Source organism: Aromatoleum tolulyticum (genome assembly GCF_900156155.1).
In the GTDB taxonomy this organism is placed as follows: domain Bacteria; phylum Pseudomonadota; class Gammaproteobacteria; order Burkholderiales; family Rhodocyclaceae; genus Aromatoleum; species Aromatoleum tolulyticum.
Genome location: NZ_FTMD01000005.1, coordinates 167,897 through 224,473 on the forward strand (window position 1 = coordinate 167,897; position 56,577 = coordinate 224,473).

Below are 56,577 nucleotides of genomic sequence, written 5' to 3' on the forward strand. Positions count from 1 at the left end.
CGCGAGTTCGTGCCGGTGCTGGCGCGCGCGGCGGTGGCCGTGGGGGTGGCGGGATTGTTCATGGAAACCCACCCCGATCCGGCGAAGGCCCTGTCGGACGGCCCGAATGCGTGGCCGCTGCCGAAGATGAAGGCGCTGCTGGCGACGCTGAAGGACATCGACAGCCTGGTGAAGCGCCACGGCTTCATGGAGCTGGCCGGCTGAAGCGGCAGCCCGCGTTTCGATCAAACCTATTTTTGACCCCTGGAAGGACAGGAATACCCATGAGTGCAATCGTTGATGTCATTGCCCGCGAAATTCTGGATTCGCGCGGCAACCCGACCGTCGAGGCGGACGTTCTGCTCGAATCCGGTGTGATGGGCCGTGCGGCTGTGCCGTCGGGTGCCTCGACCGGTTCGCGCGAAGCCATCGAACTGCGTGACGGCGATGCCGCGCGCTACCTGGGCAAGGGCGTCCTGCGCGCGGTCGAGAATGTCAACACCGAGATCTCGGAATCGATCATCGGCCTCGACGCCGAGGAACAGTCCTTCATCGACCGTACCCTGATCGAGCTCGACGGCACCGAAAACAAGTCGCGCCTCGGCGCCAACGCGATGCTGGCCGTGTCGATGGCCGTCGCGAAGGCCGCCGCCGAAGAGGCCGGCCTGCCGCTCTACCGCTACTTCGGCGGTTCGGGCCCGATGGCGATGCCGGTGCCGATGATGAACGTCATCAACGGCGGCGCGCATGCGAATAACAGCCTGGATATCCAGGAATGCATGATCATGCCCGTCGGCGCGACCAGCTTCCGCGAGGCGCTGCGTTGCGGCGCCGAGATCTTCCATCACCTGAAGAAGCTCACCGACAAGAAGGGCTACCCGACGACCGTCGGCGACGAGGGCGGTTTCGCGCCGAACGTCGGCAGTACCGAGGAAGCCCTCAACATGATCCAGGACGCGATCTCGGCCGCAGGCTACGAGCCGGGCCGCGAAGTGGTGCTGGCGCTCGACTGCGCCGCGTCGGAGTTCTACAAGGACGGCAAGTACGTCCTCGCCGGCGAAGGCCTGACCCTGAGTTCGGAAGGCTTTGCCGACTACCTCGCGACGCTGGCCGACCGCTTCCCGATCGTGTCGATCGAGGACGGCATGGCGGAGAACGACTGGGCCGGCTGGAAGACGCTGACCGACAAGCTCGGCCGCAAGATCCAGCTCGTCGGCGACGACCTGTTCGTGACCAACACGAAGATCCTCGAGCAGGGCATCGACCAGGGCATCGCCAACTCGATCCTCATCAAGATCAACCAGATCGGCACGCTGTCGGAAACCTTCGCCGCGGTCGAGATGGCCAAGCGCGCGGGTTACACGTCCGTGATCTCGCACCGTTCGGGCGAGACCGAGGACTCGACGATCGCCGACATCGCGGTCGGCCTCAACGCGATGCAGATCAAGACCGGTTCGCTGTCGCGTTCGGACCGCATCTCGAAGTACAACCAGCTGCTGCGCATCGAGGAAGATCTCGGCGATACCGTCAGCTACCCGGGCCGTCGCGCCTTCTACAACCTGCGCGTGCGCTAAGCGTTTCGCGTTCGGCGGCGGCCCGCGAGGGCCGTTCGCAATGACTCAATGCACAAGGCCGGCGATGAATTCGCCGGCCTTCTTTTGGTTACGGGCAGATCTTCATCCCTATGCGCTGGCCTCTGGTCATCCTCATCCTGCTGGTGGCAGTCCTGCAGTATCCGCTCTGGCTGGGCAAGGGCGGCTGGCTGCGGGTGTGGGACGTGGACCGGCAGCTGCACGAACAGCGCGAGAAGAACCGCGAACTGGAACAGCGCAATGCGGGCCTGGAGGCCGAAGTGCGCGATCTCAAGTCCGGCAACGAGGCGATCGAGGAACGCGCACGCTTCGAGCTGGGACTGACCAAGTCCGGCGAAGTGTTCGTTCATACGCCCCGGCAGAAGCCCTGACGGCCGCCGCCGGGGAGTGGCGCCCGCTCAGAGCACTTCGGCGATCGCTTCCCGCTGCAGCAGCTCGCCCTCGAATTCGACGAGCTCGGGTCCGAGCGCATCACGCGCCGACACCATTCCGACGGGTTGGCCGTTCGCCACGATGGGTACGTGCCGGAATCCGCCTTCGAACATCAGGTGCAATGCGTGGCCGAGCGGCATCTCGGGCGTTGCGGTCATCACGCGCGCGGTCATCACGCGGGCGATCGGCGTCGCCTGAGGATCCAGACCTGCGGCCAGCACCCGGACCAGGGCGTCGCGTTCGGTAAAGATGCCGATGAGATTGCCGCCTTCGGTGACCATGATCGATCCGACCCTGGTTTCGGCCATGAGGCGTGCTGCGTCGCTGACGGTGAGGTGGGCAGGGCCCGTGAGGATGGGGCGGCCGGCGATGACCTCGCTGATCTTCCGTGTATGCATGATTCTCCTCCTGCTGAAGGTTAGGTGAGATGCTTCCTGTCAGCGTCGGCGGGTGCAGCGCCGCCCCGGGTTGTGCGCGCCCGGGCCGCTTTGTTCAACTGTCTGCCAGGAGCGTCCTGGCGCCGTCGAATCTGGATCTGAAATAGGGGCTGTCGAGCCGTTCGACGCGCACGCGCCCGCGGCTCGATGGCGCATGCACGAACTTGCCTTCTCCCATGTAGATGCCCATGTGGGAGTAGGGGCGGTTCATGGTGTTGAAGAACACGAGGTCGCCCGGCTGGAGCACCGCGAGGCTGACCGGCCGCGTCCGGTCGGCGATCTGCGCGGCATTGTGCGGCAGGCGGCGGCCCGAGACCTGCTCGACGACGTAGGAAACCATGCCGCTGCAGTCGAGGCCGGCGTCGGGATTGCGGCCGCCGAAGCGGTAGCCGGTGTCGATCAGGCCCAGCGCGAAGATGACCATCTCGCGCGAATGCTCGGGGTCATCGAGGACGAAATAGTCGGCGCTTGCGCGTCCGGAAGGGACGGTCGGTGCGGATGACACGTCGGGCCGCGGGGCCGGGACGCTGCCGCAGGCTGCGACCAGGGCTGCGATCGCGGATGCGGTCAAGGCACGAAGCAGCTTGCGGACGGCCATGGAGCTCCCCTGCACACTATCCGCAAACGATAGGGAAATAGTCGTCGGGTGTCCAGTGGGGCCGAACGCGCGGACGTTCCCGGCCGGGCGTCAGAGCGAGGCCTTGCGGATGGCGCTGCAGGCCGGACTTTCGGGCAGGCCCGGTCGTTCGAGCATGGCCTGGTCTCCGCTGGCCGAGAGTACCGTATAGCCGTCGGAGTACTTTGCCCCGCTGGCCGTCTTCTCGCCCGTGAGGGCGAAGATGCCGGCGCCGGTGCGCAGGCGCACGTGGCCTTCCAGGTATTCGACGGTGAATTGCTCCCCGCCGGGGCAGGAGTAACTGACGACCCGCGAACCGTCGCGGGTCCAGGCGGTGCCGGCGAGGGAACCCGCGCCGATGAGAAGTGCGGAAAGGGCTGCCAGTTGGCGATCGAGGCGCATGGAGTGTCTTTCAGAAGCGTGCGGCGGGTGCGTGCCGCGTTAGTCCGTCAGTTCGATGGTGCCGCTGACGGTGACGATGATTTCGGTCTCGCCGGCTTCGACGGGCATTGGCGAGGCCTCGGCAGCGAATGCCGCCGCGCGCGCCGCGGGGAAAGGGGGGCGGGGGCTGCCGCCGTGGGCGACGGAGAGGTGGCGAATCCGCCACGGCTTGTTCAGCGTGGCGGCGATGGCTCCGGCGCGCTCCTGGAAGGCGCGGATCGCGTCGGTGGCGGCGAGGTCGGCCGTGCTCTTGCGGGTTTCGGGCGAGGGCTGCAGGATCAGGCCGGAAAGTGCGAGCGTTCCCTGGAGCTTGCCGACGAGTTCGGTGAGGGCGGGGAGGTCCCGGCTTTCGAGCTGGATGTCGGTGCGCATGCGCCAGCCTTCGATGCGCCGGCCTTCCTTGCCATACACCGGAAAGGTGGCGGTGCCGGCTGACTTCGCCTTCACCGTGGCATAGCCGCGCGCCTGTTCCAGCGCCGCCGCGATGGCGGTGTTGACCTGGCGCGCGAGCGCGCCGGGATTGCGGTCGTCCGCCTGGAAATAAAGGGTTGCGATGGCGAGGTCGTTGGCTGCCGCACGGCGGGCGTCGGCCGACAGCTCGACTGTGGTTGCCCCGCTGTCGGCTTTCTGTTCCGCTGCGTGGCTCCACGTGGAGGCCAGCAGGGGAAGCATCAGGATCAGCAGGGAGCGTCGCAGGGCCGTATGTCTGTGCATATTCCGTTCGGAAGACATCAAGGCGCGCAGTGTAGCGCGACGGCGTCGGGCGGCAAGCATTCCATGCAAACGTGTTGTAATCGTGTGTAAGGCGATGACGGTGGAACCGCCGCGCAATGGGCGATTCCTGCGGTTCGGCCTAGAGCACGATGTCGCTGTGGGAGAGTGCTATCTGTCCGACGTTGATCGCGAATTCGGGCTTTGCGTCGGCGTCAACGTTGCCGTACAGGATGCCGCCGGCGAACTGGAGCTGACCTGGCGCATAGAAGGCGGTTCCGGCAGCGAGGAAGGTGGCGTCGAAGGCGTCGTTCTCAGCAGTGAGGAGGTTCGCGTCGATGAGGGACAGGTCGAGGAGATCTTCGCCGATCGCGAAATCCGTGATCAGGTCTGCCGTACGGGCATTCGTGCCGGTATCGGAAACGGTGTCGAAGCGGAAGACGTCCTGGCCGCCGCCGCCGGTGAGGAGGTCGCGCCCCCCCGCGCCGATCAGGGTGTCTTCGCCGCCGCGGCCGTCGAGGGTATTGCGGCCGGCGTTGCCGGCGATGACGTTGTCGCCGTCGTTGCCGGTGCCGTCCGCGCGTGCGCGGCCGGTGAGGGTGAGGTGTTCGAGGTCGGCGCCGAGGGCGAAGGAGACGGTGCTGCGCACGGTGTCGATGCCGCCGAGCAGGCCGTTCGACTCGGTCACGATGTCATTGCGGTTGTCGACAACATAGGTGTCGTCGCCGTTGCCGCCGGAGAGGCGGTCCGCACCACGGCCGCCGTCGAGCAGGTCGTGTCCGAAGCCGCCGTCGAGCGAATCGGCGCCGCCGAGGCCGAACAGTTGGTCGTCGGCGTCGGTGCCGGTGAGGATGTTGGCGCGGCCGGTGCCCGAGACCGTGATCCCGGCAACGGGCGCCGCGCGCTGCCCGCCGGCGAGTTCGCCGGCGCTGCGGGTGACGTCGTTGGCGAAGCGGAAGTACTCGGTGCCGGTGACGGTGTCGATCCCGGTCGACTGGCTCTGGAACGTGAAGATTCCGGTGGTGGCGTCGTAGATGATCGCGTAGCTGCCGAGGTCCGCGCCCAGGGTGGCCCAGTCGATACCCGTGCCGCCGTCGAGATAGTCGTTGCCGCCACCGCCGAGGAGCTCGTCGTCGCCGCCGAGGCCGTAGATGGTGTCGTTGCCGCCGCCGCCGTCGAGACGGTTCGCGAGGGTGTTGCCGCGGATCGAATCGGAGCCCTCGCCGCAGACGACGTTTTCGATGTCCGTCGAGTATGCGATGGCGATGTTGTTGGTCATGTCGTTGCAGGAGCTGTAGGCTCCCGGCGCGATATCGACCGTGCTGCCCGACGACCAGCCGCTGAGATTGAGGGTGTCGTTTCCGCCTGCGTCGTAGATGGTGAGGACGGGATGGGCGTTGCGCGTGAAATCGAGGATCTCCGCCATCGCACCGGTGACGTTCGAGCCGAAGCCGTAGGTGGTGTCGCCGGTGCGCGTCGTGCGGTCGGCGCCGTACATGCTCTGGATCGCCAGGACGTCGTCGAGCATGGGGGTCTGGGGCTGGTAGAGCCTGCCGTCCGAGCCGACCCAGTCGGCCCATGCGATCTGGCCGGTTCCGGCCGACCATGCGCCGTAGGATGGACCGAAATAGGACATGACGGACAGGACCGTGCTGTCCTGGTAGCTCGTCGGCTCGGCCGCGTAGCCGTTGTAGTCGCCCATGTGGTCCAGGCCCAAGGCGTGGCCGACCTCATGGACATAGGTCATGTAGCCGTAGCCGCCGACCTCGGGGTCGGCCAGGGAGGCATCGCCGGATCTGAACCAGACGCTTCCGTGCGATGGGAAGTAGGCGTGGGCGTAGTCGGCGTTGAGGGTGAGTCCGAATTCGACATCGGACGCGGATCCCGATATTTCCGCGAAGGACGGGGCGATCAGTTCGTCCCACGAGGTGAGCGCCACTTCGGCGTACGCCTGCCCGGTTGCGCCCAGCGGCTGGAAGGAGCCGCCTTCGTCGGTCCAGAACAGGCTGGCGGCGGTGACCGGGAAGGCGTAGGTGATGGTGCTGCCGACCCAGTGATAGCCGGAATCGAGCTGGTCGATGATCTGCTGCGTCGAGAGTGATGCCAGCGCCATGCGCGCCTCCGTGTCCGTACAGGATGGTTTGCCGGACAGGCGAATCGATCATGGCGTCGCCGGGGCGACGCGCAGCGCTCCGGCAGCCTTCCGTCGGAGGGGAATTTTACAGGCAATCCGTGCGGGAATCCTCTCCGTAGTTTCCGTTTGCGCCCGGTTGCCGCGGACGTCAGTTGTCGAGCGCGGAGTGGAGTTCCGCGGTCGCAGTCTTCATGTCGTCGATGAGGGACAGATAGGGTTCGCCGAGCTCGGTGCGGGCCTGCCCGGCGGCGTCGAAATCCTTCTTCATCCACTCGAAATGTCCGCCGGCCATGACATTGCCGATGTAGACGATGTCGGTGAGGTTGCGTGGATATTCTGGCACGGGGCGGGGGTGGTCGTGGTCGCGCGTGGCGATGGCGATTTCCTCGGGGATGCCGAGGGCGAAGAGCAGGGACTCGCCGATGCTCTCGTGCCACTGGTAGACGAGGTGCTTGACGGTATCCGGTCGTTGACGCAATTCGTCGTACTGCGAGGCGCGATAGAGCATGTAGCTGGCGCCCAGGTCATGCACCAGGCCGGCGAACAGTGCCTGCTCGGCGGTGACACGACCGAACTTGCGCGCGAGAACGGAACAGGCGGCAGCGGTGGTCACGGAATGCGTCCACAGCCGTCTGGAGATGCCGTCGAAGTCGGTGAGGTCCTTCGCCAGCAGGAGTTGCTTCATCGCGACGCCGAGCGCGAGGGAACGTACCGCCTTCATGCCGATGCGCATGATTGCGGACTGCAGATCCTTGCACGGCGGGCCATCGCGGCGGTTGAGCACGGAATTGGCTACGCTCAGCAGGCGGCTGCTGATCATCGGGTCGAGGCTTACGGCAGCACTGATCCGTTCGACGGGGGCGTCGGGGTCGTCGAGCAGTTCGCGCAGGCGGATGGTGACGTCGAAACAGGTTGGGACGACCAGTTTGCTCGACATTTCGCTGGCGATGTCTTCCAGCATCTGGAAACGCTGGGCCTTCAGTGCATCGCCGGTCTTGTCTTCTTCGCGGGTAGGGGACATTGCGGGTAGTGCGAGGTCGGGGTGGGTTGTCGGGCGTTCGCTGAGCGGCGGCCGTCTTCGGGCGGAAGCGGCGCACGGTGCGCGATCATGAACTTCGTATCAGGCGCAGGTCCGTGATGAATTCCTGTGCTTCGCCGATGGAGATTCTGGCAAAGGAGGGGTGCAAGGGGTTGAGCAGGTAGTTCGTTTCCGACGGGATCACCGCGCTGGGAACGGCGAGGACGGCGGCCGAATTGCCCTTCGCCCAGTCGCTGCCGAGATCCTGCAGGTGTTCGCGCGCCGCGGGGCTGCGCCAGTCGCCGGGCAACTCGTCCACGGCGATACGGTCGATGCGCAGGCCGCTCGGGATTCTTGCCGGAATGACCACGTAACGGGCGCGCAAGGGTTCGTCCTGCACGAGCATTTCGAGCATGGCGAGGGATTGTGTCGCAGCGGTATATACCATCGGGACGCCCTTGCGATTCCAGCGCCCGCCGTACAGGCGCGCGCCCTCGCCCGAGAATGCCGAATCCGCGAAACGCGCCGTCACCAGACGCCACCCCGTGAGCATCAGGCGAATACGCCGTGCTCGATGCGGCCCAGGGTGTCCAGCACGCTCTCGGCTCCGATGTCCGTGTCCATCAGCGACAACGGCACGGCAGCGCCGAGGGCCGTGTTGGGCGACTTCAGCCAGTGCATGGCAACGTCCGGGTCCTCGAAGACCTCCTGGGCGCGTTCCGCGACCCGTGCGAGACGTACGAGCTTGGCGGATTCCTCGCTGTTGAGGGTGCCTTCCTTCTTGCGCCGCGCCAGCGTCCGTTCCGGTATGCCCAGGGCCCCGGCAAGTTCGGCCTGGGTGACATGCAGCGTTTTCGTGGCCGAATCGACGGCCGCCGAGGAAATGCCGCGGCGGATGACGGAGACCCAGTCGAGCGCCGTCCGCGGCTTTGCATGCAGCACGCCCTGGCCGCCGAGCACGGATTCGATCGAAAGCGAGACGGTGGGCGGAAGAACTGCAGCAGGGGTACTCATGGTGAACTCCATTGACGCCATCTGGCTTTAATTATAGGCAAATTTGGCGTTTCTGGGGGTTCAGCATGCCCGGTCGGGCACTGCCGCGAGCACCTGCTCGAGGAAATCGCGCGAGGGCATGCGAAAGCCGGCGGCGTTGGGGTGGCCGCCGCCGCCGTAGTGTTCGGCGATGCGCGCGACGTTCACGACGTTGCAGCCGCGTAGCGATGCCTTCACGAAGCCGTCGCCGGCAAGCTGCCAGACGAGGCCGAAGGTGCGTGAGCGTTCGGCGAGCCGTCCGCCGAGTTCGGACGCGAATGCGGCGCTGGCGTTGATTGCCAGGCCGCTGACCCGCTCGTCGGACGGGGAGGCCGTGGCGCCCGGCGCGACGGTGGACTGCAAGCCCACGGGCATCACCAGCGCACTTGCCGCGAGCCGGTCGACCTCGATGGCGAGGAAGCGGTCGACGGCTTCGCCTTCGTCGAGCAGGGCCCGATGGGCGGGGGACGTCGCATCCTCGCTTGCGCGCACGATGGGATCCCAGCTCGGGAAGGCGAAGTCGCGCATGCGCAGTGCGCGGCAGAACGGGCGCGTGCCGGGAAGCCGGAAGCGCCACATGTCCTGGTCTTCGATGTGTGCGAGCGCTGCCGGGACGGCCGTATCGGGGTGGAAATGTTCCCATGCGAGCCGGGCGCCGGATCGTTCGAGATCGAAGATCACCGTCAGATTGCGGGCGGGATCGTGATGGCGTGCGCCGCTGTTCCCTTCGTCCGTGTGCAGCAGCTCGGCCCACGCCGCGCGGGCGCTGGCGTGGTGATCGATCAGGCAGACGGAGCAGGCCCGCGCGGACATGCGCTCGAGTTCGGCGCGGGGAAAGGAGAAGTCGAGGATGAAGACGTCGCGTCCGGCGACGTCTTCGACCTGCCAGGCGCTGCCGTAGTGCACCGGCAGGTAGCGTGCCGCATTGCCGAGGCGGCGCCAGGCGGCGTAGGCCGCGCCGAAGCCGTCGAGGCAGTCGGCGTGGTAGTAGATGGTGGTTGGTGTGCTCATGGTCCGTCCCATCATGCCACAGGGCGGGTGGGACGGACCGCCGGCGGCCGGGGGGCCGGAGAGGGCACGACCGGAATCAGGACGCGCTTCGCACCAACGCCGCCAGGCGCTCCAGGCCGACGTCGGCCTGCTCCGCGGTCGCATGACTGAAATTGAGCCGCAGCTGGCCGCAGGCCTCGACCTCGTAAGGCAGGAAGGGCTCGCCCGGCATGAAGGCGACGTTCGCTGCGATGGCCTTCGGCAGGAGCGCGCGGGTGTCGATCCGCTCCTTAAGCGTCAACCAGAAGAAGAGGCCGCCGGGGGGCGTGCGCCACGTGGCGATGTCGCCGAAATGTCGGCGGAGGGCCTGTTCGAACGCGTCGCGGCGCGCGCGATAGCTCGCGACGAGGGTGTCGATGCGCGCATGGCGCGCCGGATCGTTGAGCTGCTGCAGCACCACCCACTGGCTGACGCGGTTGCTGTGCAGGTCGGCAGCCTGCTTGAGGCGCGTCAGGAAGGGGAGCAGTTCGGGCGAGGCGACGAGGTAGCCCAGACGCAGTCCGGGAGCGAGGCTCTTCGAAAAGGAGCCCTGGTAGATCCACGGCGTGCGCCGCAGCCGCGCGCACAGCGGCGTGCGTTCGCAGGGATCGTAGGCGAGGTCGCGGTAGGGGTCGTCCTCGAACACGGGGATCCGCGCTTCGTCGAGGCTGGCGGCCAGGGCGGCGCGTTGCGCGGCGTCGAGGCAGCGTCCGCTCGGATTCTGGAAGGTGGGGATGACGTAGGCGAACGCGGGTTTCTCGCGCACGAACGATGCCGTATCGGGTGCCTCGGCATCGTAGGCGAGCAGACGTGCGCCGAAGAAGCGGAACACCTGCAGGGCCGCGAGGTAGGTCGGGGACTCCACGGCAACCGGGGTCTGCGGATCGATGAACAGTTTGGCGACGAGGTCGATGCCCTGCTGCGACCCGGAGACGATCAGCACCTGGTCGGCCGTGCAATCCAGGCCCCGCGTGCGCAGGTCCGCGGCGATCCATTCGCGCAGCGGGCGTTCCCCCTCGCTGGGACCGTACTGCAGCGCATTCTGCGGCATGGTGTCGAGGGACAGGCGCGGAAAACTGTCGCCGGAGGGCAGTCCGCCGGCGAACGAGATCATGCCCGGGCGATCGACGACGGCGAGGATTTCGCGGATCGGCGACGCGTGCAGGTCGCGGGTGCGGGTGGAAAATGCGGGGAGGGCGGAAGGCTGGGCGGTCATCGTGGCGTCCGGTGAAATGTCAATAATCTTGACCTATGGACAAGGTAATGGTTCGCCTTCTAGCATGTCAATATGGTTGACCAAAAATTCTCCTGCGCCCACTCCGCGTCCGCTGCCGATGAGGCACGGCTGCGCAAGGCGATCGAGCTGCTGTACTTCGGCTATCGCGCCTTCACCGCGCCGCCGGACCGCATCCTCGAAGAGCGCGGCCTCGGACGGGTGCATCACCGCATCCTGTATTTCGTCGGCCGCAATCCGCACGTTTCGGTGAATGCCTTGCTCGGCGTGCTGGGCGTGAGCAAACAGGCCTTGAATGCACCATTGCGGCAACTGGTCGAGATGGGGCTGGTCGCGACGGAAACCGCCGCGCACGACCGGCGCGTCCGTCAGTTGCGGCTCACGCCTGCGGGCGAGGCACTGGAAGCACGTCTCACCGGTGCACAGATGGTCCAGCTGGAGGCCGCGTTTGCGCAGGCGGGCGCCGGGGCCGAGGCGGGGTGGCACGCGGTCATGGAATGCCTCGTCGGCGGGGGAAGATAGCCGGCTTCCCGCGGCGGATGCGGCGGACACGTGCGCGGGTGATAATTGTCCGCAATGCGACGCAGACCGGGGGTGGCGTCGTCAAGCAAACCGTGCCGCAGGCGTACGGACAATCGAGGGGCAAAGGATTTGCACAGGCTGCGGAGCCGGATTTTCCCGGCGCTGGCCGCTCACGGCGGCGGCGACTGGTTGCTGACGCTGACTGCGGCCGGCTTGCGCGCGGACCTGCTCGCCGGGCTGCTCGGTGCGCTGCTGGTTCTGCCGCAAGGGGTGGCCTTCGCACGCCTGGCGGGCCTGCCGCCCGAGTACGGAATCTACACGGCGATCGTTCCGTGCATCGTCGCGGCGCTGTTCGGTTCGAGCCGTCACGTGATGTCCGGCCCCACGAACGCCAACTCGCTCGCGCTCTTCGCGATGCTGTCGCCGCTGGCGATGCCGGGTTCGCCGGACTATCTGCGGCTCGTGCTCACGGCCACCTTCATGGTCGGCGTGATGCAGTTCCTGATCGCCCGTTTTCGCCTCGGTTCGCTCGCCAACTTCATTTCGCCGTCGGTGCTGCTCGGCTTCATGTCGGGCGCGGCCTGCCTGATCGGCTACCGCGCGGCGCTGGAGCTGTGGGAGCTGGCGCGATCGGGCGGCGTGCTTGCAGCGGGCGAACCGCTCGTCGCGCTCGTGACCGTCGCCACGACGCTGGTCGTCGTCCGCTACCGTCGGCGCTGGCCGGCGATGTTGCTGGGCCTGGCGGCCGGCTATGCGCTCGCCGAGGGCTGGCAGATGCAGACCGGTGAGCGCATCGAGCGGCTCGGAGCGCTGACGTCGGCGGTTCCTCCCCTGAGCATGCCGGACCTTTCGCCGGCAACGCTCGCGCAGCTGTCGGGCATCGCGCTGTCGCTGACGATCGTTGCGCTGGGTCAGTCGATCTCGATTGCGAAGGCGCTCGCGGAACGCTCGGGACAGCATATCGACGTCAATCGCGAATTCTTCGGGCAGGGGCTGTCGAACATCGCCGGCAGCTTCTTCTCCTCCTACCTATCCTGCGGCTCGCTGAACCGCTCGCTGCCGAATCTCGAGGTCGGTGCGCGGACGCCTCTCGCGGCGGTGTTTTCGAGCCTGCTCCTGCTGCTTCTGGTCCTCGCCGGGGCGGATCTGCTCGCCGGTATCCCGATGTCGGCGATTGCGGCACTGCTCCTGTATGTAGCGTGGTCGTTGATCAACGTGCCGAAGATTGTCGAGATTGCGCGTTTCAGCCGGCAGGAGGCGGTCTGCCTCGGTGCGACGTGGGGCGCGATGTTGCTCATCCCGATCGAGTTCGCGATCCTCATCGGAGTGGGGCTGTCGCTGATCTTCTACCTTCATCACACGTCCCGGCCGGTGATGCGGGTATTGGTGCCGCATGGTCCGGAGCGGCGCTTCACGCCCGTCGAGGACATCCCGGGCGAGGCGGCGGAGTGCCCGCAACTGAAGCTGGTGCGCATGGAGGGTGACGTGTACTTCGGGGCGGCGCAGTACGTAGGGGATGTGCTGAAGGCGTTCCGCGAGCGCCATCCGGGGCAGAAGCACCTGCTCGTGATGGCCAAGAGCATGAATTTCGTGGATCTCGCCGGCGAACAGCTGTGGGCGCGCGAATTCCGCACGCGGGCGGAGGTGGGCGGCGGACTGTATTTCCACCGGCCGCGACCGCGGGTGCTCGACGCGTGGCGACGCAGCGGGCTGCACGACAGCCTGCGCGGCGGGGGGCACATCTTCGCGAGCAAGGCCGAAGCCCTGGCGCGCATCGTCCCCGCGCTCGACCCGCAGGTATGCGCGCATTGCAGGGTGCGGATCTTCCGCGAGTGCCGGGCAATGCCCGGGCCGTCGGGGGAGGAAGGGAACCGGGGCGGATGAGCGCCCCGCCGTGACGGTCTTCCGACCGGAGCGCGGATCAGGCCGTCTGGGCCTTCGGCAACCCCCGGACTTCGGGCCAGGTGCCGCCGAGCAGTTGCGTGAGTTCGGCAGCGAACTTGTGCAGCGTGGGCACCATGGCTTCGAGCGTCTTTTCGTCGAGCCGGTACTTGGGGCCGGAGACCGACAGTGCGCCGACTAGGCGTTGCTGGACGGCGAAGACGGGGCAGGCCACCGCCGCGGTTTCGGGGTCGCGCTCGCCCAGGGACATCGCATAGCAGCGGTCGCGGATCTGGTCGTACCTGGCACCCGACAGACCGCTGAAGGCGAGCAGGACGTGGCCGGACGCGCCGTTGTTGAGCGGGAAGGCGTCGCCTTCATGGATCGCGTCGCGAATCGCGCGCGGGGAGTCGACGCGGTGCAGGCACACGCGGCGGTCGTCGTCGCGCACGAAGAAGGAGATGCCTTCGCGGATTTCCTCGGACATGCGGCGCATGATCTGCGGCACGAAGTCCGAGGTGCTGAAGTGCTTCTGGTACAGGGAGCCGAGGTACAGCGGCTTGGGGCCCAGGCGGTAGGCGCCGTCGTCGAGGCGGCGCAGGTAGCCGAACTTTTCCAGCGACTCCGCCAGCCGCAGCGTGGTGCTCTTGTAGAAGCCTGCACGCTTGGAGATCTCGGTCAGGGTCAGGCTCTTGTCCCGGTCGGTGAAGACATCGAGGATGGTCAGGGCGCGTTCTACGGATGCGACGCCTTCGCTGCTCATGGGAATGCTCCAGTAAAATGAAACCAGGTTCTCATTATTGGAACATGATAACCGGGTTTACGGTCAATCTCGCCCGGGTGCGCGCGGCGCCGCAGGCAGCGGGGGCCAGCACGGAATCGTGGCGGCGAGGCGGCACGACTGCCGGGGTCGATCTACGATACCATTAAATAATGGAACATCGTTCTATCCGTTGCAATGGTGTTTGCAGGCGACGACCGGCCCCGTGCGGCGAGGCGGCAACACCGGCAGGAAGGCCGCGCGCGGCGGCGCAGAAAGCCGTTGGGTTCATGCGGGGCGTATGATATTAAAGCGGTCATCGACGACTTCCGTTCGCGCTGAGCCTTTCGACTTCGCTCAGGCCCGGCTTGTCGAAGCGCAGTGGCGGGGCTTCGACGGGTTCAGCCCGAACGTCAGTTCGTTGCCGGGACAACAATAATCGTGCCGAGGTCAGGCGCGGTCCCGGCCGGATACTTTACGACCCGCTCGCAAGTGGCAACCAGGAGTCAAAGGATGCAAGACCCGTTTTTTCCGACCTCTGACGCTTCAGGCAACGTCCTGGGGATGGACGGTCTCGAATTCGTCGAATTCGCTTCGCCCGACCCGGATGCGCTCGGCGCCCATTTCGAACGCATGGGTTTTTCCGCCGTGGCGAAGCACAGGTCGAAGAACGTGGTCCTGTACCGCCAGGGCGACATCAATTTCCTCATCAACTCCGACGAGGAGAGCTTTGCGCAGACGTTCAACCGGACCTACGGGCCGGGGATCTGCGCGATCGCGCTGCGCGTGAAGAATGTGGCGTCCGCCTACAAGCGTGCGCAGGCGACCGGTGCGTGGGACGTGCCGCCGCATGCGGGCGCGATGGAACTGAACATCCCCGCGATCATCGGTATTGGCGGAACGCACGTTTACTTCATCGACCGCTACGGCGATCACACGATCTACGATGTCGACTTCATTCCGATGCCGCAGACGAAGCCCCCCGCGACGCCGATGGGGCTGACGAGCGTGGAGCACGTGGCGCTCACCGTGTGTGCGGGTCGTGAGCAGGAGTGGATCGAGTTTCACGAGCAGGTGTTCGGATTCCGCGTGCTGCAAACGAGCGCGAGCGGGTCCATCTGGATGGAAAGCCCCTGCGGCAAGTTGCGCATCGTCCTGCGTCCGGCGTCCGACCAGGTACGCGAGGGGGAGCCGGCAGCCGACCCGCTGAATGTCGAGGGGATCGCCTGTATCGGCATAGAGACCCATTCGCTTGCCGAGGTGGCGGCAGGATTCGGCGAGACGGGGGTTCCGGTCGCCCGCGGGCCGGAGAGCGATCCGGAGCGGTCGGGCGTGAAGCATCTGGTCACCGCGCCGGTCGTGGAGCCGTTCTATTTCGAGATCGTGCAGCGCACGGAGTGATCCGGCGCGGCCAGGTTCGACAGCAATCACATTTCACCGCCCGGGCGGCACGAACGATGAAGACTCACAGGATCGGGATCAACAGCGCGACGCTCCCCGGAACTCTGCACGAGAAGATGGACGCCGTGCGGGAAGCAGGATTCGGTGCCCTGGTATTGAGCGCCAAGGATTTGCTGGCGCATCCCGATGGAGCCGCTGCCGCTGCACGCAAGGTGCGCACGAGCGGCGTGCGGGTAAGCGCCTTCCAGTTCCTGCGGGAAATGACCGGGGACTCGGACCGCGAGGTCGGTTATCGCATCGATGCGGCGAAATCGATGATCGAACTGGCGGCTTCGGTCGGTTGCCGGCTGCTGATCGTGTCCTCGTCGACAGCCCCCACGGCCATCGCCGACCCGGCGGCGCTGGCGCGCAACCTCGCAGTGCTCGGCACGCTCGCAACCCCTTACGGCATCCGCATCGGCTACGAGGCACTGGCGTGGGGGCGCTGGGTGAGCGAGTACCCCGATGCGTGGCGGGTCGTGCAGATGGCGAATCGCCACAACGTCGGTCTCGTCATCGATTCATTCCAGATCCTGATGCGGCAGACCTCGCTCGATCTGCTGGCGGACATTCCGGCCGACCGCATCTTCCTCGCCCAGTTGTCGGACTGCTCCTTCGACTTCGTGACCGAGATCGACGAGTTCGTCGAGATTTCGCGCCACGAGCGCCGCTTTCCCGGCGAGGGCGTGCACGGCCGGCTGATTTCCGACCTCGTCGCGCGCCTGCGCGGCAAGGGCTATGCGGGCGATTACACGCTCGAAGTCTTCAATGACGAGAATCTACGCGCCGATCTGCCGGCCGTGATCGCCCGCGCGCAGGCGTCGGTGCAGTGGCTCGCCGACAAGGTCGCCGCGGCCTGATTCGTTCCCGCTGAGTTGCGTGTCGCGCCCGTCCGGCGTGCGGCACGTGCCTCCTTTCCCCGCGTCGCGACGCCGCGGTACCTCCATCTGTTTCCTGCCGTGGCGCGGCGACGCCATCCCTTTTTCCATGGCTCGGGCCCGCGGGTCAGACGGATGTTTTGCGACCTTGTTCTGAAAAACAAAACAAGGTTCTAAAAACGGTTGCACTGTGAAGAATTGCGTTCTATTATTCGATCAACGTGACAGGATCGATGTTGATCCACAGTGAACTTAGGGGTAGCACATGACTGCAGCGCTTTCCGGAATTCGCGTCCTGGACCTGACCAACGTGCTGGCGGGGCCGTTCTGCGCGTATCAGCTGGCGCTGCTCGGTGCCGAGGTGATCAAGGTCGAGGTGCCCGAGTCGGGCGATCTGGCGCGCCAGCTCGGCGCCGATCCGGCGCTGAACAAGGCGAAGATGGGCGCGTCCTTCCTCGCGCAGAACGGCGGCAAGAAGTCGCTGACGCTGAACCTCAAGTCGGAGGCGGGCAAGGAAGTGCTGTTCCGCCTCGTGAAGAGCGCCGATGTGCTGGTCGAGAATTTCCGCCCGGGCGTGATGGATCGCCTGGGTCTGGGCTACGACGTGCTGAAGGAAGTGAATCCCAAGCTCGTCTATTGCGCGATTTCGGGCTTCGGTCAGCAGGGTCCGATGCGGCACGCGCCGGCCTACGACCAGATCGTGCAGGGCATGTCGGGGGTGATGAGCATCACCGGCGACGATGAGTCCGCTCCCTTGCGCGTGGGCTACCCCGTCGCCGACACCATCGGCGGCATCACCGCGGCCTTCGCGGTGTCGAGCGCGCTGGTGCGTCAGGCGAAGACCGGCGAAGGCGAATTCATCGACGTTTCGATGCTCGACTCGACGATCGTGACGATGGGCTGGGTGGTGTCGAACTACCTGATCGCCGGCAAGGAGCCGGTGCCGATGGGCAACGAGAACTTCACCGCGGCGCCGTCGGGCACCTTCCGCACGGGCGAGGGGCCGCTGAACATCGCGGCGAACAAGCAGGAGCAGTTCGAGGCGCTGGCCGACGCGATCGGCCGGCCGGATCTGAAGACCGACGAGCGCTTCGCCGAGCGCGAGGCCAGGAAGCGCAACCGCAAGGCGCTGAAGGTCGAGGTCGAGGCAGGGCTGGCGTCGAAGTCGGCGGCCGAGTGGGAAACCATCCTCGCGAAGCTGGGCGTGCCGGCGGGCCGCGTGTTGACCGTGCCGCAGGTGCTCGAGCATCCGCAGATCCGCGAACGCGACTTGCTCGCCAAGTTCGAAGATGTGCCGGGCGTGGGCCGCGACCTCAGCCTCGTGCGCGCCGGCTTCAAGATGCGCGGTGGCAATCCCGACGTGGCGACGCCGCCGCCGGTGCTGGGCGCGCACACCGATTCGCTGCTGGCCGAGTTGGGCTATTCCGCGCCCGAGATTTTGCAACTCCACGAACAACAGGCGGTTTGAACATGAAGAGTGCCGAGGACATCGTCCGCGACGCGCAGGCGTGGTGGACCACCGAAATCATCGACATCGAGCCGGGGAAGATCGCGATGCGCGGCTACCCGATCGAGGAGCTGATCGGCAACGTCAGCTTCCCGCAGATGATCTGGCTGATGGTGCGCGGCGACCTGCCGACGGCGGAGCAGTCGCGCCTGCTGGAGGCGGCACTCGTTGCCGCGGTGGATCACGGTCCGCATGCGCCGTCGATCGCGATCTCGCGCATGGCCGTGACCTGCGGCGTCGAGCTCAACAACGCGATGGCGTCGGCGGTGAACGTGCTCGCCGGCATCCACGGCGGCGCGGGCCAGCAGTGCATGGAGCTCTACGCGGATGCGGCGAAGCGCATCGGTGAGGGGGCCCCGCTCGACGAGGCCGTTGAAGCCGCGCTCGACGCCTATATCGCGGAAAACGGCAAGGTGATCCCCGGCTTCGGCCACCGCTTCCATCCGATCGATCCGCGCTCGGGCAAGCTGCTGGCGATGGTCGAGGAGGCGCGCGCGAAGGGTGTCGTCGAGGGGCTGTATTCGCAGATCGGCCAGCAGGTCGAGGCGATCCTCGAGCGCCGCAAGGGCAAGCGCATCCCGATGAACATCGACGGCGCGACGGCGGTGATCTACGCGGAACTGGGATTCGCGCCGGAACTGGGGCGCGGGCTGTTCATCCTGTCGCGCTCGGTCGGCATCCTCGCTCACGCGTGGGAGCAGTCGCAGCAGGGCGGCCGCATCAAGGGTCCGATGCCCAAGAACATTCCTTACACCTATGCGGGACCGGCGCGCCGTGCCGTACCCGGGAAGAATCAGGCGTAGCCCCGGCTTCGCAGTGACGGCACAGGGCGCGCGATTCGCCGCGCCGTAATCGACTAGGCAATCGACATTCAAATCTGGAGGCGACGCCAAATGAAGCAACTGATTTCCCACCAGCTCGTCCGCTACCTCGAAGACCGCGGCGTCGAGCACATCTTCGGCCTGTGCGGGCACACCAACATCGCAGTGCTGACGGCGCTGGAAGACAGCAAGATCCGCCTCATCAACACGCGCCACGAGCAGATCGCCGCGCACGCCGCCGACGGCTACGCGCGCGCGACGAAGAAGGCCTCGGTCGTGCTGTCGCACCTCGGACCGGGCCTGACGAACGCCGCGACCGGCGTCGCGAATGCCGCGCTCGACTCGATCCCGATGGTCGTGATCGCCGGCGACATCCCGAGCTACTACTACGGCAAGCACCCGCACCAGGAGATCAACCTGCACGCGGACGCGTCGCAGTGGGAGATCTACCGCCCCTTCGTGAAGCGCGCGTGGCGCGTCGATACGCCGGAGCTGTTCCCGGAGATCCTCGAGAAGGCCTTCCAGCTCGCCGAAAGCGGGCGTCCCGGCCCGGTGCTGGTGAACGTGCCGATGGATTTCTTCTCGCGCGAGATCGACGTTTCGTTGTTCACCCGCCTGCGTCATCACACCAAGGCGCTGCAGAAGCCCTCGATCGACGACGTGACCGCGAAGAAGATCGTGCAGGCGCTGCTCGACGCGAAAGACCCGGTGATCTACGCCGGCGGCGGTGTGATCCTGGCCGATGCGGCCGAGGAGCTGCGCGCCTTCGCCGAGCACCTGTCGCTGCCGGTCGCGCATTCGCTGATGGGCAAGGGCGTGCTGCCGGACGACCATGAGCTGGTGCTGGGCATGACCGGCTTCTGGGGCACCAAGCTGGTGAACGACAAGTGCCGCAACGCGGACTGGATCGTCGGCCTCGGCACGCGCTTCGCGGAAGCCGACTGCAGCTCGTGGGAAAACGAGTTCACTTTCAGCTTCCCCCCGACCAAGCTGATCCACATCGACATCGACTCCAACGAGATCGGCCGCAACTACCCGGTCGAGATCGGCGTCGTCACCGACCTGAAGAACGCGCTGACCGTGCTCAACCGCGTCGCCCGCGAGATGCTGCCGGAAGGGCGCAAGAACGACGCGCTGCGCAAGGAAATCGCTGCCTTCCGCGAGACCTTCGTCGCCGGCAACCAGAAGTTCGTGCAGGACGACTGCTTCCCGATGATGCCCGAGCGCATCCTGTCGGTGGTGCGCGAAGTGCTGCCGCGCGACGCCTTCATCACGACCGACGTGGGCTGGAACAAGAACGGCGTCGGCCAGCAGTTCCCGATCTATACCCCGGGCAGCATCCTGACCCCGGGCGGCTACTGCACGATGGGCTTCGGCGCGCCGGCCGCGCTGGGCGCGAAGGTCGCGTTCCCGGACCGCGTGGTCGTGTCGCTGGTCGGTGACGGCGGCTTCGGCCAGAACCCGGCGGTGCTCGCGACGGCGGTCGAGGAGAACATCCCGGTGATCTGGGTGGTCATGAACAACTTCGCGTTCGGCACCATTGCCGGCCTGCAGAAGGCGCATTACGGCACGACGACCGGCACGCTGTTCCGCAAGGACGGCGAGCCCTACCAGGCGGACTTCGCCGCGGTGGCGCGTGCGTATGGCGCGGAAGGCGTGAAGATCGAGTCGGCCGAGCAGTTCAAGGAAGTGCTCGCGCAGGCGGTGAAGTCGAACAAGCCTTTCGTGATCGACGTCGCGATGAAGAACAACCCGGTGCCGACGACCGGCCACTGGAACATCCTCGACATCTACTCGCCGAACGCGAAGGTGTCGCACGTCAGCACCGACTGACGAGAGGAATCAGCGCACGAACCGGCCCTCAACCCCGACAGACAGCGCTTTCAGGCATCCAATAATGGAAGGAACATTCCGATGGCAACTGCAGAAATGAATCCGCTGTCGATCTCCGGTTCGACGCTCCTCTACCCGGTCATCGGCTACCCGGTCGGCCAGGTAAAGGCGCCGATGCTGTACAACCAGCTGTTCGCGGCCATAGGCATCGATGCCGTGGTAGTGCCGCTGGAGATCGCGCCGGCCGACTTCCCGAGGGTCGGGCCGGCCCTTTTTGCCGTCTCCAACGTGCGCGGCGCGATGGTCACGATCCCGCACAAGCCTGCGTGCGTCGATTTCCTCGATGCGGCGAGCGCCGCGGTGAAGGCCGCCGGGGCGTGCAACGCAATCGTCAAGCGCGCGGACGGCACGCTGTTCGGTGATCTCTTCGACGGCATCGGCTTCGTGAGCGGGCTGAAGCGCGCGGGCGTCGAACCGAAGGGCATGCGCTGCCTGGTCGTCGGCTCGGGCGGCGTCGGTGCGGCGATCGCCGTGGCGCTGGGCGAGGCCGGCGCGGCGAGCGTGGGCGTGTCGGACATCAACACCGACAGCGCTGCGCGGCTCGCGGGGCGGCTCACGAGCTTCGGGGTGTGCCGGGAGGCCTTCGTCGCGACGAACGATCCGGCGGGCTACGATCTCCTCGTCAATGCGACCCCGCTCGGGCTGAAGGAGAGCGATCCGCTGCCGGTTCCGGTCGAGCGCCTCGCGCCGGGCACCGTGGTCGCCGACGTCATCATGAAGATCGACTTCACGCCGCTCCTGCTCGCAGCACGCGAACGCGGCTGCACGATTCACATGGGGCGGGAGATGTTCATCGAGATGGCGCCGCTGTATCTTTCGCTGTTCGGTTACGACGGCTATACGTCCGACGGCATCCGCAAGCTGGTCGGCTACAAGGATTGAGGACAGGGCGGGCGCGGCCTGTGGGTCGCGCGAACGCCCTTTTCGAACTGACGAGGAATCGATAGATGGCATTTACCCGTGCTCTGGAAGTGAAAGGCAAGCCGGTCGGCGAAGGCAAGGAACCGCTGGTGTGCGCACCGCTGGTCGGCCGTGACGAGGCCGGCGTGCTCGGCGAACTCGACGCGATAGTCGCGAAGCAGCCCGACCTGCTCGAATGGCGGGTGGATTTCTTCTCCGGCATCGCTGAGACCGACCGCGTCGTGGAATTGGCGCAGGAAGTGCGCAAGAGTTCGGCGGGCATCCCGATCATCTTCACGCGCCGCTCGATCCGCGAAGGCGGCGAGACGATCGGCATCTCGGAAGAGCAGGTGCTCGAGATGTACCAGGCGGTCGCGCGTTCGGGCGCGGTCGACTTCCTCGACTACGAGTTGTCGTGCGAGCCGAAGCATTTTGCCGCCGCGGTCGAGCTCGCGCGCGAGACCGGCACGAAGCTGATCGCGTCCTTCCACAACTTCCAGAAGACGCCCGCGGCCGAGGAGATCGTCGCGAAGTTCGTGGCGATGGAGAAGGCCGGCGCGGATGTCGCCAAGGTCGCGGTGATGCCGCAGGGGCTCGAGGACGTGCTGACCGTGCTGCAGGCGACGCTGGATGGTCAGAAGAAGATCTCGCTGCCCATCATCAGCATGTCGATGGGCGCCTACGGCTCGCTCTCGCGCCTGTTCGGCTGGGTGTTCGGTTCGTCGGTGAGCTTTGCGGTCGGACAGAAGGCGTCGGCTCCGGGGCAGGTGCCGATCGAGGATCTGCGGCGCGTTCTCGACGTGCTGCAGCGTTCGCTCGCCGGAAAGTAAGTTCCGCGCCGGGGCGTGGCGACGTAGAATCCCGCCCCCAGTTCGAGCCGCATCGGGCCCGCTTGTGCGCGGTCGGGATGCGGCTTTTGCATTTTCCGGAATCCCTGATGACCTTCGATACTGCAGGCTGGATCGTCGCCGGTATTGCCGTGCTGCTCACCGGCGTTTCCAAGTCCGGCCTCGGCGGCGCCTTTGGCGGCCTCGCCGTGCCCTTCATGTCGCTGTGGATCACGCCCGCCCAAGCCGCGGCGGTGATGCTGCCGCTGCTCGTGTTCATCGACTGGATCGGCATCCGCGCGTACTGGGGCAAGTGGTCGAAGGAGGAGATCCGTATCCTGCTGCCGGCGGCGGCGCTCGGCATGCTGATCGGCTCGGCAGTGTTCGGATGGATGCCGGAGAAGGCTGTGAAGGGATGCGTAGGCGCCATCGCGGTGCTGTTCTCGCTCGACCGCATCTTCGGCCTGCGTGCGCGCCTGAAGATGTCAAGGCCGCCGGGCAAGATGACAGGCCTCTTCTGGGGCGCGGTGTCGGGCTTCACGAGCACGATCGCGCACGCCGGCTCGCCGCCGCTGCTCGTCTACCTTCTCAATCGAGGATTGCCCAAGGGCACTTTCGTCGCGACGACGGTGATCTTCTTCACCGCCGTGAATGCGGTGAAGATCGTGCCCTACATCGCGTTGGGCCTCTTTTCGTGGGAATCCCTGAAGATGTCGCTGCTGTTGGCGCCGGTCGCCCCGATCGGCGTGTGGATCGGACTCAAGGCGCTGAAGCGCATCCCCGAGCGCGCCTTCTTCGTCTTTGCGACCGTCATGCTCGGAGTGTCCGGTGTGAAGTTGTTGTGGGACGCCTTCGCCTGACGGACGACACCCTGGGCGCGTAAAGCGAAGCATGCTTGCCACGCCTCGCAATTGCCGCCACTTGCTTGGCTTGTGCGCGGACACACATGCTGATCGGGAAAGTGAGGGAAATATCTCGCAGCGGCAGTGCACCTTATTGAGTTCCCGTTGCCGCCGGGTGATCATGGCCGCAGACCAGTGCCATAAACTCGAAGAGGTTGTCCTCCTTGGATCACGCAATCAGATGGATCGAGCTGGTGTTCGCGGAACTGCCCCTCCCGCTGTTGGAAGTGTGGGGCGGCTTCGCCTACCTGCTCGGGCTGGTGCTGATGTTATGCGCGTTCGGCGGCGTCACCTTCCGGCCGGCGGGGCAATGGCGGCTCGGCCGCGAGCGGCAGACCTGGGACGTGAAGGCGCTGCGCAGCGTCGCGCTGACCTTCGTCCTGATCCTCGCCACCGGCTACGTCGGCTCCTTCATCGTTCTGGTGCCCGGCGCGCAGACCTTCGAATCGCTGAAGGACCTCACCGTCTTCGTCTGCCTGCTGCTCTTCGGCTACCCCGCGCTGATCGCCGTGCCCTTCGCCTACGGGCTGTCGGATCTGATCGAAGGCGTTCCGCCGGCCTTCCTGCTCGATTGGCTGGTCGGCTACTTCATCAACCCGGCGTGCTTCTGGGTGGCGTATCAGCTCATCGGCAAGGATCCCGATTTCCGGCGCTGGCGGACGTGGGGCTGGTACGCGGTGTTCGTGCTGGTGTTCATGAGCATCGAGCCGCAGCTGTGGGGCTACATCGCCGCGGATAAATTCACGCCCGAGATTTCCTACCGCAACATCACGCCGGCGCTGTTCTTCACGACGGCGATCACCTGGATCCTCGCGCCCTTCGCGATGCTCGCGGCCCTGCCGTTGGCACGCCGGTACGGGCTGTTCTGGGCGGAGATCGCCGGACACGTGCGGGAGAGGGTGTTCGGCCGCAAGGAGTGGATCTGGGAAAGCGGCGCCGGCGACACGGAGGGGGCCGGCGAGAGCGGGGAGCAGGTGGGCCTGCCGATCCGCATGTTCCTCGTCGCGCCGTTCGTCGTCCTCGTCCTGCTCATGGTCGGTACGACGGCCTATTTCACCCTGCGCAGCGCGGAGGCGTCGGCCGACAAGCTCGCGGCGCGCCTGCATCAGGAAAGCTCGCAGAACATCAGCCTGTTTCTGGACGACTACTTCGACCGATCGCCGCGCGTCGAGATGTCGCGGCGCATCGGCGACATCGATCGTCTGCTGAGCCGATTGCCGATCGCCGAGCATGGCCGCGCCTTCATCGTCGATCGTTCGGGCGCCCGAATCGCGTCGTCCCGCAATGTGCTCGAGCCCGCGTTTGTCGCCGAGGGCTCCGATCCCGTCGTGCGGAATGCGGTCGATACGCTGCGCGGGACGATCGGCAGCCTGGAGGGGCTGAAAAGCGCCGTGCAGTTCAAGTTCGATCTTGTCCTGGCCAGGCCGCTGTCCCGGGAGACCTGGATGGTGCAGGCCACGCCCTACCGCGATCGCGGCGGCGAGACCGACTGGGTCCTGATGACGGCGATGCCCGCCGCGTACTACCTGGAAGGGGTGCGGGTCGGACACAGTCGCTCGGCGATGGTCTTCGCGGTGGCGCTGATGCTGTCGCTGGTGGTGGCGGCCTATCTCGCGACGATCGTCGCAGCGCCGATCTACCGCATTGCGCTTGCCACCCGCGCACTGATGAGGGGCGATCTGACGCAGCGGGTGCCGGACAGCGGATTGGAAGAGCTCGGCGTGTTGTCGCGCTCGTTCAACCGGATGGGGGCGCAACTGCAAGAGTCCTTCGAGGACCTGCGAGGCGAAGTGGAGATGCGCAGGGCCCGCGAACGCGAGCTGGAGGAGAGCCAGGAGCGCGTCCGGTTGAACGAGAACCGCATCCGCCTCGCCACGCGTTCCGCCCAGTTGGGCGTGTGGGACTGGGACGTCGAGAAGAACGAACTGGTCTGGGACGATGCGATGTACCAGCAATTCGGCGTCGACCGGGCGCGTTGCGACGTACCGAACGCGGTGTGGTTGAAGTCGCTGTCGCCCGAAGAGTACAAACGGGCGAAGGACGCGGTGCGGGCGGCGCTGCGGGGCGAGCGCGAATTCTCGTCGGAGTTCAGGATCAGCTGGCCCGACGGATCGGTCCATTACATCAAGGGGATGGCGCATACGATCCGGGACGACAACGGACGGGCCGTGCGCATGGTGGGCGTGAGCTACGACATTACCGAGCAGAGGCGTGCGGCTGTGGAGATCATGAAGCTCAACGCCGAGCTCGAACGCCGCGTGATCGAGCGTACCGCGCAGCTGAAGACCGCCAACAAGGATCTGCTGCAGGCGAAGGAGGTGGCCGAGGAAGCGAAGCGCGCGCAGTCGGAGTTCCTGGCGAACATGAGCCACGAGATCCGCACGCCGATGAACGCGATCCTCGGCATGCTCTACCTCGCGCTGAAGAGCGATCTGTCGCCGAGCCAGCACAACTATCTCGCGAAGGCGCAGGGTGCGGCACGTTCGCTGCTCGGCATCATCAACGACATCCTCGACATATCGAAGATCGAGGCGGGCAAGCTCGACATCGAGCAGGTCGAATTCGGCCTCGACGCGGTGCTGGAGCAACTGGCCGACGCGGTTGGCTATCTGGCCGAGCGCAAGGGCCTCGAATTCCTCGTCCGCTACGATCCGACGATCCCGTCACGCCTGATCGGCGATCCGCTGCGGCTGGGCCAGATCCTGCTGAACCTGTGCGGAAACGCGGTGAAATTCACCGAGCGGGGCGAGGTCGAGCTCGCGTTCCGCTGCCTGAACGCGAGCGAAACGGACATCACGCTGCAGGTGTTCGTGCGCGACACCGGTATCGGCATGACGCCGGAGGTCCAGGGCAAGCTGTTCGAGAAATTCACGCAGGCCGACCAGACGACGACGCGTCGATTCGGCGGTACCGGGCTGGGGCTGGCGATCAGCAAGGATCTGGCCGAACTGATGGGTGGCCGCGTGTGGGTCGAGGATTCACAGCCAGGCAAGGGCACGACGATGTGCTTCACGGCGCAGCTGAGGATTGCCGGGCAGGCGCGGGCACGCCAGCGCGAACTGGTGGAGCAGGTCGGTCCGCTGCTCGAAGGCGTGCGCGTGCTGGTGGTGGACGACAACGAAGGGGCGCGCGAGATTCTCGCCGAGATGCTGCGCTTCTTCCGTCTCGAGGTCGGCACCGCGTCGAACGGACCGGCGGCCATCGCCGCGCTGCAGGCTGCGGCCGCGAGTCCCTACGATCTCGTGCTGATGGACTGGCGCATGCCCGGCATGAACGGCGACGAGGCGACCGCGCGCATCCGCAACGATGCCGCGATCCCGCGTCAGCCGAAGGTGATCATGGTCACCGCTTGGGGTCGCGAGGATGCCTTCCAGCTCGCCGAACGGGCTGGGATCGACGGCTTCCTGATCAAGCCGGTGTCGCCGTCGATGATGTTCGACACGATCCTGTCGGTGCTCGGACGTGGCCGCATCTTCGGCACCGAAGAGCGCCGTGCGAGTCTGCGCGAACCGGCTTCAGGTGGCCAATTGGCCGGCGCGCGCGTCCTGCTGGTCGAGGACAACGATATCAACCGTGAATTCGCCATCGAGCTGCTGCGCAGCGAAGGGCTCGAGGTCGATGAGGCGGCAAACGGCGAGGAAGCGGTCCAGCGGGTGCAGGCGCGCGATTACGACGTGGTGCTGATGGATATCCAGATGCCGGTGATGGACGGCCTCGAAGCCGCGCGGCGGATCCGCGCGCTTGCAGGCGCGCCGGGTGTGATGGACGGGGAGCGCTTCGCCGTCCTGCCGATCATTGCGATGACGGCGCTGGCGATGGCGCAGGATGCCGAGAAGAGTCGGGCCGCGGGCATGAACGACCATGTCACCAAGCCCATCGCGCCCGATCGGCTGATGGCGACGCTGGCCAATTGGGTGCAACTGCCGGCGGGACGGGCGGGTAGGGTTGCCCTTACCAGGACGGCGGACCGCGGGGCAGTGCCCGCCGATCTGCGGGCCTTGACCAGCCTCGATGCCGGCGAAGGCATCCGCCGCATCGGCGGCAAGGCCGACGCCTACCGCAAGCAGCTCGCCCGCTTCCGAAAACGCCATGTCGATGCCGTCGCCGAATTGCGCCGGCTGGTTGCGGCAGGCGATGCGCAGCGCGCTGAAGAATGCTGCCATGCGCTGAAAGGCGTGACCGGCACGCTCGGCGCGCATGCACTGTACGAAAAGATTACCGTCATCGACGCGCTGCTGAAGCAGGGCGTGCTGCCCGATGCCGCGATGCTCGACGAGGCGGACGCGCTGCTGCTGCGGTTGATGGACGAGATCGACGGCTTGGGCGACAGCTCGGGCGCCATCCCGCGGCCCGCCGCACCGCTCGCCCCGGACACCTTGCGCGAGCTGCTGGCACGGCTCGGCGAGGCGCTCGACAACGATCTCGGCGCTGCCGAGCCCCTGCTCGCGGAACTGCGCGCCGGGCTCGCCGGTACCCCGCTCGAAGCGGAAATCACCTCAGTGGGCGCCCTGGTCGATGTGTTCGACATCGATGCGGCGCGGGCCAGGCTGAAGGGTCTGGAAGTCTCCCAATCGGATACGACACAATGAACCAGCGGAACGACCGGCAGCCGAACGACTGGAAGCAACGCGCGCGCCTCCTCATCGTCGATGACATGCAGGAGAACCTGCACGTGCTGATGAACATCCTGCGCGACGATTACGCCATCGCCGCCGCCACCAATGGCGGGAAGGCGCTCGAACTGGCGCGGCGCGAGCCCCGGCCCGACCTGATCCTGCTCGACATCAAGATGCCCGACATGGACGGCTATTCGGTGCTGGCGGCGCTGAAGACCGACCCCGCGACCGCCGAAGTCCCGGTGATATTCGTCACCGCGCTCGCCGAGGCGGCGGACGAGGCGCGAGGCCTCTCGATGGGGGTTGCCGACTACATCACCAAGCCGGTCAATCCCGAACTGCTGAAGGCGCGCGTGCGCGACCAGCTCGAATTGCAGCGTTACCGCAAGCACCCGGTGATGTTCGACATCGCTGCCCACCGCGATCCGGCGCATCCGCCTACGCTGCTGGTCGTCGACGACATCCCCGAGAACATCCACGAACTGCTCGATGCGCTGAAGGACGAGTACCGCATCATGGTCGCGCGCAACGGCGCCGAGGCGCTCGGCGTGGTGGAGGGGCCGTCGCCGCCCGACCTCGTGCTGCTGGACGTCCTGATGCCGGAGATGAGCGGCTACGAGGTCTGCCGCCGCATCAAGGCGACGCGCCGCGGCGACGGTATTCCGGTGATCTTCGTCACCGTCGTCGATGCGACCGACGACAAGGTGAAGGGCTTCGAACTCGGGGCCGCCGATTACATCACCAAGCCTTTCGATATCGACGAGGTGCGCGCGCGCGTCCGCACCCACCTGGAGCTCGCGCGCCTGCGGCGCGTACTGGAAGACCTGGTCGCGCAACGCAGCGCGATGCTGCAGGTCAGCGAGGAGAAATACCGCATCCTCGCACACCGCGATCCGCTGACCGGCCTGCCGAACCGTGCGCTGTTCGCCGAGCTGACCTCGCACGCGATCCTGCAGGCCGAACGCGACAAGACCCAGTTCGCACTGCTCTTCCTCGATCTCGATAATTTCAAGACGATCAACGAAAGCCTCGGCCACGGTCTCGGCGACCAGGTGCTGATCGAGGGCGCCAAACGGCTGCAGGCGCTGCTGCCCGGGTGCGACGCCATCGCGCGCATCGGCGGCGACGAATACAACGTGATCCTCGAGCATGGCGAAGACGTGTCGATCGACCTGACGGCGCAACGCCTGATCGATGCCTTCGCGGAACCGTTCGTCGTCGGGGGGTACAGCGTGTATGTCGGGGTCAGCGTCGGCATCGCGCTCTATCCTGCCGACGGCACCACTGTGGAGACCCTGCAAAGCAATGCCGACGCGGCGCTGCACCAGGCCAAGATGCAGGGGCGCGGCATCCTGCGCTTCTTTTCGCCGGAGCTGACGCGCCGTGCGAAGGAGCGCGTCGCGCTCAACGCCGACCTGCGCCGCGCACTCGGGCGCGAGGAGTTGCGCCTGCATTATCAGCCCCAGATCGATCTCTTCAGCGGCGAGATCGTCGGCGTCGAGGCCTTGGTTCGCTGGCAGCATCCCGAGCGGGGCATGATCGCGCCCGGCGAATTCATCCCCATCGCCGAGGATAGCGGGCTTGTCGTGCCGCTCGGCGACTGGGTGCTGCACGAGGCCTGCCGCCAGATCAAGGCGTGGTCGGACGCGGGGCTCGCGCCGCGCAAGACAGCGGTGAACGTGTCGCCTGTCCAGCTGAGCCGCGGCCAACTGGTCCAGTCGGTGAAGGATGCGCTGGAGCAGAGCGGCATCGCGCCCGCGCAACTCGAAATCGAAATCACCGAGAGCTTCGTGATGCTCGATCGCGAGCAGTCCTTCAAGTCGATCGCCGAGCTGAAGACGCTCGGTGTGCGCCTGTCGATCGACGATTTCGGTACCGGCTACTCCTCGCTGGGCTTCCTGCAGCAACTGGAAGTCCATACGTTGAAGATCGACCTGTCGTTCGTGCACGACATGGCGACGAACAGCGGCAATGCGTCGATCGTCAAGGCGGTGATCGCGCTAGGCCACAGCCTCGACCTGGAGGTCGTCGCGGAGGGGGTCGAGGACGAAGTCCAGATGCGCCTGCTGCGTTCGATGCGCTGCGACGTGATGCAGGGCTATCTGGTCAGCCGGCCGCTGCCGGCCGACGACATGACGCGCTTCCTGACCTCGTTCGAACCGGCCGCCTATCTGCGCCGCTAGCCCCGACCGTGCGTCAGAGCGGCCCGGTTCAGGCGGGCTGCAGCATCCAGATCACCGCGCTCACCGAGAAGAAGGCGCTGATCGTCGCGGCCATCAGCGAGGCGGCGGGGAGTTCCTCTTGGCCGAAGCGTTGCGCGATGATCGGGAAGATGCTCGCCATCGGCATGCAGGCGAAGGCGATCGCCGCGACGCGCAGCGTCGGGTCGAGCGGCGGCAGGAGCGCCAGCGCGATGAACACGAAGAGCGGGTGGAGGACGAGCTTGCCCGCGACGATCTGGGCGATGTCGCGGCGCATGCCGCGGACCTTGATGCCGACCAGCGTGCCGCCGATGACGAAGAGCGCCACACCCGCCGCGGCGAGCGAGAGCATGTCGATGGAGCGCGCGACCGGCGCGGGCAGGCGGACGCCCAGCAGCGCAAGGCTGAAGCCTGCCACGATGGCGATGATGAGCGGGTTCTTGCCGAGCCGGGTGAAGGTCTCGATCACCACGCGATGGAGCTTCTTGCCGTCGCCGCCGCCGCTTTCGGCAAGCGCGAGCGTGAGCGGCACGATCAGCAGGTTCTCGACGAGGAAGCACAGCGCCAGCGCGATGCCGGCCGCCGGGCCGACGACCTGCAGCACGATCGGGTAGCCGATGAAGCCGCTGTTCGACAGGGACATGCCCATGCCGTGCACGACGCTGGTCTGCAGCGTCTTCTTCTGCACGAAGCGCGCGAAGCCGATGCCCGCGGTGAACGCGGCGAGCGAGCCGAGCGTGTAGGCGCTCAGATAGCCGACGTTCATGATCTCGCCGAAGGGGCGCTCGGTCAGCGCCTTCAACAGCATCGCCGGCAACGCGATGTTGATCGCGAACTTGCCGAGGATGCGTGTCTCGCTCTTGTCGAAGAGGCCGCTGCGCACCGCGGCGAAGCCGATCGCGATGACGAGGAAGGCCGGGCCGGTGATCTTGAAGACGTCGAGCATGAGTCCAATCCGAAGGGGAGCGCGGAGCATAACACCGGGGTGTGGCGTGCCCGCGAACTAGACGAGTCCGAGGGCTCCCGCCGCCGCGCCGGCACCGATGTACCACAGGGGGTGCCAGCCGCGCGCGAGCATGAGGCCGGTGCACGCGAGCGTCAGCAGGATGCCGCGCAGGTCGAGTCCCGCCGAGGCGCCGATCAGCCAGCCGCTCGCACAGACGAGGCCCACGGCGAGGGGGGCGACGCCGGTCTGGATCGCCTCGCGCCACGGTGCGTCGCGGAAGCGTTCCCAGTGCCGGTAGAGGAAGAAGATGACGAGGCTCATCGGCAGGCTGATCGCGAGCGTCGCCGCGATCGCGCCGGGAATGCCCGCAACCTTCCAGCCGATCAGCGACACGACCAGCAGGTTGGGCCCCGGCGCCGCCTGGGCGATCGCGAAGAGATGGGCGAAGGTTGTGTCGTCCATCCATTGGCGCTGCTCGACGACGAGGCGGTGCAGCTCGGGCAGCATTGCGGTGATGCCGCCGAAGGCGACGACGGTGAGGATGCTGAACTGCAGGAAGAGATCGGCGAGCAGCGCCATCGTCACGAGTCCGTGTCCGCAGTCGTGGCAAGCCTTGCCGCGCGGCGCGCGCGTCGGTAGGCGATGAGCCCGGTCATGCCGAGCAGCGCCAGCATCAGCGGCGGCAGCGGCAGGCGCAGGATCACCAGCGCAACGAGGATCAGCGCCGCGAAGGGCAGGTAGATCCACCGCTCGGGCACGTTGCGCGCCATCTTCAATGCCGTCGCGAAAAGCAGTCCCGCGCCGGCGGCCGCGACGCCGCGCAGCATGTCCTGCACGACGGCGAGGTGGCCCCACACGCCGTAGGCGGTCGCGAGTGCCATCATCACGAGGAAGGGGCCCAGCAGCAGTCCGGTGGTCGCGACGACCGCGCCGCGCGCACCGTGGAAGCGCGCGCCCACGCAAACGGCGAGATTGACGACGTTGGAGCCGGGCAGGAACTGGCACAGGCCGAGCAGGGCGTTGAAATCGGCGCCGCTCATGAGGCGGCGTTCCTCGACGAGGAAATGCCGCAGCAGCGGCAGCACACCGCCGAAGCCCGAGAGGCCGACGCGCGAGCACGCGAGGAAGAGGTCCCACAGTCCGGGCTGGCGCGCGGGGGGTATCGCCGGGTGCGGCGGTTCCGGGGCGGTTCTGGGCGCGTCGGCAGGGGAACGATGCATGCGTCCGGCGCTCCTGGGGCGACGTTGCGGCACGGGCAGGACAGCGCCTGCGTGCCGCAGCCGGGGAAGGGGTGCGCGGACGACGACGGGTAAGGGAGGGAGTGCCGAAGTCCGCGCGGAGGAGATCAGGCGGCCGACCGGTGCAGGTACTCGCCGTGGAGGCCGTTGAGGTAGGCCTCGGCGGCGCGGATCGAGCGGCGGGCGCGCTCCTCGGCGCTGACGGTCAGCGCGAGCGTGTCGGTCGGGATTTCCAGCGAGTAGGGCATTTCCGGCATTGCGTCGAGGATACCGCGCACGTCGATGCCGCCTTCGCCGAGGAAATTGCGTTCGCTGCGGGCGGTGTGGATGAGCCCTTCGACCGTCGTCGGGATCTCGGCCGGGGCGTCGCACACCTGGGCGAAATGGAACCACTCGGGCGGCAGCTTGCGTAGCTCCTCGACGCTGTCGCGGGCGCGGTCGAAGTGCAGCGTGTCGATGAGGACGCCCGCGTTCGGGCGATTCACCGCACGCACGACGGCAGCCGCCGCGGCGAGGTTCGGCGTCTCGGTCCAGCTCGGGTACTCGAGGTCGACGGTGAGCTTGTAGGGCGCCGCGAGGTCGCACAGGCGGCCGAAACGATCGGTCGCGCGTTCGCGGTTCGCGTCGGGGAGCTGGGCGAGGATGTGGCGGGCGCCGAGTTCGGCCGCGGCTTCCAGTACGGACACATAGGTCTCGGGCTCGATCTCCGCAGGCATGCGGCACAGCTCGATGTCGAGCACCTTCACGCCCGTTGCGGCGAGGCGCGCCTTGACCTCGTTCATCATCGCGCGGTCGTTCTGCAACGCGAAAACATGTTCGGTCGCGGTGACCGCCGTCAGGCGGAAGCTGACAAAGTCGTAGCCGGTCTTTGCGGCGATCTCGACCATTTCGACCGGGGACGTCGTCAGGACCGAGAGGTGGGCGAGAGAGAACTGGTGCGCCATGTCGGGACTACCTCCAATAGTAAATGCCGGAAGCGGCTGCACCGTTTTGCCGATAGTTGCATTAAAGCCTGCGTCGGCGATTTCTGCTGCGCCGGGGGCCACTTCCGGGGACCGAGCGAGCAGATCGGTACGGCCGATCAAATCTGTGATGATCAAAATATAGAACACGGTTGCGAGAAACGCAACGAAAGTTCGCTAAATTGGTCCGAGGAATGAAACCATATTGCGCCCGACGGATTTGCGCGTTGACAAAACATGAACGTAATTCTAAAGTGGAACGACGTTCAAGTTTTTAAGCGAGGTGCGGAGATGGCTGGAAGTCTTCTTGCCCGTGCGATGGGAGCGCTGGAGCTCCTCGCCGAGGAGTCGCGCGGATTGCCGCTGCAGGAGATCGCCGATCGCTTGGGGATGCCCAAGAGTGGGGCCCACCGCCTGCTGGCCGAGCTGATCCAGTTGCGCTACGTCGCGCAGGACGCGGATTCGGCACGCTATCTGCTCACGACGCGCCTGATGTCGCTCGGCTTCAAGCTGCTGGGCAACAGCGGCATCGTCGAGATCGTGCAGCCGGTGCTGAACCGGCTTGCGACCGTGAGCGGCGAGCTCGTGCGCCTCGCGGTCGTCGATAACGGACGTCTTCCGTTCATCGCCAAGGCGCAGGGGGCGCGCAGCGGCCTGCGCTTCGACCCCGACATGGGCGGCGAGGCGGCGCTGTACTGTTCGTCGAGCGGCATGATCTGGCTCGCGAGCCTGCCCGAGAACGAGGCGATCGAGCATGTCGTGCGCCAGGGCTTCACGCTGCCCGAGCAGCGCGGCGCCCGTGCCCCGAAGACGATCGCCGAGGTGATGGCCTTCGTCGCCGACGCGCGCGAGCGTGGCTACAGCCGTGCCATCGAGACCTGGGGGCCGGGCATGTCGTCGATGGCGGCAACGGTGCGCGATCCGCACAGCGGACGGGTCACTGGCGTCGTCAGCATCGCCGGGCCCACGGTACGCCTCACCGAAGAGGCGATGGAAAAGCTGGCGCCCGAACTCTTCGCCGCGGCCGAGGAGCTGTCCTCGGTCAGCGCGCTCTCCGAATACCTCAGAAGCATCAATCCGGCGGCGGCGCAGCCCGCGTCGGGCTCTCAACGCGCGGCCTGACGCGCCCCTCAAGCAATCGCAGCCAAGGCATCACTGGAGACATTCGAAAATGGATTTCAACCTTTCTTCCGAACAGAAAATGCTGGTCGAGACCGTGCGCCGCTTCGTCGAGAACGAAATGCTGCCGCTCGAAGACGAGATCGAGGAAACCGGCCGCCTCGCGCCGGAGAAGGCGCGCGCCCTGTTCGAGAAGTCGAGCGCGAACGGCATGTACGCGATGAACATCCCCGAGGAGTTCGGCGGCGGCGGGCTGTCGGCGGTCGACACGATGCTCGTCGAGGAGCAGTTCGGCCACGCGAAGGACATCCTGATTCGCCGCGCCTTCGGCAACGTGTATGAAGTGCTGCTGAAGTGCGACGCCGCCCAGCGCGAGCGCTGGCTGCTGCCGGCCGTGCGCGGCGAGCGCACCTGCTCGATCGCGATCACCGAGCCGAACGCCGGCTCGGACGCTGCGAGCATCAAGACGCGTGCGGTGACGGACGGCAAGGGCGGCTGGAAGATCACCGGCGGCAAGCACTTCATCAGCGACGGCGAGTTCTCGGACTTCTTCGTCGTCTCCGCGGTCACCGATCCCAACGCGGGCGCGAAGGGCATCTCGCTCTTCCTCGTCGACAAGGGCACGCCTGGCTTCATCATCGGCCGCGACCAGAAGATGATGGGCCTCACCGGCACGAGCCACGTCGAGCTCGCGTTCGATGAAGTGCCGGTCGGCCCGGAAAACCTCCTCGGCGGCGAGGGGCAGGGCTTCAAGCTGATCCTCGAGACACTCGGTCGCGTGCGTCTCGCCCAAGTGTGCGCCCGCGCCGTCGGCAAGTCGGTGCGCCTGCTGAACCTGATGATCTCGTATGCGCAGGAGCGCAAGCAGTTCGGCAAGCCGATCGGCGACTTCCAGCTGATCCAGCAGATGATCGCGGACAGCGTGGTCGAGATCAATGCGTCGCGCCTGTTGGTGCTGGACGCCGCCAGCGATATCGACAACGGCGTCGATGCCCGCGACAAGATCTCGATGGCCAAGTTTTACGTCGCCGAAGTGCTCGGCCGCGTTGCCGATCGCGCCGTGCAGGTGTACGGCGGCATGGGCTACTGCGCGGATCTGCCGATCGAGCGCATGTACCGCGACGCGCGCATCTACCGCATCTTCGACGGCACCTCGGAGATCCATCGCACGGTCGTCGCACGCAGCGCGATGAAGCATGGCGAAGCGCTGTACGGAACGATCTGATCGTCCGGTAGAGGAGAACAGCAATGGCAATCAATAAATTCATGAGCGCGGCCGAGGCCGTTGCGCTCGTCCGGGACGGCGATACCGTCGGCCTGATCGGCGGTGGTGGCGGCCTCGTCGAAGCCTCGTGCATTTTCGCGGCGCTCGAGAAGCGCTTCCTGGAAACGGCGCAGCCGCGCAATCTGACCGTGGTCCACGCCCTCGGCATCGGCGACAAGAAGACCAAGGGCATGAACTGCTTCGCCTACGAGGGCATGGTCAAGCGTGTGATCGGCGGCCACTGGGTGTGGTCGCCGCGCATGCAGGAGTTGGCGCGCGACGAGAAGATCGAAGCGTATGTGCTGCCGGGCGGTGTGATCGCGCAGCTCTTCCGCGAGATCGGCGCCGGTCGGCCGGGACTGCTGACCCATGTGGGGCTGGGCACCTTCGTCGACCCCCGCATCGACGGCGGCAAGATGAACAAGTCGGCGAAGGAAGATCTCGTCGAGGTCGTCGAACTCGGCGGCAAGGAATACCTGCGCTACAAGCCCTTCCCGGTGAACGTCGCGATCATTCGCGGCTCCTACGCCGACGCGCACGGCAACATCTGCATGGACCAGGAGCCGGCGAACCTCGACGCCTACGCGGTCGCGCTCGCCGCGCACAACTCCGGTGGCAAGGTGATCGCGCAGGTGCGCACGGCGGTGGACGTCGGCACGCTGCCGGCGCGCTCGGTGCGCATCCCCGGTGCGATCGTCGATGCCGTGGTCGTCGATCCCACGCAGTCGCAGAGCTACGACATCGTCTATGACCCGACGATCTCCGGCGAGCGCCGCGGCCCCGTCCCGCACGAGCCGCCCCAGCCGCTGTCGGTGCGCCAGGCCACGGCACGTCGGGCGGCGGAAGAGCTGCGCGACGGTGCAGTCATCAACTACGGCGTCGGCGTGCCCGACGCGGTCGCGAAGCTCGTCGCGGCACGCGGCGATCTCGACCGCTACTACCAGACCATCGAGCACGGCACGTACGGCGGCAATCTGCTCGACGGCATGCTGTTCGGCTTCGCGCGCAACGCCTCGGCGATGATCGATGCGCCCTCGCAGTTCGACTTCTACTCCGGCGGCGGGCTGGACATCGCCTTCCTCGGCTTCGGCGAGTTCGACCAGCACGGTAACGTGAACGCGTCCAAGCTCGGCGGCCTCACGGTCGGCCCCGGCGGCTTCATCGACATCGCGCAGAACGCACGCAAGGTGGTGTTCTGCGGCAACTTCGACACCAAGGGCTCGAAGCTCAACACGGGGCACGGCGAACTGCATGTCGAACGCAACGGCGACGTGTCGAAGGTCGTCGCCGAAGTAGACCAGATCACCTTCTCCGGTCCGCAGGCGGTCGTGCGCGGGCAGGAGGTGCTCTACATCACCGAACGTGCGGTGTTCCGCCTGACCAAGGACGGCGTCGTGCTCGAAGAGATCGCGCCGGGCGTCGACCTGCAGCGCGACATCCTCGACCGCATGGGTTTCAAGCCGCTGATGCCGCAGCCGCCGAAGGTCATGAGCGGCGAACACTTCAAGGAATAAGAGGAGATTCACGAATGAAAGTGCTGGTTCCGGTCAAGCGGGTTGCCGATTACAACATCAAGGTCCGCCCGAAGTCCGATGGGTCGGGCGTCGAGCTCGCGAACGTGAAGATGTCGATGAACCCATTCGACGAGATCGCCGTCGAGGAGGCAGTGCGGCTGAAGGAAGCAGGCGTGGCGACCGAGGTCGTCGCAGTGTCCTGCGGCAGCGCCGTATGTCAGGAAACGCTGCGCACGGCGCTCGCGATGGGCGCGGATCGCGCAATCCTCGTTGAAACGGACGTCGAATTGCAGTCGCTCGCGGTCGCGAAGCTGGTCAAGGTGGTCGCCGAGAAGGAAGGCGCGCAGCTCGTGATCTGCGGCAAGCAGGCGATCGACGACGACGCCAACCAGACCGCGCAAATGCTTGCGGCGCTGCTCGACTGGGGGCAGGCCACGTACGCATCGAAGGTGGTCGTCGCCGACGGCAGCATCGAGGTGACGCGCGAGGTCGACGGCGGCCTCGAGACCGTCCGGCTCGCGTTGCCGGCCGTCGTCAGCGCCGACCTGCGCCTGAACGAGCCGCGCTACGCGACGCTGCCCAACATCATGAAGGCGAAGAAGAAGCCACTCGACACGCTGAAAGCTTCCGAGCTAGGCGTCGACGTTTCGCCGCGCGTGCAGACGCTGTCGGTCTACACCCCGCCCGAGCGCAAGGGCGGCATCAAGGTCGGTTCGGTCGCCGAACTGGTGCAGAAGCTCAAGGACGAAGCCCGCGTGCTGTGACGCGCGAGGGAAACGCTCACAAGAGGATCCAGATGAAAAGCCTGATCATTGCAGAACAGACCGGTGGCCAACTGTCGCCGATGACCGGAAACCTCGTCGCCGCCGCATCGAAGATCGGTGGCGAGATCGACCTGCTGTTGGTGGGCGCGTGCGGCGTCGCCGCCGCGGCCGAATCGGCGCGCGCCTTTCCCGGCGTAACCCGCGTGCTGACGAGCGAGTCGGCCGAATACGCCGGCTTCACGGCCGAGAACGTCGCGCCGCTGGTGGTCCGGCTCGCCGGCAACGGCTACACCCATGTCCTCGCGATCGCTTCTGCCGCGGGCAAGAACCTGCTGCCGCGTGTCGCCGCGCTGCTCGACGTCGGCATGGTCAGTGAGATCGTCGAAGTCGTCGATGCGAACACTTTCGTGCGTCCGATCTACGCGGGCAGCCTGCTGGCGAAGGTGCGCTGCGCCGAACGCGTACGTGTGCTGTCGGTGCGCGCGACGGCCTTCCCGGCAGTGGCGGCGGGTGGCAGCGCGGCCCCGATCGAAGTGGTCGCTCCGAGCGGCGAGCGTGGCAAGTCGAAGGTGATCGGCCAGCAGCTCGCGCAATCGACCCGTCCCGAGCTGACGTCCGCCCGCATCATCGTCTCGGGCGGGCGCGGCTTGGGCTCGGCGGAGAATTTCGCCGGCACGATCGAGCCGCTCGCCGATACGCTCAAGGCCGCTGTCGGTGCCTCGCGCGCCGCGGTCGATTCGGGCTACGTGTCGAACGAACTGCAGGTCGGCCAGACCGGCAAGATCGTCGCTCCGGAGCTTTACGTTGCCGTCGGTATCTCCGGCGCGATCCAGCACCTCGCGGGAATGAAGGACAGCAAGGTCATCGTCGCGATCAACAAGGACGAAGAAGCGCCGATCTTCCAGATTGCCGACTACGGTCTCGTCGGCGACCTGTTCCAGCTCGTGCCCGAGTTGTCGCGGGCGATCGCTTCCGCATGATGTAGCGGGAGGGGGCGGGCGAATGGCATATCCTGCCGCTCCGCCCCCGATTAGACGTTCGGGCATTCGCACAGACGACGGGGCGCGGAGTCGTGAGGGACATTGCCCCTGCATGCGCGGGACCGCATGGACATGGTAGCTGGCTCCGCGCGGTTACAATCCGGCCGCAACCATAACAACATCCCACGGTTCGGCGGTTTCCATCCGTCCCGCGGCTCCCGACAGGATTCTCCCCGCATGAACGCCCCCGCCGCCCACCATCCGATACGCGGCATCCTCTACCTGATGGGCGCGCTCGCGCTTTTCGCGCTGCTCGACACGGTCTCCAAGACGCTCGCCGCGCGCCATCCCGTCGCCGTCGTGGTCTGGGGGCGTTACTTCGCGCACTTCCTGATCACGCTGGTGGTGTTCCTCCCGCGTTACGGCACGAGTCTTTTCAAGAGCGCCCGGCCCGGCCTGCAGCTTGTGCGCGGGCTCACGCTCGTCGGCACGACCGGAGCCGTCGTCGCCGCGTTCCAGCACATGCCGCTCGCCGAAGTCACGGCGCTCGTGTTCGTCACGCCCTTTCTCGTGACGATCCTCGCGGTGAGCTTTCTCGGCGAGAAGATGCCCGCCTGGCGCTGGATTCCGGTCATCGTCGGCTTCTCGGGGGTGCTGCTGATCGCCCGCCCGTCCGGCAATGCCTTCAACATCGGTGTGGTGTTCGTCCTGCTCGGGGCGGTGTGCTACGCGGTTTACCAGGTGCTGACGCGCAAGCTGAGCGCCGTCGACCGCTCCGTGACCCAGCTTTCCTACACCGCCCTCATCGGCGCCGCGACCATGTGCGTGCTGGTGCCCAGGTACTGGGTGCCCGGCGCGCTGGACCTGCGCGACTGGCTGCTGACCGGTTCGCTCGGCGTGCTCGCCGCGAGCGGCCACCTGCTGATGATCATGGCGCTGCGCGCCGCGCCGGCGACGACGCTGAGTCCCTTCACCTACGCGCAACTGGTGTGGGCGACGCTGCTGGGGTGGCTGGTATTCGGGGATTTTCCGGACGGACTGTCGCTCGCGGGGATGGGGATCATCGTCGCGTCGGGCGTGGTCGTCGCGTATTCGGAGCGCTTCGGAAAGAGCGGATGACACCGCACTCGCCAGCCGCCAACTGGCAGTGGTCGGTCAAAGTTGCCGACTGACGCTGGTATCGGCGAGCGGCCGCTTGAAAATCCAGTTGCGGTTCGTTGCTGCGTCGGGTGCTTTCACGAGTTCCCACCCCAAAGCACCGAGCCGGTTCAACTCGGTTACCACTACATTGGAATACGCATTCAGCCGTTCGCGTTCCCTGCTCCCGAAAGAGCGGGCAATGTCTTCGGCCATATCATGCAGGTCGCTGCGGACCAGGTATTCGAAGTGCTGCATCGGACCGTGCTCCTGACGGAATTGCAGGCATCGACTGTGGCGAAATACGCGCAAGCCTTGCCCGCACGCCCGATCAATGGGGAATCAGCGGCACATGATCGTTGGCGTGCTTCTTGGCGTGCTTCGCGTCCCGCTTTTCCTTGGCATTCATGAGAGGTTGTTTCTTCTCTTCCTTATTGCCTTGCCTTTGTTTGCCCATGATTTTGCTCCTTGCAAGCATCGACGAAAGCGTCAATACAAATTCAGTATAGGCTTATTCGCGTTCGGGTGATGGCGATGTCGTGAGGGGCGTCGATCTTCTTCAGGCGCCGGTAAGACGCCGCCAGGTGATGCAGCGATTGTTGGCCGGCATTTCAGCATCTTCGATCATGACCAATCCCGCGTTGTGCGCCAAGGCATCGACGGCCTCGATGTCGCGGATGCCGCGTCGCGGGTCGTCCAGCTTCAGGGCGGCGTCGAACTGCGCGTTGCTCGCGCTGGTGAAACGGCCGCCGTAGTTGAACGGGCCATAGCAGCAGAACAGCGCGCCGGACGTCATGAGGGAGGGGAGCAGGGCGAAGAGGCGTTCGACTTCGGGCCAGCTCATGATGTGCAGGGTGTTGGCACTGAAGATCGCGTCATAGCGCCGGGGCGACGCGAAAGGCACGTTGACGTCCAGCGCGACGGGTTCGGGCGTGTTGGGCAGTTGCGCCTCAGCCAGCCACAGGCGGATTCCGGGCAGATACTGGGGTTGCTCGGATGTCTGCCAGCTCAGGTGGGGCAGGGCAGCGGCGAAGTGGATGGCATGCTGGCCGGTTCCGCTGCCGATTTCGAGAACGTGATGGCGGTCGGCGAAGTGCCGCCGCAGTACGCCGAGGATGGGCTCGCGGTTGCGTTCGGTGGCCGGTGCGTGAGGTTTGTCCATCGTCGTGGTGGCGGTCCAGGCAAATGAGGCGGGCGGCGCCGGCTCAGGGTTTGCGAAACGGGAGATGGCTCCTGGCGTCGTCATGATAGGCGGCAATGCCCAGCTTCTGGCGTTCGAGATGCGGGGCGATAACGCGTCGCATTTCCGGATCGGGGATCCAGTGCGCCGAGCGGACGATCTGCGGCGTGAAGCCGCGGGCGATCTTGTGTTCGCCGCCGGCGCCCGGTTCGAAGCGGGTCAGGCCGTGGCGCAGGCAGTAGTCGATGCCGCGATAGAAGCACAGTTCGAAATGCAGGCTGTCGACCTGGCGTCGCGCGCCCCAGTAGCGGCCGAACAGGGTGTCGTCGCTGCGAAAGCACAGCGACAGCGCGACCGTTTCGTCGCCGTCGCTGGCCGTGAACACGACCATGCGGTCACCCAGCGTGGTCGCCAGTTCGGCGAAACATTCGGGGCTGAAGGCGGCGTAATTGCCGAAGCGGTCGAAGGTCGATTTGTACAGTGCGTGCAGGACGGGCCATTCATCCCGATCGATTTCGTCACCGTGCCGCACGGCGATGCGCAGCCCCGATTCGGCCGCTCGGCGCCGCTCGGCACGCACCTTCCGCCGTTTCTCGGCCGAGAAGGATTGCAGGAAGCCGTCGAAATCGCCGAATCCGGCGTCGGACCACTGATATTGCACGTCGTGGCTCACGAGCAGTCCGCTGGCCGCGACGGCGTCGATGTCCGCGGAAGAGGCCAGCGCGACGTGCCACGTCGAAAACCCGTTGCCGGCGACGATGCCCTGCGCGGCCGTGATCAGCGCGTCGCACACCGCTGAACGGTCGCTGGCCACCGGCGCGATCAGGAGTCGCGGCCCGGCAACCGGCGTGTAGGGCAGGCCGGACACCAGGCGCGGGTAATAGCGGTGGCCGAAGCGCTCCCACACCGCTTTCCAGCTCCAGTCATAGATGAAGTCGCCGTGCGAGTGCCCCTTCAGGTAGAGCGGGAGCAGGCCGACGATCTTGCCGTTTTCGCTCGCCACGAGGTGCAGGGGCTGCCAGCCGGCATCGGGCACGGCGACACCGTGTTCCTCGACGATGCGCAGGAAGTCGCCGTTCAGGAAGGGGTGCCCCGGTGCGCACAGGGCGGTCCAGGCTTCGCGAGGAATGTCGGCAGCGCCGTCTGAGATGCGGATCGTCAGTTTGCTCATGCGTGAGGCTGCCGGATTGCAGTTGTGGGCGGGCCTGTTGGACAGCCGCGCCAGCAATCGTTCAGGGCGCTGCGTCATCCGAGCATACGGTGGCTGATGCCCAGGCGACCGCAGGAACGACGGCGCAGCACTCGGGTGCCGGACGTACGCAGCCCCGATACGCGTGGTGTGCCCCCTTGTCGTATGATCGGCCAATGCAGATCTTTCGCGTCGCCCTGAACCGCCTCGTGCAGGAATCCCACGACTTCGATGCCGTCGTCGCGATCGACGTGCTCCGTTCCTTTTCGACGGCCGCGTACGCCTTCGCGGCGGGCGCATCGGAGATCCATCCGGTCGGGACGGCCGCCGAGGCCGAGCTGCTGCTCGATCGGTTGCCCGATGCGCTGACGGTCGGGGCCTTGCCCGGTGGGCGCCCGATGCCCGGTTTCGACCTCGGGAATTCGCCCTCGCGGTTGCACGACCTGAAGCTCGCCGGACGGCCGGTGATCCTGTCGACGGCGGCGGGCGTACAGGCGTTGCTGCGCTTTCGCAGCGCTCCGCGGCTGTTTGCGGCGAGCCTCGTGTGTGCCGGCGCGACCTTGCGTGCGCTGCGTGCGGTTGCGCCAAAACGGGTTGCGCTGATCACGACCGGCGAATGGATCGATCGCGATGGCGATGAGGACATCGCCTGCGCGGATTACCTCGCGGCCGGCCTTCAGGATGAATCGATCGACCGCGAAGCGCTGGCTCGGCGCGTGCGCGACTCCGACTTCGGTCGGCGCTTCGTCGCTGGCACGGACCCGGCGCTGCCGTTGGCCGACCTGGAGTTGTGTGCACTGGTCGATCGTTTCGATTTCGCGATGCCGGTGACGCGGGGACGCTACGGTCTGGTGATGCGTCCGCTTCCCGAACGCAGCTGAGTCGTTGCGCCGGGCGGTCGCTTCACATGGCGACCGTTTCTCTATTGCCCGCGCTTGCGGCGGACGGTCACAGTCTCGCCGCCGATTCCCCAGTTGTCCGTGTCGACCTCGTCGATGACCACGACCGTGGTCTGGGGATTCTTGCCGAGGACGTTCTGCAGCAAGCGTGTGACGCCGCTGATCAGTTCGGCTTTCTGATCTGGGGTGGCGCCTTCGCGGGTGATCTTGATATTTACGTAAGGCATGTGGGTCTTCCGCTGCGTGGGGTCGGTACGGTGGGCAGGTTAACGGCGGGATAAAATCACGTAAAGTGAATTAATATGATGTGATGTATCTCGACGAGGGATGGTTGAGTTGGTGTTTCGTGCTTCCCGCCCGCCCGTGAGCGTCGAGCCGTGCAAGATCGATCGATGGGGTATCCCTATCTGGTCGAGGCGTGAGACCCTCCACTCTTTGTTGTCCGGAACACATTAATTGGAAGAGAACTTCTTCATCGATCCCGAGGCCGTCGTGCCCGCGGAGGACGATGCCGAGAGCGACGACGAACTGCTGGACGTCGCGCGCGAACTTCATCTCTGGCTGCAGAGCTTCAATGCGCGCCTCGTGCACAACGAGGGGGCGGTCGCGATCGAGGTGGCCGGCGAGGTCGAGGCCGGCGGGCGGCGTTATCCCTTCCGGCTCGTGCCGGAGCGCTGCGTGCTGGCACGGGTGCAGAAGTGGCGCAAGCTGCCCGAGGAGAAGCATCTCGCGCTGGTGCGCGAGCGGCTGCACATGGCATCGGTGGCCGAGTTCGAGGCCGACGTGCGCGCCTTCGTCACCGGCGTGCTGAAACGGGCCCAGGCCGAAGGGCTGGACGGTGCGCGCTTCCTGAGTGCGCTGGAAACCGGCAAGGAACTGGCGAGCCGGCGCTTTCGCATCGTCGAGGACCGGCTCGCCGAGGCGGCCGTGCGCCGCCGGACGGAGACGCTCGCGGAGGCTGCGCGCGATACGGTCAAGCTGACGCGCTATCCGGAATCCTTCGAGACGGCGTTCATGATGCGGCGCCGCTTCGTCGCGATCCTCGGGCCGACGAATTCCGGCAAGACGCATCAGGCGATGGAGGCGCTGGCGCAGGCAGCGACCGGCGTGTACCTGGCGCCGCTGCGCCTGTTGGCGCTGGAAAACTACGAGCGCCTCGCCGATCGCGGCGTCGCGGTGAGCCTCGTGACCGGCGAGGAGCGGCGCATCACCCCCGGCGCGACCCACGTCGCGAGCACCATCGAGATGCTCGATACGTCGCGCCCGGTCGAGGTCGCGGTGATCGACGAGATCCAGATGCTGGAAGACCTCGAACGCGGCTCGGCGTGGACCGCCGCGGTGTGCGGGGCCGCTGCGAAGACGGTGTTCCTGCTCGGCGCGCTGTCGGCGCGCCCGGCGGTGGAGGCACTTGCAGAGCGCCTCGGCTGCGAGCTGGAGGTGCGCACGCTGGAACGCAAATCGCCGCTGGAAATGGCGCCGCGTCCGGTGAGCAGTATCGGGAAGCTGCGCCGCGGCGACGCGGTGATCGCGTTCTCGCGCCGCGACGTGCTGAACTGGGCCACCAATATCGCGGAGGCCGGGTTCCGCGTCGCGACGATCTACGGCAACCTCTCGCCGGAGGTGCGACGAGCGCAGGCGCAGCGTTTCCGCGACGGCGAGGCCGACATCGTCGTTGCGACCGACGCAATCGGCATGGGCCTCAACCTCCCGGTGGCGCGCGTCGTGTTCTCCACCGCAAAGAAGTTCGACGGTATCTCCGAGGACATTCTGCCGCCTTGGCTCACGCACCAGATCGCCGGGCGGGCAGGGCGCTTCGGCCTGCACGAGGCGGGCCTCGTCGCGGGCTTCGACGACCATACGCACCGCATCGTCGGCCGCCTGATGCGTACGGCTGCCGAGCCGTTGTCGAGCCGGGGCTTCTACGTGACGCCCTCGCTGCACCACCTGAAGAGCATCTCGGCTGCGACCGGCGAGCGCTCGCTCGCGCGCCTGCTCGAACTGTTCTCGCGCAACATCGACCTCACCGACGATTTCTTCCTGCCGGGTGACATGACCGAGCAGATCGAACGAGCGCGCTGGCTGGACGCGCTGCCGCTGTCGCTGGAACATCGCTTCACGCTGTCGCTCGTGCCGGTGTCGACGCGCGTCGAATCGCTCAATCAGGCGTGGCAGGAATGGGCACGTGCATTGTCGAAGGAGCGTACGTCGCACCTCTCGATCGAACCGGTGGGTACCGGGCGCTATGCGCTGCAGGCGGCCGAGGATACCTGCAAGAAGTACTCCGCGTACGCGTGGCTGGGCTATCGCCTGTCGGACTATTACCCCGATGCGGAGGTAGCCGTCGCGCTCGCGCGCAGCATGTCGGAGACGGTCGACGAGATGCTCGCGCGCCAGCATGGGCGGCGGCGCGATTCGAGAAGCCGGAACAGCGGCCGGGGCAAGCCTCGCAGGGATGGTGCAGCGCAGCGTCAATCGGCTGGCCGCCGCAATGGGCGGTGATTTCTTCTTAGCTGCAGTGCACAATAGAACATGATTCTATAGTTAAGTTGCGCTGCATGCAATAAAGTTCTATTATTCGCTCATTCGCGGCGGATCCCGGTCCGCCTTTCATGATCGAGAGTGGAGATCCCGATGGCCAGCATCACGGAACACGAACCCCACGGAGAACACCAGACGAAGAAGGCGACGGCCAGCGGCTGGATCGGCTCGGTGCTGGAGTATTACGACTTCTTCATCTACGCGACGGCCGCATCGCTGATCTTCCCGCAGATCTTCTTCCCGGCCGCGGATCCCAAGGTCGCGATCGTCGCGTCGCTTGCCACCTATGGTGTCGGTTACGTCGCCAGGCCGATCGGCGCTTTCTTCCTCGGCCACTGGGGCGACACCCACGGCCGCAAGCAGGTCCTGCTGTTGTGCATGTTCCTGATGGGCATCTCGACGGTGGCCGTGGGTTTGCTGCCGACCTACGAGCAGGTCGGTCTCCTCGCCCCGGCGCTGCTGGTCGTGCTGCGCCTGATCCAGGGTTTCGCGGTCGCGGGCGAGATCTCGGGCGCGAGTTCGATGATCCTCGAGCATGCGCCTTTCGGTCGCCGCGGCTATTACGCGAGCTTCACGCTGCAGGGCGTGCAGGCGGGGCAGGTGCTTGCCGCCGCCGTGTTCCTGCCGCTCGCGCATTATCTGCCGACGGAGGATTTCAACTCCTGGGGTTGGCGGATTCCCTTCCTGTTGAGCTTCATCGTCATCGTCGCCGGCTACTACATCCGCCGCGAGGTCAAGGAAACGCCGGCCTTCGCGGAGGAGAGCGAGCACGGAGAAGTGCCCAAGGCACCGGTCATCCAGGCGATCACGAATAGCTGGCGGGACATGCTGCGCGTGGTGTGCATGGCGCTGATGAATGTCATTCCGGTGGTCACGACCGTGTTCGGCGCGGCCTACGCGGTGCAGGCGGGCTACGGAATCCGCTTCGACAAGGACGTGTACCTGTGGATTCCGGTCCTCGGCAACTGCCTCGCGGTGATCGTGATCCCGTTCGTCGGCAAGCTCTCCGACCGCGTCGGCCGCCGCCCGCCGATCATCTTTGGAGCACTGGCCTCCGGGCTGCTGTCCTTTGGCTACCTCTACGCGATCAGCATCCATAACGTGCCGCTCGCGATCGCGATGTCCCTGCTGATGTGGGGCGTGGTTTATCAGGGTTACAACGCGGTGTATCCGAGCTTCTATCCCGAGCTCTTCCCGACGCGTACCCGCGTTTCCGCAATGGCGATCTCGCAGAACCTCGGCACGCTCGTCACGGCGATGCTGCCGATGGTCTTCGCCGCGGTCGCGCCTCCGGGATCGACCAACATCCCGATGGTGGTCGGCAGCATCACTCTCGCGGTGACGGTGGTGGCGGCGCTGGCCGCGTGGAGCGCGCGCGAAACCTACCGGGTGCACCTGAACGACCTTGGCCAGCCGGATGCAGTGCCGATGGACAAGGACGAATACGATCAGCTCTCCGCGCAAAGCCTCGCGGCCGCCAGGCAGGCTGCGTAAGGGGTTGTCCGATTCCGGGGGAGGCCGTTGCGGTCTCCCCTTTTTCGTCGAAGCGGGGCGGAGTGTGCAGCGCCGGACGGGGCCTCAAACCGGCGTCGTGCTCTCCGCTGCCCGTTCTTCGAGCAGCTTCACCAGGCTGTACAGCACGCGGTTGACCGGCGTCGCGACGCCCAGCGCCTTGCCGCGGCGCAGTACGAAGCCGTTCAGGTGGTCGATTTCGCTGCGCTTGCCGCGTGCGAGATCCTGCGCCGTGGAGGAGAACTGCGACGGCATCGTCTGCGCGATCCGCTGTACCGCTGCCCAGCAGTCGCCGGGCACCGTGATGCCCTCCGCCCACGCCAGGTCGAGGCATTCCTGCACGGCGTCGCGCATGACGTCCTCGACGGCATCCCCGGCAACGAGCCGGCCGTAGGGTAGCTGCGTGATCGCCGACAGGGCGTTGTACGCGCAGTTGAGGATCAGCTTGGCCCACAGGGCGCCGACGACGTTGTCGGAAACTTCGACGGGTATTCCGGCCGTGGTAAAGAGCTCGACGAGGCGGCCGGATGCGTCCGACGGGCCGATCACGAGTTCGCCCCGGCCGTGGTGCTTCACGTGGCCCGGGCCTGCCATCTCGGTGGCGACATAGACCACCGCGGCGCCGACCTCGCGGCCCAGCAGCGCCTGCAGCCGTTCGGCATTGTCGACGCCGTTCTGCAGGCTCAGCACGATCGCCTCGGGGGCCAGGTGCGGCGCCATCGCGATGGCGGCGTCTGCAGTGTCGGTCGACTTCACGCAGCACAGCACGAGCTGCGCGCCGCGCACGCCCTCCGCGCCGGTGCTGGCCCGCACCGGCACGCGTTCCTGGAAGTCGCGCGTGTCGAGGAGGAGTCCGTCGCGCGTCACGGCGTCCACGTGCATCGGGCGCCCGACCAGGACAACCTCGTGGCCGGCGCGCGCGAGCATGCCGCCGTAGTAGCAGCCGACCGCGCCGGCTCCCATCACTGCAATCCTCATGAGCATCTCTCCGTTGTGTCGGTGGCGGTCGCGGAACGCGCGCCCGTGGGACGGCGCTCCGCGGCAAGGTGGACATGTTAGCTCCATGCCGTGCGGGGGGCACGAACCGACTGTTCGTGGCGAGACGCTAGCGGGGTCCGTGGCGAAAGCTGCATCGGCGCGTGCGGTGGATGCGGGGGATCAGGCCTGGCAGCGGCTGCCGGAGCCGACTCCCGCCTTGCCGCGCGGCGCTTTTTTGAATGAGGAAAAGTGTTGCGTGCAGCAGAATCGTGTTTTAAAGTTGTGCCGGTTACAAATCGTGAATCCAGACAACAAGGAGACGCCATGACCGACCGTTATGCCGCGATCGGCGAGCCCGAGCGGTTCGGGTTTGCGGCCGGACGTCGGCCCCGTCATCGACATGTTCCGCAGCGCCTGACGTGGCCGGGGACGCACGCGTGACCGATACGCATGTTTACCGCACGCGCGTGCTCGGCCCCTTGCTGATGTGTCTGGCCTGCCTGTGCTTTGCCGCGCTCGACACGCTGATCAAGTATCTGTCGCACCGCCTGCCGCTCACCGAAGTGATCTGGGTGCGCTATGCGGTGCAGACGATCGCCATCGCGATCCTCTTCGTGCCGACGATGAAGGGGCGCATCCTGCGCACCTCCAATCCGCGGCTGCAGGCGCTTCGCGGCATGTGCCTGCTCGGCGCGAGCCTGTTCGTGATCAACGGGCTGTCGCGTCTGCCGCTCACCGAGACGACGGCCGTCCTCTTTCTTGCACCGCTGATCATCACGCTGCTTTCGGGGCCGGTGCTGGGCGAGCGCATCAAGCCGGTCGACTGGTTCGCGGTGATGCTCGGCTTCGCGGGCGTGCTGATCATCGTGCGTCCGGGCGGAGGGCTGTTGACCTGGGCGATCCTGTTCCCGGTCGGCACGGCCTGCTGCAATGCCGTGTACCAGATGGTGACGCGCTCCTTCCACAGTGCGGAGCATCCCGTGACGACCAACCTCTACACCGGATTGGTCGGGGTGCTCGTTCTCGCGCCGTTGATGCCTTTCGTGTGGCAGTGGCCCACCGCGGAACAATGGGGCGTGCTCGTGCTCGCCGGACTCGTCGGCGGACTCGCGCACTACATCATCACCAAGGCGCTGGAATGTTCCAGCGCGGCGGCGCTCGGGCCGTACGGCTACACCCAGCTGGTGTGGGCGGCGCTGCTCGGATTCCTTGTGTTCGGGGCTTTGCCGGACGTGGTCACCTGGTTGGGCATCGCGGTGATCGCGAGCAGCGGGCTGCTGCTGTCGATCTATCATCTGGTGGCCGCCAGGCGAAGCTGAGGTTTCAAGGTGTTTCTCCTCGCGCAGCGAATGCGCTTAGAACCCGCTCGTGCGGGTTCCTTTTTATAAGGGTGCTTAATTTTAAGAACAGGATTCTGAATAGAAGTTGCGTACAACAGAATTACGTTCTATAGTTGCTGAAAGTCAGCCTACGCGATGTACGCGCGTCTCAAGAACAAGGCAGCAAGTCCGAACGGTCCCGAAGAGGCCGAAGGCATCCCGACGGAAAGCGCGACGTTGGATGACAGTTTGCACACGATGTCCTGGAGGAGAAGTCGATGAGTTCGCCTGATAGTCCCGTATCCGTCGTCACGAAAATCGTGGACGGGTACTTTCGGTTCCTGAAGTTCGTGACTGCGCTGTGTCTGGCAATCATGGTCGTGCTGGTGTTCGGGAACGTGTTCCTGCGCTATGCGTTCAACAGCGGCATCTCGGTCTCCGAGGAAGTGTCGCGCTGGTTTTTCGTGTGGATGACCTTCCTCGGCGCCCTGGTCGCGATGCGCGAGCACGGGCACCTCGGCGTGGACGCGTTCGTGATGCGCCTGTCGCCGCTGGGCAAACGCGTGTGCCTGATCATCGGGCAGGCGCTGGTCGCCTACGTCTGCTGGCTGTTGCTGGTCGGCAGCTGGGATCAGACGGTCATCAACCTCGACGTGAAGGCGCCGACTTCCGGCTGGTCCATGGGCTGGTTCTACGGCATCGGGGTCGTGTTCGCGATCACGGGCGGGCTGATCACCCTGCACAACCTCTATCGCGCGCTGTTCTGCAAGCTGGCCGAGCACGAACTCGTGCAGGTCAAGGAATCCGAGGAAATCCACGGCGAACACGCCGACACCCAGGGCGAGCCTGCGCTGCGTGCGGTGGCGGGCGGCAAGCACTGAGACAGGGAACCCCATCATGACCATTACGATCTTCCTCGGATCCCTGCTCGGCGCGATGGCGCTGGGCGTTCCCATCGCCTTCGCGCTGCTGATCTGCGGTGTTGCCCTGATGTACCACCTCGACATGTTCGACGCGCAGATCATCGCGCAGAACGTGATCAACGGCGCCGACAGCTTTCCGCTGATGGCCGTGCCCTTCTTCCTGCTCGCCGGCGAGATCATGAACGCGGGCGGCCTGTCGAAGCGCATCGTCAATATCGCGCTCGCGATGGTCGGCCACGTGCATGGCGGCCTCGGCTATGTCGCGATCCTGGCGTCCTGCCTCCTGGCTTCGCTGTCGGGTTCGGCGGTTGCGGATTCGGCCGCGCTGGCTGCGCTGCTCGTGCCGATGATGACCGCGGCCGGGCACAACAAGGAGCGCTCCTGCGGCCTGATCGCTGCGGGCGGAATCATCGCCCCGATCATCCCGCCCAGCATCGGTTTCGTGATCTTCGGCGTCGCGAGCGGCCTGTCGATCTCCAAGCTCTTCCTCGCCGGTATTTTCCCCGGCGTGATGATGGGTATCGGCCTTGCCATCGCCTGGTGGATCGTTGCCCGTCAGGAGAACGTCAAGCCCATGCCGCGCAAGTCGGCGAAGGAAATCGTCGCGACGATGATCGACGGCGCGTGGGCGATGATGCTGCCGGTGATCATCATCGTCGGCCTGAAGTTCGGTGTGTTCACGCCGACCGAGGCGGCGGTGGTGGCTGCGGTTTATTCGCTGATCATCGCGGTGTTCGTCTACAAGGAACTGAAGCCGAAGGACGTCTATGCGGTGTTCGTGCAGGCCGCGACGACCACGGCGGTGGTGATGTTCCTAGTCGCCGCCGCGATGGTGTCGGCATGGCTGATCACGGTCGCCGACCTGCCGGGCGAGCTCATCGCGCTGCTCGAGCCCTTCATGGACAACCCGACGCTGCTGCTGATCGTGATCATGCTGGTCGTGGTCGCCGTCGGCACCGCGATGGACATGACGCCGACCATCCTGATCCTGACGCCGGTGCTGATGCCGGTGGTGAAGCAGGCCGGCATCGACCCGATCTACTTCGGCGTGCTGTTCATCATGAACAACGCGATCGGCCTGATCACGCCGCCGGTGGGCACGGTGCTCAACGTCGTCGCCGGCGTCGGCAAGATCAGCATCAGCGACCTCATGCGCGGCGTGTGGCCCTTCCTCATCGCGCAGCTGGCCGTGCTCTTCTCGCTGGTGATGTTCCCGGTGCTCGTCACCGGTCCGGCGAAGTGGTTCGCAAGCTGATGAACACGGGCCCGGTGGACGCCGGGCTCCCCGGATGAGCGCAGCTTCCGCGCTTTGAAACAGGAAGTCTTTCTTTCGCACGCAGGACTAGGAGACAAAATGAAGACTCAAATGAAGAAACTGGTGGCGGGTGTCCTCGGCTCGGTTGCGGTGCTGTCGACGGGTGTCATGTTTTCGGCGGATGCCGCGGCGCGCGACCTGAAGCTGGCGATGCAGACCAATCCGGGCACGGCGCAGTATGACGGCGTCGAGAAGTTCGCTGCGCTGGTGAAGGAAAAGAGCGGCGGCAGCCTGACCGTGAAGATTTTCGGCGGCGGCGCGCTGGGCGGCGACCTGCAGGTCGTGTCCTCGCTGCAGGGCGGCACGGTCGAACTGTCGCAGATGAACGCCAGCCTGCTGAACGGCCTCGCGAAGGAATTCTCCGTCCTCGACTTCCCCTTCCTGTTCGACAACGAGAAGGAAGCGCACGCCATCATGGACGGCCCCATCGGCAAGAAGCTGATGGACAAGCTGCCGGAGAAGGGCATCGTCGGCTTGGCCTACCCGGAACTGGGCTTCCGCCACATCTCGAACAACAAGCGCCCGGTCAAGAAGGTCGAGGACCTGTCGGGTCTCAAAATTCGCGTGATCCAGACCCCGGTGTACGTCGACATGATGAACGCGCTGGGCGCGAACGCGACGCCGCTGCCGTTCCCCGAAGTCTATAACGCGCTGGAGCAGGGCGCCGTCGATGGCGCGACGAACCCGCTCGTGACCATTCCGGTGATGAAGTTCGACGAGGTGCAGAAGTTCCTGACCCTGACCCGTCACCAATACAACCCGCAGATCATCATCATGAGCAAGAAGGCCTGGGAAAAGCTGACCCCGGCCGAGCAGAAGATCATCCAGGAATCGGCCAACGAGGCGCGCGACTTCGAGCGTCAGGTGTCGGCGAAGAAGAACGCCGAGGCGCTCGAGCACCTGAAGAAGAAGATGCAGGTCACCGAGCTCGCGCCTGAGGAAATGGCCAAGATGCGCGAGAAGGTCAAGCCCGTGATCGAGAAGTACACGAAGGAACTGGGCGAACCCTTCGTCAAGGAAGTGTACGCGGAAGTCGCGAAGGTGCGCGGCGCCAAGTAAGGCGCGTCGCTTTCGCGCAATAAGTCGCCTGGTGCGGCCACATCTACGGTGATGTGCCATACCGGGCGGCGCGATCACCATTAATGAAGCTGATATCGAGCGAGGAGTTTGGGATGGTGCCATTCGTGATGCGTCTTGTTGCGGTGCTTGCCGCCGTCCTGCCGGTCGTGGCGAGCGCTGCGCAGCCGGATCCCAAGCTCACGCTCGTCGTGCCGTTCGTCGCCGGCGGCCCCACCGACAAGCTGGCGCAGCCCTTCGTCGCCGCCTTCGGGCGAGCGCTGGGCGAGCGCGTGTCGGTGAAGAACATCGGCGGCGGGGGCGGCTCGGTCGGAACGCGCGAGGTGCAGCGTGCCCGCCCTGACGGCAAGGTGTTGCTGCTCGCCAACGTCGGTCACGCCGCGGCGCCCGCACTCAACGCCAAGCTGCCCTACGATCCGCAGAAGGATTTCGAACCCGTCGGACTGATCGCCGACGTGCCGATGACGCTCATCGCACGCCGCGATCTGCGCGCCCACAACATCGCCGAACTGCGCACGCAGATGGAGACGGGGCGGCGCAAGCTCGCCATCGGCCATGCCGGGGCGGGATCGGCGTCCCACCTGTGCAGCGTGCTGTTCGCGCGCGCGGCGGGCAAGGATCTGCCGACGCTGACGCACCCCGGCACCGCGAGTGCGATGAATGCGATGCTGAGCGACGGGCACATCGACCTCATGTGCGACCAGACCACGCATACGCTCGAGCGCATCAGGAGCGGCGAAGTGCAGGCCTTCGGCGTAACGACGGCCGAACGAGTGGCCGCGCTGCCCGACGTGCCGACGCTCGCGGAGGCGGGCCTGCCCGGCGTCGAACTCGTCGTGTGGCACGGCCTGTATGCCCCCAAGGGTACGTCGCCCGAGCTCATCGAGCGTCTCTCGACCGCCTTGCGGCAGGCCCTGCAGGACCCGGCACTGGTCGAGGCGCTGAAGGATCTCGGTGCGACCCCTGCCAAAGCGGACGACGCGACCCCGAAGGCACTGCGCGCGCGCCTTGCCGCGGACGTGGAACGCTGGAGCAAAGCCCTGAAGCAGTGACAGGCAGGGCGGCTTGCCGGGGCAGCGGTCCGTCCGCCGATCGAACATCAATTCAATAGCAGCAGCGGTGATGCGACCGACCGGTCCGCAGGGAATGCCGCGAAAGGAGCAAGCGACAATGAGTGCAAACGCGAAACAATCCTTCCTCTGTGGCCTGATCGGTTCCGGCATCCAGGCCTCGCGCACGCCGCCCATGCACGAGCGCGAAGGCGACGAGCAGGGCGTGCGCTACATGTACAAGAAGATCGACACGGAGATCCTCGGCCTCACCGTCGACGATCTGCCCGAACTCCTGACTGCCGCCGAACGCATGGGCTTCTGCGGCCTGAACATCACCTTTCCCTTCAAGCAGGCGGTGATTCCGCTGCTCGACGAACTCTCCGACGACGCCCGGGCCTTGAATGCCGTGAACACGGTGGTCCTGCGCGAGGGGCGGCGCATCGGCTACAACACCGACTGCAGCGGATTCGGCGAGAGCTTCCGGCGCGGCCTGCCCGATGCCAAGCGCGACGTCGTTGTGCAGCTCGGAGCGGGCGGCGCGGGCGCCGCGGTGGCGCATGCGGCCCTGCAGCAGGGCGTCGGCAAGCTGTACGTGCGCGATTCGGACCCCGTGCGCGCCGAGACGCTCGCCGCCAGCCTGTGCGACGCATTCGGTGCCGGCCGTGCGGCCGCGTGCACCGACCTGGCCGCGGCCATGGACGAGGCGGACGGCCTCATCCACGCCACGCCCACCGGCATGGCGAAGTTCCCCGGCATGCCGCTGCCCGCGGAACTGCTGCAGTCGCGCCACTGGGTGGCCGAGATCGTGTATTTCCCGCTCGAAACCGAACTGCTGCGCGTGGCCGCGGCCAAGGGCTGCCGCACGCTGAACGGCGGCGGCATGGCGGTGTTCCAGGCGGTCGATGCCTTCCGCCACTTCACCGGGCTGGAACCCGATGCCGAGCGCATGCTGCGGCATTTCGCGTCGATGGGCGCCTGATCAATCTACCCGACACTCACTGGATCAATCGAGGTATCCATTATGTACAAGAACATCCTGCTGCCGACCGACGGATCGGAGCTATCGCGGATGGCGATCCGGCACGGCGTCGCGCTCGCCAAAGCCGTGGGCGCGAAGGTCACGGGGCTTTCCGTGGTTCTTCCCGCGCATGCGCCCGCGGGCGCGGGTCTCGCAATTGCCGGCGACCACGTTCAGGAAGATGCCGCGGCGGAGTTCCTCGCGGTGATTTCCCACGAGGCGCACGAGCAGGGCGTGGAGGCGGAATGCTTCTACGTCAGCGGCACATCGCCACATGAGGAGATCATGGCGGCGGCGCAGCAGCGCGGCTGCGACCTGATCTGCATGGCCTCGCACGCGCGCACAGGCCTGTCGGGCCTGCTGCTGGGCAGCGAGACCACGTTGCTGATCAACGGCTGCCGTATTCCGGTACTGGTGCTGCGCTAGGATTCAGGTCGCAAAGTTGCAACAGACAGACTGTAGTTCTAAAAAGAAGTTGTTGCAGGTAGAAATGTGTTTTATTGTAAGCCTGTCAATCGGCGATGAACCGCTCAGGATCACATAAGCACGCAAGGCCAGAGGAGGAACGGGGAGGGTGACGACCACGACGAGAACCTAGCGCGACCTGACGCCAGATCAGGACCGACTTTGCGGCACCGGACTTCTGCCCCGGAAATGAGCCGCCAGGTACAAGACAAGGCACAGCAAGCCAGCACGGACTGCCAGCGGGAGTCGCAGGTGTTTGCACCAGGAGCGGCGCGGGCCGCCGGCTTGCGGATACGGAATACCAAACCGAAGGAAGGAACACGATGAAGAAGCAAGTCACTATCGCCGTGCTCGCAGCGCTCGGCGCCGGCGCCACCCAGGTCGCATCGGCCCAGGAAACCAGCGTCACGATCTACGGCCGCGCACACGTCTCGTTCGAGCAGATCCGCAAGTCGGGTCAGGAAACCACCCAGTTCCTCAAGAACAACACCTCGCGCATCGGTTTTCGCGGCGAAGAAGCGCTCGGCAGCGGCCTGAAGGCGTTCTTCCAGATCGAATCGGGCGTCGCGCTCGACGACGGTTCCACCGGTGGTTCGAACAAGCTCGCCGGCCGCGAAACCTTCGTCGGCCTGAAGAACGACTACGGCACTGTCAAGGCCGGTAATTTCTACCATCCGTACGACGACCTGCACGGGATCTCGGGTAACTACTTCCAGCTGTTCACCGGAACGTCGAACGACGCAACCCTGTGGGCCAACGGCTCCAGCGCGGCCACCGGCGGTTTCGACGAGCGCCTGCCGAACGCGGTCAGCTACGAATCGCCGAAATTCGGCGGCCTGAGCGCCAAGCTGTGGTACTCCTTCGGCCCGTCGGACAACGGCGGCGAGGAGCAGCTGGGCGACGACGGTTCGCGCATGTTCTCGGCCAACGTGGTGTACGAGAACGGTCCGCTCAAGGCAGCGTGGGGGCACCTGCAGCAGCGCCGCATGGAAGCGCAGTCGAAGAACTTCTACGAGGACGGCTACTCGAATTTCATTACTGCCGGTTATCAAGCTGGGCCGTTCTACTTCGCCGGACTGGTCGAGCGTGACGAGCTGAAGAACATCAACCAGTCGGGCGACAGCCGCACGCGCAACTACTGGCACCTGCTCGCGAAGTACACGACCGGTGCACACACCGTCGGCGCCTTCTACGGCAAGGCCTATGACTGGAAGGGCGACGCCGGCCGTGACGACAGCGGTGCGCGCATGTACACCGTCGGCTACAACTATGCGTTGTCGAAGCGCACCCAGGTCTATGCGCTCTACACCAACCTGAAGAACGACGACGCCGGCGCCTACAACCTCGGCGGCAGCCCGGCGCGTGTGAACCCGACGTCGAGCAAC

Annotated in this window: 52 protein-coding genes and 1 pseudogene (2 of these 53 only partly in view); 32 read left to right on the forward strand and 21 right to left on the reverse strand. The window is 66.1% G+C overall.

What is annotated here, in order from left to right; translation table 11 throughout:
• The 3 genes from kdsA to ftsB form a co-directional block, all read left to right on the forward strand.
• Positions 1-204: the final stretch of a 3-deoxy-8-phosphooctulonate synthase gene (kdsA, locus tag BW991_RS09430; protein ID WP_076601842.1), read on the forward strand. 636 nt of this gene lie to the left of the window's left edge; the window shows 204 of its 840 coding nt (coding positions 637-840); its start codon lies beyond the left edge, outside the window; the stop codon is at positions 202-204.
• A gap of 59 nt (positions 205-263) precedes the next feature.
• Complete coding sequence (gene eno / locus BW991_RS09435) at positions 264-1,553, forward strand: phosphopyruvate hydratase (protein WP_076601843.1); 1,290 nt, start codon at positions 264-266, stop codon at positions 1,551-1,553.
• 110 nt (positions 1,554-1,663) lie between these two features.
• On the forward strand, positions 1,664-1,942 hold the full coding sequence (gene ftsB / locus BW991_RS09440; protein ID WP_076601844.1) for a cell division protein FtsB: 279 nt from the start codon (positions 1,664-1,666) through the stop codon (positions 1,940-1,942).
• 27 nt (positions 1,943-1,969) lie between these two features.
• Here ftsB and BW991_RS09445 read toward each other — a convergent pair whose 3' ends face one another.
• The 10 genes from BW991_RS09445 to BW991_RS09490 all read right to left on the reverse strand — a co-directional run bounded on the left by BW991_RS09445 (position 1,970) and on the right by BW991_RS09490 (position 10,637).
• On the reverse strand, positions 1,970-2,401 hold the full coding sequence (locus tag BW991_RS09445) for a CBS domain-containing protein (RefSeq protein ID WP_076601845.1): 432 nt from the start codon (positions 2,399-2,401) through the stop codon (positions 1,970-1,972).
• A gap of 94 nt (positions 2,402-2,495) precedes the next feature.
• Complete coding sequence (locus BW991_RS09450; protein WP_076601846.1) at positions 2,496-3,038, reverse strand: C40 family peptidase; 543 nt, start codon at positions 3,036-3,038, stop codon at positions 2,496-2,498.
• 90 nt (positions 3,039-3,128) lie between these two features.
• Positions 3,129-3,458: an MliC family protein gene (locus tag BW991_RS09455; protein ID WP_076601847.1), complete on the reverse strand. Its 330-nt coding sequence runs from the start codon at positions 3,456-3,458 to the stop codon at positions 3,129-3,131.
• Positions 3,459-3,497: 39 nt separating this feature from the next.
• On the reverse strand, positions 3,498-4,211 hold the full coding sequence (locus BW991_RS09460; protein WP_076601848.1) for an SIMPL domain-containing protein: 714 nt from the start codon (positions 4,209-4,211) through the stop codon (positions 3,498-3,500).
• Positions 4,212-4,350: 139 nt separating this feature from the next.
• A complete protein-coding gene (locus BW991_RS09465) occupies positions 4,351-6,321 on the reverse strand; it encodes a M10 family metallopeptidase C-terminal domain-containing protein (protein WP_076601849.1) in 1,971 nt (656 codons plus the stop codon).
• A gap of 169 nt (positions 6,322-6,490) precedes the next feature.
• On the reverse strand, positions 6,491-7,363 hold the full coding sequence (locus tag BW991_RS09470) for an HDOD domain-containing protein (RefSeq protein ID WP_076601850.1): 873 nt from the start codon (positions 7,361-7,363) through the stop codon (positions 6,491-6,493).
• An 85-nt stretch (positions 7,364-7,448) separates the two neighbouring features.
• The gene (locus tag BW991_RS09475) at positions 7,449-7,913 is read right to left on the reverse strand and encodes an RES family NAD+ phosphorylase (RefSeq protein ID WP_076601851.1); all 465 of its coding nucleotides are present in this window, start codon (positions 7,911-7,913) and stop codon (positions 7,449-7,451) included.
• Complete coding sequence (gene parS / locus BW991_RS09480; protein WP_076601852.1) at positions 7,913-8,374, reverse strand: type II RES/Xre toxin-antitoxin system antitoxin; 462 nt, start codon at positions 8,372-8,374, stop codon at positions 7,913-7,915. Before parS ends, BW991_RS09475 begins: the two co-directional genes overlap by 1 nt.
• Before the next feature lie 60 nt (positions 8,375-8,434).
• The gene (locus BW991_RS09485; RefSeq protein ID WP_076601853.1) at positions 8,435-9,403 is read right to left on the reverse strand and encodes a DHH family phosphoesterase; all 969 of its coding nucleotides are present in this window, start codon (positions 9,401-9,403) and stop codon (positions 8,435-8,437) included.
• Between the two features lie 76 nt (positions 9,404-9,479).
• The gene (locus tag BW991_RS09490; RefSeq protein ID WP_084205026.1) at positions 9,480-10,637 is read right to left on the reverse strand and encodes an aminotransferase-like domain-containing protein; all 1,158 of its coding nucleotides are present in this window, start codon (positions 10,635-10,637) and stop codon (positions 9,480-9,482) included.
• A gap of 72 nt (positions 10,638-10,709) precedes the next feature.
• Between BW991_RS09490 and BW991_RS09495 the strand changes: the two genes are divergently transcribed.
• Entirely contained in the window at positions 10,710-11,177 is a 468-nt protein-coding gene (locus BW991_RS09495) for a MarR family winged helix-turn-helix transcriptional regulator (protein ID WP_076601854.1), read from the forward strand.
• A gap of 129 nt (positions 11,178-11,306) precedes the next feature.
• Positions 11,307-13,061, forward strand: coding sequence for a SulP family inorganic anion transporter (locus tag BW991_RS09500; protein ID WP_212566874.1), 1,755 nt, complete (start codon positions 11,307-11,309; stop codon positions 13,059-13,061).
• A 37-nt stretch (positions 13,062-13,098) separates the two neighbouring features.
• On the opposite strand, the gene BW991_RS09505 is transcribed toward BW991_RS09500, so the two are convergent.
• Positions 13,099-13,821 (reverse strand): IclR family transcriptional regulator, encoded by a 723-nt coding sequence (locus BW991_RS09505; protein ID WP_076601855.1) that lies wholly within the window; start codon positions 13,819-13,821, stop codon positions 13,099-13,101.
• Positions 13,822-14,331: 510 nt separating this feature from the next.
• Here BW991_RS09505 and BW991_RS09510 point away from each other — a divergent pair.
• The 10 genes from BW991_RS09510 to BW991_RS09555 all read left to right on the forward strand — a co-directional run bounded on the left by BW991_RS09510 (position 14,332) and on the right by BW991_RS09555 (position 29,785).
• On the forward strand, positions 14,332-15,219 hold the full coding sequence (locus BW991_RS09510) for a 4-hydroxyphenylpyruvate dioxygenase family protein (protein ID WP_244551655.1): 888 nt from the start codon (positions 14,332-14,334) through the stop codon (positions 15,217-15,219).
• 56 nt (positions 15,220-15,275) lie between these two features.
• Positions 15,276-16,118: a sugar phosphate isomerase/epimerase family protein gene (locus BW991_RS09515; protein WP_076601857.1), complete on the forward strand. Its 843-nt coding sequence runs from the start codon at positions 15,276-15,278 to the stop codon at positions 16,116-16,118.
• A gap of 283 nt (positions 16,119-16,401) precedes the next feature.
• Complete coding sequence (locus BW991_RS09520; RefSeq protein ID WP_076601858.1) at positions 16,402-17,604, forward strand: CaiB/BaiF CoA transferase family protein; 1,203 nt, start codon at positions 16,402-16,404, stop codon at positions 17,602-17,604.
• Positions 17,605-17,606: 2 nt separating this feature from the next.
• Positions 17,607-18,446 (forward strand): citryl-CoA lyase, encoded by an 840-nt coding sequence (locus tag BW991_RS09525; RefSeq protein WP_076601859.1) that lies wholly within the window; start codon positions 17,607-17,609, stop codon positions 18,444-18,446.
• A gap of 90 nt (positions 18,447-18,536) precedes the next feature.
• On the forward strand, positions 18,537-20,297 hold the full coding sequence (locus BW991_RS09530) for a thiamine pyrophosphate-binding protein (protein ID WP_076601860.1): 1,761 nt from the start codon (positions 18,537-18,539) through the stop codon (positions 20,295-20,297).
• A gap of 81 nt (positions 20,298-20,378) precedes the next feature.
• Positions 20,379-21,239 (forward strand): shikimate dehydrogenase family protein, encoded by an 861-nt coding sequence (locus BW991_RS09535; protein ID WP_084205028.1) that lies wholly within the window; start codon positions 20,379-20,381, stop codon positions 21,237-21,239.
• Positions 21,240-21,304: 65 nt separating this feature from the next.
• Positions 21,305-22,087 carry a type I 3-dehydroquinate dehydratase gene (gene aroD / locus BW991_RS09540; RefSeq protein ID WP_076601862.1) on the forward strand — a complete coding sequence of 261 codons (783 nt, stop codon included), beginning with the start codon at positions 21,305-21,307 and terminating at the stop codon, positions 22,085-22,087.
• Between the two features lie 107 nt (positions 22,088-22,194).
• Positions 22,195-22,944, forward strand: coding sequence for a sulfite exporter TauE/SafE family protein (locus BW991_RS09545; protein WP_076601863.1), 750 nt, complete (start codon positions 22,195-22,197; stop codon positions 22,942-22,944).
• 206 nt (positions 22,945-23,150) lie between these two features.
• Entirely contained in the window at positions 23,151-27,575 is a 4,425-nt protein-coding gene (locus BW991_RS09550; protein WP_076601864.1) for a response regulator, read from the forward strand.
• Positions 27,572-29,785, forward strand: a complete 2,214-nt coding sequence (locus BW991_RS09555) for an EAL domain-containing response regulator (protein WP_076601865.1) — start codon at positions 27,572-27,574, stop codon at positions 29,783-29,785. Before BW991_RS09550 ends, BW991_RS09555 begins: the two co-directional genes overlap by 4 nt.
• Positions 29,786-29,813: 28 nt before the next feature.
• Here the strand turns inward: BW991_RS09555 and BW991_RS09560 are convergent, their stop codons facing one another.
• The 4 genes from BW991_RS09560 to BW991_RS09575 form a co-directional block, all read right to left on the reverse strand.
• Positions 29,814-30,749 (reverse strand): AEC family transporter, encoded by a 936-nt coding sequence (locus BW991_RS09560; RefSeq protein WP_076601866.1) that lies wholly within the window; start codon positions 30,747-30,749, stop codon positions 29,814-29,816.
• A 57-nt stretch (positions 30,750-30,806) separates the two neighbouring features.
• Positions 30,807-31,328 carry a chromate transporter gene (locus BW991_RS09565; protein WP_076601867.1) on the reverse strand — a complete coding sequence of 174 codons (522 nt, stop codon included), beginning with the start codon at positions 31,326-31,328 and terminating at the stop codon, positions 30,807-30,809.
• 2 nt (positions 31,329-31,330) lie between these two features.
• The gene (locus BW991_RS09570) at positions 31,331-31,969 is read right to left on the reverse strand and encodes a chromate transporter (RefSeq protein ID WP_084205029.1); all 639 of its coding nucleotides are present in this window, start codon (positions 31,967-31,969) and stop codon (positions 31,331-31,333) included.
• Positions 31,970-32,094: 125 nt separating this feature from the next.
• Positions 32,095-32,931, reverse strand: coding sequence for a sugar phosphate isomerase/epimerase family protein (locus tag BW991_RS09575; protein ID WP_076601868.1), 837 nt, complete (start codon positions 32,929-32,931; stop codon positions 32,095-32,097).
• A 309-nt stretch (positions 32,932-33,240) separates the two neighbouring features.
• Here BW991_RS09575 and BW991_RS09580 point away from each other — a divergent pair, with 309 nt between their 5' ends.
• The 6 genes from BW991_RS09580 to BW991_RS09605 all read left to right on the forward strand — a co-directional run bounded on the left by BW991_RS09580 (position 33,241) and on the right by BW991_RS09605 (position 39,709).
• Complete coding sequence (locus tag BW991_RS09580; RefSeq protein WP_076601869.1) at positions 33,241-34,071, forward strand: IclR family transcriptional regulator; 831 nt, start codon at positions 33,241-33,243, stop codon at positions 34,069-34,071.
• Positions 34,072-34,120: 49 nt separating this feature from the next.
• Complete coding sequence (locus BW991_RS09585) at positions 34,121-35,293, forward strand: acyl-CoA dehydrogenase family protein (protein ID WP_076601870.1); 1,173 nt, start codon at positions 34,121-34,123, stop codon at positions 35,291-35,293.
• Between the two features lie 23 nt (positions 35,294-35,316).
• Positions 35,317-36,846 (forward strand): acyl CoA:acetate/3-ketoacid CoA transferase, encoded by a 1,530-nt coding sequence (locus tag BW991_RS09590; protein WP_076601871.1) that lies wholly within the window; start codon positions 35,317-35,319, stop codon positions 36,844-36,846.
• Positions 36,847-36,860: 14 nt separating this feature from the next.
• The gene (locus tag BW991_RS09595; protein ID WP_076601872.1) at positions 36,861-37,610 is read left to right on the forward strand and encodes an electron transfer flavoprotein subunit beta/FixA family protein; all 750 of its coding nucleotides are present in this window, start codon (positions 36,861-36,863) and stop codon (positions 37,608-37,610) included.
• 32 nt (positions 37,611-37,642) lie between these two features.
• Positions 37,643-38,590: an electron transfer flavoprotein subunit alpha/FixB family protein gene (locus BW991_RS09600; RefSeq protein ID WP_076601873.1), complete on the forward strand. Its 948-nt coding sequence runs from the start codon at positions 37,643-37,645 to the stop codon at positions 38,588-38,590.
• A gap of 237 nt (positions 38,591-38,827) precedes the next feature.
• Positions 38,828-39,709 (forward strand): DMT family transporter, encoded by an 882-nt coding sequence (locus BW991_RS09605; protein WP_076601874.1) that lies wholly within the window; start codon positions 38,828-38,830, stop codon positions 39,707-39,709.
• A gap of 36 nt (positions 39,710-39,745) precedes the next feature.
• Here the strand turns inward: BW991_RS09605 and BW991_RS09610 are convergent, their stop codons facing one another.
• The 4 genes from BW991_RS09610 to BW991_RS09620 form a co-directional block, all read right to left on the reverse strand.
• Positions 39,746-39,985: a hypothetical protein gene (locus BW991_RS09610; RefSeq protein ID WP_076601875.1), complete on the reverse strand. Its 240-nt coding sequence runs from the start codon at positions 39,983-39,985 to the stop codon at positions 39,746-39,748.
• Between the two features lie 73 nt (positions 39,986-40,058).
• Positions 40,059-40,184, reverse strand: coding sequence for a hypothetical protein (locus tag BW991_RS24340; RefSeq protein WP_256222875.1), 126 nt, complete (start codon positions 40,182-40,184; stop codon positions 40,059-40,061).
• A 102-nt stretch (positions 40,185-40,286) separates the two neighbouring features.
• Complete coding sequence (locus tag BW991_RS09615) at positions 40,287-40,973, reverse strand: DUF938 domain-containing protein (protein ID WP_244551656.1); 687 nt, start codon at positions 40,971-40,973, stop codon at positions 40,287-40,289.
• A complete protein-coding gene (locus BW991_RS09620; RefSeq protein WP_076601877.1) occupies positions 40,933-42,078 on the reverse strand; it encodes a GNAT family N-acetyltransferase in 1,146 nt (381 codons plus the stop codon). Before BW991_RS09620 ends, BW991_RS09615 begins: the two co-directional genes overlap by 41 nt.
• A 194-nt stretch (positions 42,079-42,272) precedes the next feature.
• On the opposite strand from BW991_RS09620, the gene BW991_RS09625 reads away from it, so the two are divergent.
• Positions 42,273-42,977 carry a 2-phosphosulfolactate phosphatase gene (locus BW991_RS09625; RefSeq protein ID WP_076601878.1) on the forward strand — a complete coding sequence of 235 codons (705 nt, stop codon included), beginning with the start codon at positions 42,273-42,275 and terminating at the stop codon, positions 42,975-42,977.
• Between the two features lie 41 nt (positions 42,978-43,018).
• Here BW991_RS09625 and BW991_RS09630 read toward each other — a convergent pair.
• Positions 43,019-43,225: pseudogene (locus BW991_RS09630) on the reverse strand (tautomerase family protein); the annotation flags it as partial.
• A 226-nt stretch (positions 43,226-43,451) separates the two neighbouring features.
• Here BW991_RS09630 and BW991_RS09635 point away from each other — a divergent pair.
• Together BW991_RS09635 and BW991_RS09640 are read left to right on the forward strand one after the other, a co-directional pair.
• The gene (locus BW991_RS09635; protein WP_084205030.1) at positions 43,452-45,494 is read left to right on the forward strand and encodes a helicase-related protein; all 2,043 of its coding nucleotides are present in this window, start codon (positions 43,452-43,454) and stop codon (positions 45,492-45,494) included.
• Positions 45,495-45,626: 132 nt separating this feature from the next.
• Entirely contained in the window at positions 45,627-47,027 is a 1,401-nt protein-coding gene (locus tag BW991_RS09640; RefSeq protein ID WP_076601880.1) for an MFS transporter, read from the forward strand.
• An 84-nt stretch (positions 47,028-47,111) separates the two neighbouring features.
• Here the strand turns inward: BW991_RS09640 and BW991_RS09645 are convergent, their stop codons facing one another.
• Positions 47,112-48,023, reverse strand: coding sequence for a ketopantoate reductase family protein (locus BW991_RS09645; protein WP_076601881.1), 912 nt, complete (start codon positions 48,021-48,023; stop codon positions 47,112-47,114).
• A gap of 437 nt (positions 48,024-48,460) precedes the next feature.
• Here BW991_RS09645 and BW991_RS09650 point away from each other — a divergent pair, with 437 nt between their 5' ends.
• The 8 genes from BW991_RS09650 to BW991_RS09685 all read left to right on the forward strand — a co-directional run.
• Positions 48,461-49,342 (forward strand): DMT family transporter, encoded by an 882-nt coding sequence (locus tag BW991_RS09650; RefSeq protein WP_139335911.1) that lies wholly within the window; start codon positions 48,461-48,463, stop codon positions 49,340-49,342.
• Between the two features lie 278 nt (positions 49,343-49,620).
• Positions 49,621-50,223, forward strand: coding sequence for a TRAP transporter small permease (locus tag BW991_RS09655; RefSeq protein ID WP_076601882.1), 603 nt, complete (start codon positions 49,621-49,623; stop codon positions 50,221-50,223).
• A 16-nt stretch (positions 50,224-50,239) separates the two neighbouring features.
• Positions 50,240-51,520, forward strand: coding sequence for a TRAP transporter large permease subunit (locus tag BW991_RS09660; protein ID WP_076601883.1), 1,281 nt, complete (start codon positions 50,240-50,242; stop codon positions 51,518-51,520).
• A 99-nt stretch (positions 51,521-51,619) separates the two neighbouring features.
• Positions 51,620-52,639, forward strand: a complete 1,020-nt coding sequence (locus tag BW991_RS09665; RefSeq protein ID WP_076601884.1) for a TRAP transporter substrate-binding protein — start codon at positions 51,620-51,622, stop codon at positions 52,637-52,639.
• A 113-nt stretch (positions 52,640-52,752) separates the two neighbouring features.
• Positions 52,753-53,709 carry a tripartite tricarboxylate transporter substrate-binding protein gene (locus BW991_RS09670; RefSeq protein WP_076601885.1) on the forward strand — a complete coding sequence of 319 codons (957 nt, stop codon included), beginning with the start codon at positions 52,753-52,755 and terminating at the stop codon, positions 53,707-53,709.
• A gap of 118 nt (positions 53,710-53,827) precedes the next feature.
• Positions 53,828-54,688, forward strand: a complete 861-nt coding sequence (locus tag BW991_RS09675; RefSeq protein WP_076601886.1) for a shikimate dehydrogenase — start codon at positions 53,828-53,830, stop codon at positions 54,686-54,688.
• Positions 54,689-54,730: 42 nt separating this feature from the next.
• A complete protein-coding gene (locus tag BW991_RS09680) occupies positions 54,731-55,153 on the forward strand; it encodes a universal stress protein (protein ID WP_076601887.1) in 423 nt (140 codons plus the stop codon).
• A 362-nt stretch (positions 55,154-55,515) separates the two neighbouring features.
• Positions 55,516-56,577: the 5' portion of a porin gene (locus tag BW991_RS09685; protein ID WP_076601888.1), read on the forward strand. Its footprint extends 75 nt past the window's final position; 1,062 of the gene's 1,137 nt are visible here — the first part of the coding sequence; the start codon lies at positions 55,516-55,518; its stop codon lies off the right edge, out of view.

Bases quoted from the DNA above. Each gene is read 5' to 3' on its own strand.
- eno (WP_076601843.1), top strand. From the start codon at position 264: ATGAGTGCAATCGTTGATGTCATTGCCCGCGAAATTCTGGATTCGCGC.
- ftsB (WP_076601844.1), top strand. From the start codon at position 1,664: ATGCGCTGGCCTCTGGTCATCCTCATCCTGCTGGTGGCAGTCCTGCAG.
- BW991_RS09445 (WP_076601845.1), bottom strand. From the start codon at position 2,401: ATGCATACACGGAAGATCAGCGAGGTCATCGCCGGCCGCCCCATCCTC.
- BW991_RS09450 (WP_076601846.1), bottom strand. From the start codon at position 3,038: ATGGCCGTCCGCAAGCTGCTTCGTGCCTTGACCGCATCCGCGATCGCA.
- BW991_RS09455 (WP_076601847.1), bottom strand. From the start codon at position 3,458: ATGCGCCTCGATCGCCAACTGGCAGCCCTTTCCGCACTTCTCATCGGC.
- BW991_RS09460 (WP_076601848.1), bottom strand. From the start codon at position 4,211: ATGCACAGACATACGGCCCTGCGACGCTCCCTGCTGATCCTGATGCTT.
- BW991_RS09465 (WP_076601849.1), bottom strand. From the start codon at position 6,321: ATGGCGCTGGCATCACTCTCGACGCAGCAGATCATCGACCAGCTCGAT.
- BW991_RS09470 (WP_076601850.1), bottom strand. From the start codon at position 7,363: ATGTCCCCTACCCGCGAAGAAGACAAGACCGGCGATGCACTGAAGGCC.
- BW991_RS09475 (WP_076601851.1), bottom strand. From the start codon at position 7,913: ATGCTCACGGGGTGGCGTCTGGTGACGGCGCGTTTCGCGGATTCGGCA.
- parS (WP_076601852.1), bottom strand. From the start codon at position 8,374: ATGAGTACCCCTGCTGCAGTTCTTCCGCCCACCGTCTCGCTTTCGATC.
- BW991_RS09485 (WP_076601853.1), bottom strand. From the start codon at position 9,403: ATGAGCACACCAACCACCATCTACTACCACGCCGACTGCCTCGACGGC.
- BW991_RS09490 (WP_084205026.1), bottom strand. From the start codon at position 10,637: ATGACCGCCCAGCCTTCCGCCCTCCCCGCATTTTCCACCCGCACCCGC.
- BW991_RS09495 (WP_076601854.1), top strand. From the start codon at position 10,710: ATGGTTGACCAAAAATTCTCCTGCGCCCACTCCGCGTCCGCTGCCGAT.
- BW991_RS09505 (WP_076601855.1), bottom strand. From the start codon at position 13,821: ATGAGCAGCGAAGGCGTCGCATCCGTAGAACGCGCCCTGACCATCCTC.
- BW991_RS09510 (WP_244551655.1), top strand. From the start codon at position 14,332: ATGCAAGACCCGTTTTTTCCGACCTCTGACGCTTCAGGCAACGTCCTG.
- BW991_RS09515 (WP_076601857.1), top strand. From the start codon at position 15,276: ATGAAGACTCACAGGATCGGGATCAACAGCGCGACGCTCCCCGGAACT.
- BW991_RS09520 (WP_076601858.1), top strand. From the start codon at position 16,402: ATGACTGCAGCGCTTTCCGGAATTCGCGTCCTGGACCTGACCAACGTG.
- BW991_RS09525 (WP_076601859.1), top strand. From the start codon at position 17,607: ATGAAGAGTGCCGAGGACATCGTCCGCGACGCGCAGGCGTGGTGGACC.
- BW991_RS09530 (WP_076601860.1), top strand. From the start codon at position 18,537: ATGAAGCAACTGATTTCCCACCAGCTCGTCCGCTACCTCGAAGACCGC.
- BW991_RS09535 (WP_084205028.1), top strand. From the start codon at position 20,379: ATGGCAACTGCAGAAATGAATCCGCTGTCGATCTCCGGTTCGACGCTC.
- aroD (WP_076601862.1), top strand. From the start codon at position 21,305: ATGGCATTTACCCGTGCTCTGGAAGTGAAAGGCAAGCCGGTCGGCGAA.
- BW991_RS09545 (WP_076601863.1), top strand. From the start codon at position 22,195: ATGACCTTCGATACTGCAGGCTGGATCGTCGCCGGTATTGCCGTGCTG.
- BW991_RS09555 (WP_076601865.1), top strand. From the start codon at position 27,572: ATGAACCAGCGGAACGACCGGCAGCCGAACGACTGGAAGCAACGCGCG.
- BW991_RS09560 (WP_076601866.1), bottom strand. From the start codon at position 30,749: ATGCTCGACGTCTTCAAGATCACCGGCCCGGCCTTCCTCGTCATCGCG.
- BW991_RS09565 (WP_076601867.1), bottom strand. From the start codon at position 31,328: ATGGCGCTGCTCGCCGATCTCTTCCTGCAGTTCAGCATCCTCACCGTC.
- BW991_RS09570 (WP_084205029.1), bottom strand. From the start codon at position 31,969: ATGCATCGTTCCCCTGCCGACGCGCCCAGAACCGCCCCGGAACCGCCG.
- BW991_RS09575 (WP_076601868.1), bottom strand. From the start codon at position 32,931: ATGGCGCACCAGTTCTCTCTCGCCCACCTCTCGGTCCTGACGACGTCC.
- BW991_RS09580 (WP_076601869.1), top strand. From the start codon at position 33,241: ATGGCTGGAAGTCTTCTTGCCCGTGCGATGGGAGCGCTGGAGCTCCTC.
- BW991_RS09585 (WP_076601870.1), top strand. From the start codon at position 34,121: ATGGATTTCAACCTTTCTTCCGAACAGAAAATGCTGGTCGAGACCGTG.
- BW991_RS09590 (WP_076601871.1), top strand. From the start codon at position 35,317: ATGGCAATCAATAAATTCATGAGCGCGGCCGAGGCCGTTGCGCTCGTC.
- BW991_RS09595 (WP_076601872.1), top strand. From the start codon at position 36,861: ATGAAAGTGCTGGTTCCGGTCAAGCGGGTTGCCGATTACAACATCAAG.
- BW991_RS09600 (WP_076601873.1), top strand. From the start codon at position 37,643: ATGAAAAGCCTGATCATTGCAGAACAGACCGGTGGCCAACTGTCGCCG.
- BW991_RS09605 (WP_076601874.1), top strand. From the start codon at position 38,828: ATGAACGCCCCCGCCGCCCACCATCCGATACGCGGCATCCTCTACCTG.
- BW991_RS09610 (WP_076601875.1), bottom strand. From the start codon at position 39,985: ATGCAGCACTTCGAATACCTGGTCCGCAGCGACCTGCATGATATGGCC.
- BW991_RS24340 (WP_256222875.1), bottom strand. From the start codon at position 40,184: ATGGGCAAACAAAGGCAAGGCAATAAGGAAGAGAAGAAACAACCTCTC.
- BW991_RS09615 (WP_244551656.1), bottom strand. From the start codon at position 40,973: ATGACGACGCCAGGAGCCATCTCCCGTTTCGCAAACCCTGAGCCGGCG.
- BW991_RS09620 (WP_076601877.1), bottom strand. From the start codon at position 42,078: ATGAGCAAACTGACGATCCGCATCTCAGACGGCGCTGCCGACATTCCT.
- BW991_RS09625 (WP_076601878.1), top strand. From the start codon at position 42,273: ATGCAGATCTTTCGCGTCGCCCTGAACCGCCTCGTGCAGGAATCCCAC.
- BW991_RS09640 (WP_076601880.1), top strand. From the start codon at position 45,627: ATGGCCAGCATCACGGAACACGAACCCCACGGAGAACACCAGACGAAG.
- BW991_RS09645 (WP_076601881.1), bottom strand. From the start codon at position 48,023: ATGAGGATTGCAGTGATGGGAGCCGGCGCGGTCGGCTGCTACTACGGC.
- BW991_RS09655 (WP_076601882.1), top strand. From the start codon at position 49,621: ATGAGTTCGCCTGATAGTCCCGTATCCGTCGTCACGAAAATCGTGGAC.
- BW991_RS09660 (WP_076601883.1), top strand. From the start codon at position 50,240: ATGACCATTACGATCTTCCTCGGATCCCTGCTCGGCGCGATGGCGCTG.
- BW991_RS09665 (WP_076601884.1), top strand. From the start codon at position 51,620: ATGAAGACTCAAATGAAGAAACTGGTGGCGGGTGTCCTCGGCTCGGTT.
- BW991_RS09670 (WP_076601885.1), top strand. From the start codon at position 52,753: ATGGTGCCATTCGTGATGCGTCTTGTTGCGGTGCTTGCCGCCGTCCTG.
- BW991_RS09675 (WP_076601886.1), top strand. From the start codon at position 53,828: ATGAGTGCAAACGCGAAACAATCCTTCCTCTGTGGCCTGATCGGTTCC.
- BW991_RS09680 (WP_076601887.1), top strand. From the start codon at position 54,731: ATGTACAAGAACATCCTGCTGCCGACCGACGGATCGGAGCTATCGCGG.